The organism is Streptomyces sp. NPDC031445, from assembly GCF_055581365.1.
On the sequence record NZ_JBVIJO010000025.1, the window covers coordinates 1 to 51,009 of the forward strand.

Sequence of the window (51,009 nt, forward strand, 5' to 3'; positions counted from 1 at the left end):
CGCCTACGAGCACTTCGACGCCCGTGACGAGGGCTGGACCAAGGTCGTCCTGCACCCCGACGGACACGGCAACGGCCACAAGAAGTAGGGAGTCCCGGGCCGCCGCCCGCCTCCTCTCCCAGGACCGGGCCGGCCGGCGAACGGTGTCCGGCCCCGGCAGAGCGGACGGCGGACCCGATTGACACGCGCGTACGCGGCGGACCGGATCCGCATCCGCTTCTGAAGTCAAGCCATGGCTGCGCTGGTGATGGCACTCATCAAGCCCCTGGCGCGCGTCACGTCCCCGCTGCGAGATGGCGGCAGCCCTCACCAGCCACTCACTGAAGGGATGAGTACATGACACACGAACTCCGCGGTCGGAAGATCGCGATCCTGGCGGCCGACGGCGTCGAGCGCGTCGAGCTCGATCAGCCGCGTGGCGCTCTGCACGGCGCCGGGGCGAAGACAGAGGTCCTCTCCATCCATCCCGGCGAAATCCAGGCCCGCCAGTGGGACCTGAACTCCGCGGGGACCTTCCCCGTCGACCGGCTCGTCTCGGACGCCTCCGCCGACGACTACGACGCCCTGCTGCTGCCCGGCGGCACGATGAACCCCGACCAGCTCCGTGTCGACAAGGACGCCGTCGGCTTCGTCAAGGCCTTCGTGAACTCGGGCAAGCCCGTGGCCACGCTCTGCCACGGCCCGTGGACCCTGGTGGAGGCCGATGTCGTACGCGGACGCCGCCTCACCTCGTGGCCGAGCGTCCGCACGGATCTGCGGAACGCGGGAGCCGAGGTCGTCGACGAGGAGGTCGTCATCGACGGCCAGTTCACCTCGAGCCGGTCGCCCGCGGACCTGCCGGCCTTCTGCGCCGCCATCGTCGAGCAGTTCGCCCATGCCGGCCGCCCGGTATCCGGCGCCTAGCCGGGCAACGAGAGCCGCGCCCCTAGCGCCCGCAGGAGGTTCCGAGGACCCATGCGACCGCGGGCGGCCTGGGACATCGCCGTTCAGAAGGGAACGAAGTCGTGAAGAAGCCCACAGCAGGCGGCGCGGTCTCCAACGTGGTCAGCATGGGATCCGAGGCCCTGGGGGCCGCGGTCTCAGTGGCCCGCCGCGCCGGCGAAGCCATCCGGTCGGGAGCCTCCCACACCGGGGAGACCGAGCCGCGGTGGCACGTGATGACGGTGTGCGCGTCCGCCGAGGAGGTGGCGCCCGGCGGGAAGCTGCCGGAGCCGCTCGCCCGACTCGGCGACACCATCGACACCCAGCTGCGCCCCGCCCCCGGGGAACGCGGGACGGAACTGGCCTGCCGGCTGCACGACCAGGAGCACGCCGGGCCGCGCGACACCGCCGAGCCGGTCACCGGACACGCCACGGTCCAGGAGCTGCGGACCGCGCTGCGGCAGGCGAAGGCGCTGGTCGAGACGGGAGAGATCCTCCTCCCCGACCGGCCGTCGACCAACCGGCCCACGCTCACCGGGCGCCCGCTGGACAAGTTGATCGAAAAGGCGCAAGGGGAGGGACGGCTGTGAAGGCACTGACCTGGCAGGGCACCAACGACCTGTCCGTCGAGCAGACACCCGACCCCGCGATCCGCAACGAGCAGGACGCGATCGTCAAAGTGTCGCAGACCGTGACCTGCGGCTCAGACCTGCACCTGCTGGGCGGGTACATCCCGTTCATGCGGGCCGGCGACATCCTCGGCCACGAATTCATCGGCGAGGTCGTCGAGACCGGACCGCAGGTGAAGCGGCACAAGGCGGGCGATCGCGTGGTGGTCTGCTCCTTCATCTCCTGCGGCCGCTGCTGGTACTGCAGGCAGGGCCTCTTCTCCCTCTGCGACAACGGCAACACCAATCCCGGCATCACCGAGCACCTCTGGGGTTCCGCCCCGGGCGGCTGCTACGGCTACTCCCATGCCCTGGGCGGCTTCGCCGGCAGCCATGCCGAGTACATTCGCGTCCCGTTCGCGGACCAGGGGGCCTTCCCGGTGCCGGACGCCCTGGACGACACCACGGTGCTGTTCGCATCCGACTCGGCGCCCACCGGCTGGATGGGTGCCGACCTCGGCGGGGTGAAGCCGGGCGACGTGGTCGCCGTGTGGGGGTGCGGAGCGGTCGGCCAGATGGCTGCGCGGGCGGCGCTGCTGCTGGGCGCCGACCGGGTCATCGCCATCGACCGCTTCGAGTACCGTCTGGACATGACCCGCCGGCACGTCGGCGCGGAAACCCTGAACTACGAGCAGACCGACATCGACGCCGAGCTGCGCGAGATGAGCGGCGGCCGCGGCCCGGACGTGTGCATCGAGGCCGTCGGCATGGAAGCCCACAGCTCCGGAGCCCAGCAGCTCTACGACCAGACCAAACAGCAGCTGCGCCTGCAGACCGACCGGCCCGCCGCCGTACGCCAGGCCATCCAGGCGTGTCGCAAGGGCGGCAGCGTGTTCATCCTCGGCGTCTTCGCGGGCTTCGTCGACAAGTTCCCGCTGGGGGCGGTGATGAACAAGGGCCTGACCCTGCGCAGCGCCCAGCAGCACGGCCACCGCTACATCCCCATGCTCCTGGAGCGCATGGAAAGGGGTGAGCTGAACACGGCCCACCTGGCTACCCACATCATGTCCCTCGACGACGGGCCCAAGGGATACCACCTCTTCAAGGAGAAGCTCGACGGATGCGTACGAGCCGTTTTCCAACCCGGCCGGTGACGCGGGATCCCGGCACAGGATCGTCGCAGGGAAACGCCAGGGTGCCGCGGGTAGCAGGCCTGCGGCACCCGTGACCAGCACCCGGGCTGCGTGCGGAGGCCGAGACCGCCGTGGGGTCCTGGGTCAGGAACGTGCCGAGCATCCGCACCGCGCCCCACCGCACCGCCCACCCCAGCCTCGTGGCCCGACGGCGCCTGGCAGGGGGATACGGAGGGCCGCAGAGCCCGCTGACCAGTCAGAGCATCCAGCGGACCGGAGGCAAGATCGTCCCGCTACCGCTGATTTCTCGTCAGGTCACTCCCCGCGCCAGGCCGCCCCGGGCGGGCGGGCGGCGACGGCTCGTGGGCGTATCTCAGGGCGTCCATCCATCCCTTCCGTCACCGGTGATGTCCGGCCACACCCGGTTCCGGGCAGAGCCCGGTCGGGCGCGCTGCGGCGGTGTCACAGCATCTCCAGCGGCCGTTTGCTCCCCGGCGGCGGGAACGCCTGGTCCAGGGTCGCGAGGTCCTCGGCGGTCAGGTCCACCTCCAGAGCCGCTCTGTTCTCCTCGACGTGCGCGCGGGAGGACGCCTTCGGGATGGCGATGACGTCCTCGTGCCGCAGGACCCAGGCCAGGGCGATCTGCGCGGGCGTCGCACCGTGGGCGGCTGCCACGCCCCGCAGCGCCCTGTGGCCGAGCAGACGGCCCTGCTCGACCGGCGAGTACGCCATGAGGGGGATCGACAGCTCACGGCACCTGGGCAGCAGACTGTACTCAGGCCCTCGACGGCTGAGGTTGTACAACACCTGGTCGGTCTGCGGCCCGGCTCCGGGCGGCAGGTCCGCGAGATCATCCACGTCCAGGTTGCTCACCCCCCAGGAGCGGATGGCACCCTCCCGCACCAGGGACTCGAACGCTACGACCGTCTCCTCCAGCGGCACGGCTCCACGCCAGTGCAGCAGGTACAGATCGATCCGGTCCGTGCGCAGACGGCGCAGGCTTCCCCGGCATGCCTCGGCCACTCCACCGGCGTCCGCGTGGTAGGGGAGCACCTTGCTGACCAGGAAGACCTCGTCCCGCCGCCCGGCCACCGCCTCGGCCACCACTTCCTCCGCCGCGCCGTCCCCGTACATCTCCGCGGTGTCCACGAGGGTCATCCCCAGGTCCAGCCCGGCGCGCAGGGCCGACACCTCGGCCGCGCGGCGCCCGGGATCCTCCCCCATCCCCCAGGTGCCCTGACCGAGCGCCGGGACCGCAACCCCGCAAGGAAGGACGACTGTCCGCGGATCCGCCATGGCTTTCTCCTCGATGCAACGGTGCCGATGTAACGGTGACCAAGACTGCCCACCACCCACTGCACCACCTCGACCCGGCCCGGGCGACCGCCAGCGACCGACTGTCGGGGCGTTCAGCGGGGCCGGCCGAGTGTTGCCGCTGGACGCAGGTTCTCCTCGAGTTCTTCGGCCATGGCCGCCCCGGCCAATGCCCGTCCCAGCCGAGGTGCCTGTTTGAACAGGTTGTGCCCGGCGGCGAAGAAGATCCCGTCGGCTTCCCAGACCGCCATGCCGTCTTCGTTCCACGGCAGGCTGGTCACCCAGCAGTGCAGGTACTCGACGGGCTCGGGGTCGAGGCCGGGCAATGCGCGCGAGACGTACGCACGGGCGCGGTCGTTGAGCGCCACCAGTGCCCCGGGGTCCGCGAAGCTGCTGTCCTCCCGTACCTCGACCGTTTCGCTGAGGCCCACCGCATATCGGCTGTTGCCGGGGTAGGGGGTTGCGTACACGCCGACCTCGCCGAAGTCGCCGCTGCTGTCCTGCAGGCAGGCCACGCGTTCCGGGGGCGCTTCCCTGACCTGGAAGGTGAGGCGGACGTGGGCCGCCGGCCGGATGGGCAGCGAAAGCCCCACGGTGCGCGCCAGCCGTGCCGTGCCCAGGCCCGCGCACACCACGGCCGTCGCATACTCCTCTCGGCCGACGGCGCTGAGCACCTCCACCGTGCCGCGGCCCGTCGGATGCAGCGAGATGACCTCGTCGGTGACGACAGAGTCACCCAGCGCGTCGGCCAGCCTCTCGACCGCCCCACGGGTGCGGATCGCGCCACCGTCCTCATCGAGCATCGCGGGACCGCGGTAGTCGGCGAGCAGCGGCATGCGGGCGTGAAGCTCGGCGCTGTCCACGGTCCGGGCCGGTATGCCGCCGGCATCCTGCAGAATGCGCAGTCTCTCAGGAACGGGACCGCCCAGGGCGACCACTCCGTCACGGGAGATCATTTCGGCGCCCAACCGGTCGGCCCACTCGTTCCAGACCGCGCGGCCCTGCCGGGTGAATTCGACCAGGCGGGCGTCGTCGTGCGCGTGGCGGAAGATGCGGGACTGGCCACCGGACTGCCCGTGGCCCGGAACGCCGCTTTCGTAGACCCGCGCCGTCGTTCCGCGTTCGGCCAGTGCATAGGCGGTGCAGAGGCCGACGATGCCGGCTCCTACCACGGCCACCTCGGGAATCCGGTCCATTCGATCGCCTCACTTCGCGTCCCGAGCTCTCCCCCTGCCGAGCAGGGACTGAGTTCATCTGTCGCCGCCGCGAACTGGCGGGTGGGTGACTTGACCCGGTGGGCGGCATTGTCAGGCGCTACGTGACGCGACGGCGGAACCGGGTCTCCTTCAGACTCACACCGGTCCGAAATATGTCAACCGGCCACCCCGGGACGACGACCGTGACCGACCGGCGGAGAGCCGTCCGGTCAGGGCATGGGAGGAGGTTTCCGAGCAGTACATCGGCCGGCTGGCGATTCCGTGGCTGTCCAGACCAGCGGGCAGCAGGAGTTCCGCTCGGTGCGTACCTGCGCCGCCGGTACGGTCACCTGGTCGTGTCCACTACGGACAGCCCCAGCCGATAGAACGCCATGCAGTGCGCCGGCCACTTGCTCACCGGGCCGGGCCGCGCCAGCGCCGCCGGGACAGTCGGTTCTGCCGCGGACACGCCCCGACGAGCTGATCGGCTTCTCACCGGTCTGGCGAGGCCGAACCGGTCCTGCCGGCAGACCCGGGACTCGGCGGCTTGCCCGTCCTGATGAACGACTTCGCCCGGCCGGTGACCGGCGTGCAGGCCCCCTCGCGCACGGTAGGGGGCGTATGGCTGGCAGGTGCCGGCCCGCGCCCACCGCCGACCGGACATGGTTCTCGTCGTCCTGGACCAGGGGACACCGAAGGGGGTGCCGTCCTGCGATGGCGAACCGGAATCGGCCGGCAGGGCGATGCGGACGGTTACGTTCGCCGACCGGCTCCCGCCAGACCTCGAAGCACTGCGCGACGGCCACCATGATCTCCGACCCGTTCCGCCCCGCCCGCCCGGCATCCGCGGCCCGCCCCACCGGCAGCACCCGCTGGGAACTCCGCACCACCGCCCCGACCAGGTCGCCGACGACGCACATCCATCAGCACCGGGCCGAACGCGTGCTTGCGGGTGGTGATGACCAGCTCGCTGACCCCCAGCAGCCTCCACAACCCGGCCATGTCCGCACGGGTCCGCCTCTACGGCGCGTCCCGCGCGCGTGCCTTCGACGACGCGGCCATCAAGGCGCAGGCTCGCGAAGCGCCTCGCCGCGTAACCTCCGCCCGGACCGTGGACACCGTGTGATATCCCCGCCCGGGACGTCGCGCCGCGTCCTCGTCACCTGAGACTTGGCCGGCCTGGCATGCGGCGCGGCGGCCGTGCGGGCTGGGCCTCGCGCGCGTCCGACGACCGGGGTGACGGATTCCCCGGCGGCAGCCAGCGTGAACCGAGGGTACGGAACAACGGGGCGTGCCGAGGCGCACGCAGGCCAGGCCACCCGGACGACGCCGAGCGGCGACACCCGTACGACCTCGGGCATGTCACCCGGACAGACCACGGCAGCCGCCACGGCCGGACTTCGAGCGTGCTCCAATCCGTAGAGTTCCGGTCACGGACTTCCGCCCACCGGTACGCCCTGCCACCGAGGACCACGGTCGCGGGCGGCGGCCGTGAACGCGGCGGTGAGTACGACCGTTGACCCGGCCAGGCCGGTTCTCAGGACAGAGGTGATCCGATGAAGGTGCTGGTGACCGGCGGGACGAGCGGACTCGGACTCGCCATGGCCTCCGCCCTGGCCGCAGCGGGAGCCTCCGTCGCGCTGACCGGGCGGTCCGGCGAGCGTGCGAAGTCCGTCGCCGCGGGCCTGCCGGGGGCGACCGGCGTGGAAATGGACGTGCGCGACGAGTCGTCGGTGGCCAGGGCCGTCGACCGGGTGTGGTCGCGGCTCGGCGGCATCGACATGCTGGTGAACAACGCCGGCATCGGCATGCTCACGGTCAACCCTCGCTTCATGACACAGCCGCAGGGCTTCTGGGAGGTGCCGTCCGACGCCTTCCGCGCGGTGATCGACACCAACCTGACCGGCTACTTCCTGGTCGCCCGCGAGATCACGCCACGGATGCTGGCTTCCGGCGGTGGCCGCATCGTCAACATTTCGATCAACCACTCAACCATGCGACGCGCCGGCTTCGTTCCCTACGGGCCGTCACGTGCCGGCAGCGAGGCGCTGTCCCGCGTCATGGCGGCCGACCTGCGGGGCACGGGCGTCACCGTCAACCTGCTGCTGCCCGGAGGCGCGACGGTCACCGGGATGCTGCCCCAGGACGTCGCCCCCGAGGGCCACGGGTTCCTGAGCCCCGCGGTGATGGGCCCGCCCATCGTCTGGCTGGCCTCCGACGACGCAGCCGGCGTGCACGACGAGCGCATCGTCGCCGCCGAGTTCGGACAATGGCTGCGGGACTGGGAGAGCCGACGGTGAGGGCGTGAGCGTGTCGGGCTCTGTTGCGGTGCGGGTGGGTAGCGGACGTACGCGGTGGTGGCCGTAGGTCTCGGTATCACCGCCGGTTCATTGCGGTGATGTTGGTGCGCGAGGACAGGGCCCGGGCTGTGCTCGAAGGCCGTGACGGCAGTGTGAGCGCGGCCTGGGAGCTGGGCCCGGTTGCCAGCGGGTAATGCCCGGCCGCTCCCGGCCGGGCAGGGGTGATACGGCCGCCCGGCTGGTCTGTGAGGGTACGGTCGGTCAATGTGGTGCGAGGTTGCCGCGAGGATGCGATCCGTTCGGTCGGAGGCGCGCGAGCGGTTCGCGCATCTGCTCCTCGCCCTCACCGCCCGGGCGGGAAGGCGGAGGGTCAACCGGTGGCCTTCGGGCGCTCGGCCGAGTGGTGTACCTGACCGCCGGTCGCGCCCGGGTTCCCGTAGATTTCCTGCCGCCAGAGCGCGTCGCTCAGCCGGGCGATGCCCCCGGTCAGGTGTCTGCGGTAGGTACTGAACGGCAGCCCCAGCCGTGCGGCGACGGCCTGCTGGGTGGGCGTGCCCTTGGTGAGGTAGGTCTGGGACACCGCGCGGTAGTGCTTCTCTCCGCCCGGTTCCGTGCGCAGGCCCTCGACCGCGTCCGCGAGGATCTGCGGCAGCGTGCGATCCGACTCCGCTGTCAGCCTGCTGCGCGTGAGCGGATTGGAGGACAGTTCCCGTGGCCTGGAGAAACTGCGGAGGGCGTCGCGCAGTGCGGCGTCGAATTCGGGGCGCGACAGGACGGTGAACTCCGTGCGCGGCTGGGCCTGTTCGCTGTCCGCTTCCGTGGTGGGCGGGCCGCCCCGGGTGGGGGACAGCATCAGCCGGGTCTTCTCCTCGGCCCAGGCGCACACCGGCTGGATCCGCCAGTCGATGGCGAACAGCGTGTAGGTCAGGGTGCCCACCCCGGGGCCGCTCCGCGATGGGACGCAGGCCGAGACTGGTCATGTACGGGGTCCAGAACGTTCCCTCCCGTACGACGATGTACATCCATGCCACCCTGCCCTCGGTCTTCGCCACCTCCGCCAGCGTCCGCCACTGGTGCAGGTTCTCGACCGGGGAGATCCTCGGGTACTTCGGAGACGTCACCGAGAAGCGGGCTACCGCGATGTGTTCGCCGTCGCGGACGGGCTGGGTGGCCCGGGCGTGGTTCCATGCAGCCTCGGCCACCGGGTCGGGGAACGCGTCCGGGACCTCGGTGAGCCGCAGCCAGGCGGAGAAGCCCACCGCCTTGTTCTCCCGCGCGGTGCGGCATACCCGGAACGCATCCGGACGGCGTTCCAGCCATGCCCGCGCGAGAACCGCGGACTCGCTGCCCTCGACCTCGGTCGCCAGTGCTTCGATCCTGTGCCGGTCGTCGGCCTCATACGGTGTCAGCCGGACCTCACCCGTTCCCCGCCAGGTGTTGAAGTCCGACATGCACCGGTCGTCGCGGTGCAGGAACAGGAAGGAACGTACGGCGGACAGCGTGCCGTTCACGGGCGAGGTGCGGATCTGCTCGAAGAGATGGCGGCCGAGCAGGCCGTTCAGTTCCGCGTAGCCGTCCGGGTCGCGCCAGCGCATGTCCTCCTCGAGAGCCTGGCGGACCACGTCGTGCGGGAACAGGCCGTCCAGCGTGGTCTCGATGAAGGGCAGTTCACACAGCCAGGCGAACGACGCGGTCGCGTCATCCCCCAAGGCGGCCCGCGACAGCGTCTCAGTGGTGACATGGGCGCGGGCACACACTTCCAGCGCCCGCCGGTGCAGCGGTGAGGGCACCTCACCGACCAGCCGGGCGAACAGAGTGCCGACAACGTCCAGGCTGGGCTTCCAGCGAGTGGTGCGTTCCGTGTCCCGGACCGCCAGGGCGGCGGCCAGGGCCAGGGCCAGGGCCAGCGGATGCCCCCCGTGAACGCCAGGAGCTCCGCCTGACTGTCCCGGGGCACTCCGCAGGCGCGCAGCAGAGAGGTGGCCTCGTCGGGTAACAGATTGCGCAGTGCCATGGGGTGGAGCAGGTCCGTCCACCCCGGGTCGGAGGTCTAGTCGGCATCCGGTGCCTGCCGCCCCGCGATCACCACCACCACGCCGTCCGGCAACCGTGGCAGGAACCTCTCACGCAGCCATCCTTCCAGGCGCTGGCAGCGTTCGAAGGTGTCGATGATCAGGACCGTGTCGTCCCTCGTGAAGGCCGCCTCGGCCTCCCGTTCGAACGTCTCCGGCGTCGGCGGAGCGATGCGGCCGTCGATCTCCAGCACCGGCCGGCCGGCCGCCCGTGCCTCGGCCGCGAGGCGACGCAGCAGCATCGATTTGCCGATACCACCGGGCCCGAGCACGAAGATCACGGCGGGCGCGTTGTCGCCACCGGCCAGCGCGGCGCGAAAAACGGCGAGTTCGGCTGTGCGCCCGGTGAACACCCGGTCGCGTCCGCGCTGGAGACGGCTCGCCATGACATTGGGAGCGCCGCCGGTCACGTGGAACTCCTCCTGCGCTGAACGACCTGACGATTCCGAGTGTGTGATTAGCCAAACACTATCGCCTGATGGCGTCAACCTGCACTGCGGGGTGCTTTTCTCGTTCCTGTCGCTTGACGCTCTGGCACATGAGTGGTTGAGTACTTACATGAAGACGGAACGCCGCCAGCTGTCAACAGCGGAAGAGCGCAGAGAGACGGTGCTGCGCACGGCCATCGGAGCGTTCGCGGCCCGAGGGTATTTCGGGACCACGACCACGGACGTGGCCAAGGCTGCGGGCATCTCGCAGGCATACGTCTACCGCCTCTTCCCGAACAAGGAGGCGCTGTTCACCGCGGTCGTCGACCATTGCTTCATTCGAGTCCGTTCGGCTCTTGAGGCCGGCGCGGCGAGCGCGCGAAGTGGTGATCCCGAGACGGTTCTCGCCTCCATGGGGGACGCCTATGCCCGCTTGATCGTTGACAACGACCTGATGCTGGTCCAGTTGCACGCCCAGGCGGCCGCCGTTTCGGAGCCGGCGGTCAGGGAGGCGGTGCGGAGGGGATACGCCCGCACCGTCGAATACGTTCGGAGCGCCTCCGGGGGGAGCGATGAGCAGGTCCAGGAGTTCTTCGCCATCGGCATGCTCTGTCACCTGCTGGTTTCGATCGACGCCGAGGCGGTCTCGGCGCCCTGGACCCGTACCCTGACCGCCGGGATCACGCACTTCTGACCTCCCGTCCATGGGCGGCCCCGCACGCGAGTTCGGCAGGCCGCCTTTTTTCGGGCCTGCTAAATGAGTGGTTAATCACTCATGGTAATGGCTCTGATGCACAGCACGTCTCACACCTGACAAGGAGCATCTCCATGACCGACTTCCGCACCAGCGCCCCCGTCGGCTTGGCCACCGTCATCGAAGCGGTGCTGCCCGGCATCGTTGACCCGGACGGCATCCAGGTCCGCACCCGTCCCGCCCGCCCGGCCGGCCCCGGACAGGTCGTCCTGGCGATGGAGGCCGCCGGGATCTCGTTCGCCGAGCAGCAGATGCGCCGCGGCAAGTACTACGACCAGCCGCCGTTCCCCTTCGTCCCCGGCTACGACCTCGTCGGTCGGGCCGTCGACGTGGGCGAGGGCGTCCCCGGCGAACTGCTGGGCCGGCGCTTCGCGGTTCTGACCAAGACCGGTGCGTGGGCGAGCCATGTCACCGTCGGAGCGGGCGACCTGAGCGCGGTGCCCGAATCCGTCGAATCCGCCGAGGCGGAGACTTTCGTGGTCAACGGCATCACCGCCTGGCAGATGCTCCACCGTCTCGCGAAGGTCCGTCCCGGCGACACGGTCCTCGTGCACGGTGCGAACGGCGGCGTCGGCTCCACGCTGGTCCAACTCGCCCGCATAGCCGGAGCCCGGGTCATCGGCACCGCCTCGGCCAAGCATCACGACGCCGTCCGGGCGCTGGGTGCGGTCCCCGTCGACTACCGTGCCCCCGACTTGGAAAGCCGACTGCGCGGCCACGCTCCGCAGGGCTACGACGCGGTGTTCGACCACGTCGGCGGTGAGGGCATCCTCGTCTCCTATCGCCTGCTCGCCGCCAAGGGCACGCTCGTCTCCTACGGAACCGCCTCGACCCGCGATGTACAGGGCTCGTCCAAGGCGCCGGTTCTCAAGCTGTTCACCCGCCTGATGCTCTGGAACGCGCTGCCCAACGGCAAGGGCGCCCACTTCTACAACATCTGGGCCGGGCACCGTCGGCTCGATGCCTTCCGCGCCAGGCTGCACGCCGATCTGGCCCAGGTCTTCGCCCTCCTCGCCGACGGTCGACTGGTTCCCCAGGTCGCTGCGCGGGTCCCGCTCACGGATGTCGCAAAAGCCGTACGGCTCGCGGAATCCGGCACCGTGGTCGGCAAGGTCGTCCTGGTTCCGTAGACACACGAGCCCTGCCTGCCGCCCCCGTTCCCCGCCGTCCGCGTGGGTAACGGGGCACGGGCCGTTCAGCCGGCGACGCCGCGCGCGACCAGGGCACGCTTGAGCGCACGGATCGCGTAGTAGGCGCGCGACCTCACCGTTTTGGGTGGGATGCCCAGAAACTCCGACATGCGGTGTTCGTCGATCACCAGGTTCCGCAGGACACGGAACAACCACGGCCGGATCCCGTCCGCGCAGAGGATGAGCGAGGGGCCGGGGGTCAGGTGCGTAGGGCGGTCTCCTGTACCAGGTCCTGGGCGCGGTGCCAGTCGTCGTCCAGACGGCGGGCCGCGCAGGCGAGCAGAGTCGTCCCGTGCTCCGCTTGCAGTTCGCGGACGAATCGCTTCGTGTCCGAGTGCTCCCGGCGGTCGCCGCCGGGTGGGTCGGAAGTGGCTGCCGGATGCTGTCAGCCATGAAGCCGGCGACGTGGCGGCTTTGCTGTGATCAGCCTGAGGCATCCGTTGTCCCACGTGTGACGCTCACCGCGCACCAGGGATGGCTGGAACGCTGAAACGGAGACTCACCTGCGGAGATGCCCATGGCGTGGGACGCCGGTACAGGACGTGGAACCGCCTGCTCGGCCCCGGTCGGCCTCTTGCCCGGCAGGGACGGCGCAGGACACGACGACGGGAGCCGGAACCACCCTCACCCCCTGTCGTCCACCGGTCTGCTGCCGACGATCCACGGCTATCGAGCTGGCTGGGCAACAGTGAGCACCGTACGAACTGTTCTCTGAGCAATGCACTCCGTCAGGCTGCTCACGTCAGTAGCGCTTCGACGCTTTCCGAGTTGGCCAAGGAGCTGTAGGACCATGAGAACACTGTCTCGAGCTGGGATCGCACTCGGCGCCGCATTGCCGGCGACGACCGCGGTGCCGCGCAGGGCGACGACCGGGGCACCTGCGTGAGCCACCAGGGTTGGGGGGAGCTGTGCCCGAAGTTCAAGAACAACGGCTACAGCATCTCCTACTACAAGGCATGGAACCCGGGGAACCAGGTGGACACCCTCGATTTCAACCTGGACTGTGCCAACGGGTGCTGGTTCGGTGACGAAGGTGCCTTCACGCAGTGGTCACAGACCTGGCGGAGCTACACCTTCGCCATCGGCAACCTTTACGGACTCAACTCGGTCCTTCCGATAAAGGAATGGGCGGCCCGCCACGTGAGCAGCGGGCAGCACAAGGGCACGGCTCGGCAACCGCAGGACGGTGTGCGGCCGGAGGGAGGTGCTCTGGCCGGTGCTGCCATGCCCGTCATGGACAGGCGGCTGGCACGTTCTCCGCCGTCCAACCGATCATGCGACCGCCGTCGCGACCGGCCGGCCCGCGGTGGAGCGGGGCAGCGCGTAGCCCTGAAGCAGCTCACGTGACGAGGGCCGGGTGAGAGCGAGGCGCACGAGGAGGTAGCCGAAGAGCCCGCCCAGCGTGTTGGCGAGCAGGTCGTTGACGTCGACGGCGCGGCCGTTGTTGAAGCACACGTACGACAGCAGTTGCGCCAACTCGATGCACAGGCTCGCCAGCGCGCTCGCCCCGACGGCCCGGGCCGTGCCGTTCACCTGCGTGAGGAGGGGCAGCAGGATGCCGAGCGGCACGAACATCAGGATGTTCGGCACCGCGGTCACGTCGGCGGTGACCAGCGGCACGAAGTTGATCTGGTTCCACCACGGCATCTGATTGGCGTACTTGCCCCAGGTCACCTCCAGGGGGAAGACCGTGATCGACAGCACGGCCGCGGCGTAGAGGAACGTGACGCTCCGCAGCACCGCGTGCCGGCCCGTCCAGCCCGGCCGCGCGTGGCGGTGGCGCACGGCGGCCACAGCGAGGAAGACGGCGAGGGCGGGCCCCAGGACGTACGTCGCTTCGATGGTCAGGGTCACGTTCATGTGTCAGTTGCTCCGAATGTCGACGGGGATCGGTGACAACCCTCCTGGACGCGGCCACTGTGCGGATCCGGCGAAAGACAGGTCCCCCGGGCTGCCCCTACGACTTTCGGCAGAGGGATGGGCGGGCCGGTTGTCTTACCCTTCACCACATGTCCTACCGCCGGCCTCGGCCGCCCACCCTCGTGCGCCGTGCTCCCGTACTGCGGTGGTCCGCCCTGCTCCTTCTCGCGGCAGCCGCCGCACCGCTCGACCTGCGGTGGGGAACCTTCCGCCAGCCGGTCACGGGCCCGTTGCTGGGTGTTTCGGCGCTGACATCGGCGCTCGCCCTGCTCGCTCTGCCCTGGACCACGCGGCGCGGGGCGAGTCCCCAGGTCACGGCCTGCGCGGGCCTCGCAGCCGCCGCGGCGTCGCTGGCCTGCACCACGACGATGCATGTGCGCGCGGGCCACGGTGCGTCCACGGCGTACTGCGCCTTCGAACCGGTCGCGCTGCTGATCGTCCTGGCGCTCACGGCCCGGCGCGGTGCGGCCGCCCCCGCTGCGGTGGGGACGGTGGCGTTGATCGCCGCCGTGGTGTCGCGCCCCCTCGCGGTGGAGGTCCGGGAGGGCAGCGTCATCGTCGCCTTCGTCTCCACCTTGGTCGCCGTAGCGGTGGCGGGCGCCGCGGTAACCGCCCGGCTCGTCGTGGCCGACCGGCGGCAACGGGAGTACCGCGTCCGCCTCGAGCAACGTGTGCGGCTGGCCAGGGACCTCCATGACTACGTCGCCCATCATGTGACGGGCATCGTCGTCCAGGCCCAGGGCGCTGCCGCCGTCGCCGACAAGCGGCCCGACCTGGTGCCGGCCGCCCTGCGCCGCATCGAGGACACTGGTGCCGAGGCGCTCGTGTCCTTGCGCCGCATGGTCGGTGCGCTGAGGGCGGATGATCCCGGCGCTCCGCTCACCCCGCCGGGCGGCATGGCCGCCGTACGGGCACTGGTGGCGGACTTCGACACCGGTGGCGTGTCCGTGCGACTCGTCGAGGACGGACCCACCGAGCGGCTTCCGACGGACGCGGCCGACATCGTCCACCGCGTGGTGATGGAAGCCCTGACCAACATCCGCAAGCACGCTCCCGCCTGCCGCACGGTGACCGTGCGCATACAGGTCGAACAGCGGCACGTGGTCGTCTCGGTCCACAACGACGGAGTGCTCAGGCCCGCGGCCCTGCCCGGCTACGGCCTCACGGGTCTGCAGGAGAGGCTGACCAGCGCGGGGGGCGGCCTGCGCGCCGGCACGGCCGGCGACGGCGTCTGGCAGGTCCGGGCTCGCCTGCCGCTGCTCGCCGCGCTCTCCCGGACGGAGACCGCGTGATCCGGACCATGATCGTCGACGATCAGGCCATCGTGCGCACCGGCATGGCCATGATCCTGTCCGTCGAGGAGGACATCAGCGTCGTCGCCGAGGCGGAAGACGGCGTCCAGGCCGTCGACCTGGCCGCGCGCCACCGGCCCGACGTCATCCTCATGGACGTCCGCATGCCCCGTCTCGACGGCCTCGACGCTCTGCGCGCCCTGAACCGGCCCGGCATGCCCCATATGCCGAGAGTCGTGATGGTGACGACGTTCGACGACGACGAATACGTGACCCGGGCCTTGAGTTCCGGCGCCTGCGGTTTCATCCTCAAGGACTCCGGCCCCCGCCTCCTGGTCGAGGCGGTCCGCGCCGCGGCGGTCGGCGACTCGCTCATCAGCCCCGCCATCACCGTCCGCCTGCTGCAGCGGATGCTTCGGACGCCCCCCGCACGGGGGGCGGACACAGACCTGTCGTCGCGCGAGTTCGACGTCGTCCGCTTGGTGGCTCAGGGGCTGACCAACGCCGAGATCGCCAGCACCCTCTGCATCACCGTGGGCACCGTGAAGACGCACCTGACCAACATCCATGCCAAGTTGTCGACCCGCAACCGTGTGGAGATCGCCGTGTGGGCCTGGCGGAACGGCTACGCCCACACGAAGACGTGACGGCAGCGGTGCGGCGGCATCTCCCTTCCCGGCAGAGCCTGGCGAATCGTCCGCGGCCAGTGCGGAGCACGACGTTCGTGGGACGGTCCGAGCCGGTGGGCCGTTTCCGCGCCGGCCTGAACGCCGCCGCTGACGGCCCGGGGCCTGGGCCGGAGCGGGACCACCGTGCTTCCCTCGAACGGGATGCCGGACCGCTCACGGGCGGCCACGAAGCCGTTTGGGCCTCGTGGCAGCGCCCCGGAGTCAGCCAGTTCCGTCACCCGCACCTTCTGCTGCTGGCGGTGTTCCGGACCCTGCGGACGGAGCTTCCCCGCCTTCTCGACGAGTTGGCCGGCATGGGTTTCCAGCCGGGCAGCCTGCTGGAGGGTGCGCACCGTTCCGGGTTCTCCGGCGGGCCACGCACGGGGGACGAGCGGTTCACGATGATGGGCGTGCGCCGCCCTCCTTTCGAGGCCGCCCTCGACGCGCTCGTCCGCCGGCCGACGGCACGCGTCACCGTGCGCCGCCGTACGCGCGTCATCGCACTGCTGGCCGGGCCGGACCGGGTGCCTCGGCGACCGCACGTCGTGGGCGTGCTCATGGAGGGCGGCGAGGCCGTACTCGCGGACCTCGTCGTCGACGCCGCGGGCCGCGACTCGCCCGTGGGACGCATGCTGCGCGACCTGGGCGCACCGGGCCCCGTGGAGGAGCACGACGAGTCGGGTTTCCTGACGTGGACCCGCTATGTCCGAGCCGCGCCGGGGGCGGAGTCCGAGGTGCCGCTGTGGCCCAGTGCGTCCGGTTCGGCGAGGCCACCGAAAGCACTCCGGGTCCGATCCGTCGGCACTTCGGAGTCTGGGACCGGCACCGGCTCGCGGGGATAGACCAGCTGATGCGTCAGCCTGCCGCCTGTTACGAACCCAGCGATCCGCACTGGGAGTTCATGCGCGCACTGGGCACCGAGAAGTTGCGCGGCCCCGGCATCCTGCGCGTGGCCGCAGCCGGCGCCGCCCTGCCAACCATGCCGCAGGCGGCACTCGGCGGTCCAGCCGACGAGTCCGGCGATGATCCAGCCGGTCCAGTGGTCGGCATCGGCGGCGAGCCAGAGTCCGCCGGCCAGGGTCAGGCGTGCCCAGGTGCCGAACGCGGTCGACCGTTCGAGGGTCGTGATGCCTTCGCGGGCGGAGGTAAGCGCGCGGGCGCGGCGGAGCCGCAGGACGCCGCTCCAGTCCAGGGAGAGGCTGGCGACCATTGAGAGGGCGGCCAGGACCTGGATCGTGAGGAGCGCGTTGTCGAGCGACATGGCGGGCCTCTCCGGCGTGGGTGCCTCCGGAGCCGGTGACTGCTCCGGAGGCTGCAGGGGGTTACTTGGCGGCCTGGGCCTCGGCCTCGTGCTTGAGGTTGTTGACCCAGTTGTGGAGGGAGTTGTCGAGGGCGGCCTGCAGGGCGGCCTGGTTGGCTTCGACGGGGGCGCCGGTCCAGGACTCCTCGGTGTGGACGAGGACGCCGTGGGTGGTGGGGGTGAAGGTCCACACGTGGACGGCGGTGATGCCCTGGGCGGGGCCGCCCCAGGCCAGGCGCTTGCCGGGGTCGACCTGGCGGACGGTGGAGGTGATGTTGAGGCCCTCGGTGGTCCAGCGGAAGACGGAGCCGGGGCGGAGGCGTCCGGGGGAGTCCTTGACGACCGAGACGACGTTGGGCTGCCAGGCGGGCCAGTTCTCGACGTCGGTCTGGATCTTCCAGATGGTGTGCAGGGGGGCGTGGATGAGGATGTTCTCGCGGGTGATGACGGGGGCGTTGTGGTCGATCTCGACGTCGCCGGTGTGGGCGATCAGAGCCTGGGTGGGGGCGGCCGGCCTGTCGTCGCCGAGGGCGTAGGCGGTGCCGGTGGCGAGGAGGAGGACGCCGGTGGTGGCGGCGAGGAACTTGGTGGCGGTGAGGATGCGCATGGTCAGGTCCTTGCGTGGAGGCGGGTTGGATGGGGGCTTGCCTGCGGCGGGGCGGGTCAGCCCCGCCGCAGGGGTGGGTCAGTTGTGGGGCGCGTCGTCGGGGATCCAGGAGCCGTGGATGCCGCCGGTGACACGGCGCGGGAGGTGGACGGTGGCGATCCGGTCGAGGCCGGAGGCGTCTACGACCAGGAGCTGGGAGGCGTCCTGCTTGAGGTCGGAGACGACGGTGAGCAGGTAGCCGTCGTCCTCGCGGGTGGCGCCTGCGGCGGGGACGAAGACGGCTTCGCTGGGCAGCCGGGCGTCGCCGACCTGGTGGATGCGGCGGACGCCGGTGGTGCGGTCGTACTTGACGACGCCGTAGCCGCCGAAGCCTTCCTGGTCGGGGAAGGAGACCGCGTACTGGTAGCGGTGCTCGGCTCCGAGGAAGTCGTCGTTGAGAGTCGGGAATTCGACGGCGAGGTCGTCGATGATCTGCTCGTCGACGCTGCCTGTGTCAAGGTCGATGACCCAGCGGCGGGTGTAGGAGCGGGTGTTGGGCTCGGTGCCGCGGCCGGGTGCGCCGACCCACCAGTTCCAGGAGAGCTGGAAGCCTTCCCGGTCGACGGTGGGGCCCTCCAGGACGATCCGGCCCTGTGCGTCCTCGTAGGCGTTGGCGGCGTGGAGCATGTTGCCCGGCTCGATCGAGAACCAGCGGATCTTCCCGGCGCCCTCTTCGCCGCGGGGCATGACGCCGATCCGGGCCGGCTGGTCGTCGTTCCAGCCGTAGGGGATGCCGGAGTGCTCGTTGGGGTCGAAGGTGACGGTGCCCTCGACGAAGACCACATGGTGGCGGGTGATCGCGAAGTCGTGCTTGAGGGAGGCGGTCGCGCCGGGGATCTCTGCGCTGTGCGTGATCTGCCCCGTGGCGTCGGCCACGTAGTAGATCAGGTAGGGCGGGAACGGGGAGGAGCCGAAGAAGTGCAGTTCCCCGGTGACCGGGTCGGTCTTCGGGTGCGCGGTCATGGCGCTGCGCAGCTTGCCGTCGAAGTCGAAGGCGCCGACGGTGTCCAGTTCGGGGGTGAGTTCGAAGGGGAAGTTCGCCTCGCACAGGGCGAGCAGGCGGCCGGCGTGCTCGATGACGTGGGTGCCGGCGGTGCTGGCGGTCAGATCGGGCCCGTGGTCGGTCATGTAGGGGGCGCCGTCGAGGGCGGGGGTGCGGACCCAGCGGTTGCGGTACCACTCGGCGCGGCCTTCGCGCAGCCGGATGCCGTGGACCATGCCGCTGCCCTTGAACCAGTGGCTGGGGGTGACGCCCGGCTTGGGGTTGTGGCTGTTGCGGATCAGGCGACCGGTCAGCTCCGGCGGGAGGGAGCCCTCGACGGTCAGTTCGGTGGCGGTGATCTCGTCGACGGCGGGCGTGTAGTGGCCGGTGAGGTACGGCTTGTCGGCGGTCATGGCAGGAACCTCGCTTCGTGGATGCGGTGCGGGCAGGATCGTGAGGGGCACGTCAGTCACCCTGCTCTGCGCGGGACTTGAGGCTGGCGAGCCAGGTGGTCAGGGAATGCTGCAGGGCCTCGCCGAGCTGTTCGGAGGCGGCGTCGACGGGGGCGCCGCTCCAGGACTCCTCGGTGTGGACGGTGACCTGGCTGCCGGTCTGCTCGAACGTCCACACGTGGACGCCCTCGATGCCGTTGGCGGGGCCACCCCAGACCAGGCGCTGTCCGGGGACGATCTCGCGGACGGTGGAGGTGATGTCCAGGCCGTGGGTCTTCCAGTGGAAGGAGTTGCCGGGCAGGAGGGGGCCGTCGAGCTCGGCCTGGTCGACGTCCGCGTTCCACTCGGCCCAGGCGTCGATGTCGGTGTGCAGGGCCCAGATGCGCTCCAGGGGGGCGTCGATGACGGTGGACAGGCGGACGATCACGGGGGCGGTCTCGTCGATGGTGAACATGGCGGTGGTTCCTCTCGGGTGATGTGGTGGCAGGTGTTTGATGTGCTCAGTGGTGTGCTGCGGACTGTCGGGCGGGTCGGTCTGCCGGCGGGGCGGCGGGAGTGCGTTGGCGGGAAAGCCCGAGTGCGAGGGCGGCGGTGGCGGCCAGGACCGCGGAGCCGATGGCGAAGGCGGTGTGGTAGCCCGCGGTCAGCGCTTCCAGTCGCGGTCGGTGGGTGGCCGCGTGGGTGGTGGCGGTGCCGGCGAGGGTGGCCAGGACGGCCAGGCCGATGGCGCCGCCGACCTGGCGGGTGGTGTTGACCAGGCCGCCGGCCAGTCCTGCGTCCTGGGCGGGGACGCCCTCGACTGACAGGGCGGTCAGCTGGACGAAGGCGATGCTCAGGCCGAGGCCGATCAGGATGCTGGGGCCCAGGACGTCGACGGCGTAGCTGCCGTGGGCGCTGAGCCGGGACAGCCACAGCAGTCCGGCGGCCTCGGTCAGCAGCGCGCCGGTGATCGTGACGGCGGTGCCGATGCGGCGGGAGATCCGTGGCGCGAGGGTGGAGCCAAGCATGTTGGCGAAGGCGAGGGGGAGTTGGCCGAGCCCTGTGGTCAGCGGGCTGTCGCCGAGGACCTGCTGCTGGTAGAGCGGGAGGAAGAAGAACAGGGCGATCCACACCGATCCCAGCAGCGCCATCAGCGCGTTGCCGGTGGCGACCCGACCCGTCTGGAACAGGCGGGGCGGCAGCAGCGGGTGCGGGTGGCGGCGCTCGACCAGGACGAACGCGGTCAGCAGTGCGGCGGTGACGGCGAAGCTCCCCAGGACGGACGGATCACTCCACCCGGTCCGGCGCGCGGTCGTCAGACCCCACACCAGCGCGGTGAGGGCGAGAGTCACGGTGGCGGTGCCGAGCATGTCGAAGCGTCCGCTCACCTGGGCGGGAGCCCTTGGCACGCTGGCGATCGCGGCGGCCAGGACGAGGGTGGCGCCGATCGCGACCGTGTAGAAGATCCACGGCCAGCCCCACGCCTGGGTGAGCACGCCGCCGAGGAGGACCCCGGCCGCACCGCCTGCTCCGGACACCGCCCCCCACACGCCCAGGGCTTTCCCGCGCCCGGAGCCCGGAGGGGACACTTCCATCACCAGGGCCAGCGCCGCGGGGGCGATCGCCGCCGCCCCCAGGCCCTGCACCGCCCGCGCTGCGATCAGCGCTGCGGACGAGGAGGCGAGCCCCGCGGCCAGCGACGACGCGGCGAAGACCCCAAGGCCCACCAGCAGGATCCGCCGCCGGCCCAGCAGGTCCGCCGCCCGGCCGCCGGCCAGCAGCAGGGCCCCGAAAGCCAGGCCGTAGGCATTGACCACCCAGGTGGTGGCGCTGTCCGACAGGCCCACGCCCGACCGGATCTGCGGCAGTGCCACGTTCACGATCGAGGTGGCCAGCATGACGGTGAACTGCGCCCCGGCCAGCGCCGCGAGAGCGGCTCCGGGACTGCGGGTGGTGCCGGGGGTCTTCACGAGAACACTCCTTGTGTGGTTAATCACTCACATCAGATGGCCTGGAAAGGCGGGGCTGGGTGCCCCGCCGAGGGTCGGGCCGCGTGGTCGCGTCGGCTCAGTAGTGCCTGATGCCGGCCGACAGTGTCCGGGTCCAGGGGGCGTCCACCTCTTCGGCCCCCATGGAGACGATGAGATGGCACAGCATGCCCAGCGCGAAGAACTCCTGGATCTGCTGTTCCGTGCCGCCGGAGGCGCCGCGGACGTACTCCACCAGCCGGGCGTAACCCTGCCGCACGGCCTCGCGCACGGCCGGTTCGGATACTGCCGCCGCCTGGGCGTGGAGCTGGATCAGCATCAGGTCGTTATCGCTGATCAGGCGGGCGTACGCCTCGCCCATGGCCTTGAGGACCACCTGCGAGGAGCTGCCCGTGGCCTCGGCCGCGGCCCGCTCCAGAGCGGCCCGCACCTGCACGAAGCAGTGCTCGACCACGGCCGTGAACAGCAGTTCCTTGCTCGGGAAGAGACGGAAGACGTACGCCTGCGAGATGCCCGCCGCCTTGGCCACCTCGGTCGTGGTGGTGCCCCAGTAGCCGCGGGCGGCGAAGGCGCCGATCGCGGTGCGCAGCACCGTCTCGCGGCGTTCCTCGGCGGTGGACAACTGGCGGGGTCGTTCGCTCTCCATGTGAGTAGTCAATCACTCATCCTTGAGGGGAGTCAACCCGTGGCAACATCAATCCGAAAGCGGTGCTGCTCGCGGTCGGGCAGTGCGCGCCGTGGGCCGGCGGGGCAGGATCGTCGGGGCTTGCAGCCGGTGGGGGTTCATGACTCGCATCCTGGCCCCCATCCGCTGTCCGCTTCCCAGCCCCGGGTGGTACCCGGCGCTGTCCACTGCTGGCCACCCGTCCGGAGCCTGAGCAGGGAAGGCCCGGTGCCGTGCCGCGGCTTCCTGCGTCGGCGCGCCCGAGAAGAACGCGGTCGCCAGGGCCTCCTGGCCCCGCACGCCGCGCGGGTCACCGGCGAGCGCCTCAACTGCCTCGCACAGCAGGTCCTTCAGACGCTGCACGGGATCGGCGCGGTCGGCCACCAGGCGGGTACGCAGCACGGCGCAGGCGGCGAACCCGCCGGGGTCGCGCCACAGGTGCAGGGCCTCGCGGACGGCTTGGTCGAACGCCGGGCGTGGCGTTCCCGACGGCCCGGACAGGGCTGGCATCTCGGTGGCGTCGATGAGGCGTCGGATCCCCTGTTCCACCGGGATCTTGCGTCAGTCGATGGTGAACAGCCCGTACTCGCGGCCGCCGACCTCGCAGCGGGGCCCCGGAGTCGGCCAGGACTCCCTGCAGCCGACAGGCGCCGGCAGGCGACGGCTGTGCGGGTCTGCCCGACGGGGCCGTGACGACCGGGCACCCGAGCGTGTAGACCACAGGACTCGCCGCTCCCTCCGCCGGGGCTGCCCGCGACGGACAACTTCCAGCACTGGCGGGGCCACCGCGCCACTGCACCCACTGCGGGTCGTCCAGGAGCGCATCGGGGTCCGCGACGCCGGCGCTTTCCAGGAACATCACCAGGTCATGGTCGCTGTAGGCGGTGCCGAGGAACTCGTCGTGGCCGTGGCGGTGCACGGTGGCTCTCCGGCCGCCCGAGGAGGAAGGCCGGTGCACGACGATCGGCGCCCGCATCACGCCTCCCAGGCTGCGCCGAGCCGGACGTGTGGGCGAGTCGGCCCGGGAACGGTCAGGGGCGCCGCCAGCGGTCAGAGGGCCTCGGTGCGTGAGTCGTACACGGCCCCGGGGCCGGCGGTGCTGAACTGCCCCAGCTCGGTGGCCGACGCAACGCCGGCCTCGTCACGCGTGAAGCCGACGAGGGCGAGAACCAGGCCCTCCAGCGGACCGCCGGCCGATTCGGCGTAGCACTGGTCGGGCCGCGGGCCCGGCCGGCCGTTGCCACTCCCCGCCGAACCGGTACTCGGGGCCGGACGGGCGCGGGGCGGCGGCGAGCGGAGAACGGGAGGAGACCGTCGCGATGGCCTGATGCTTCTCGAAGCTGCGCACGGCAAGCGGCCGTTCACGCGGCTTCCGCTGCCCCCTCGGGCCCGTGTTCCGTGGATCACCGGGGATTGTCAGTGCCTGCCGTTAGAGTCCTGGCAGGGGTTGGACGCGCACGCCCCGAGGCCGTCACCGGGGCGCCCACGCCGCCGGGTGGTCAAGGCCGAAGGCTCGCCGGGATAGCCCGGCACCCTGATTACGGTCCGGGCGGGGGCCCGCGACGCTGCGGCATGCCTGAAGACGGTCGTGAGCCTGGTGGCGGGAGGCGTGGGGACCCGTCCGGAGGACTCGTCATGGCCAAGCACGGAAGCAACGATCTCAAGGCGCGCGCCCGGCGTCCGGCCGAGAAGGAAGGCATCTCCTGCACGGCCGCTCTGCAACGGCTGCGGGACGGCCACGGAAGAGCGGACCGCCGAGCCGGCCCGCCCCGTTGATCCGGGCCGGTGGCGCGCGCACGGGCCGCTTCGTGACGGGCGGAGCTGGCTGCCGGCCCTGGCCGCGGGCCAGAGGGGCGTATGGGTGTCGGTGCCGCGTTCGGTGCGCGCTCACCCGCTGTGGGGCGAGCGGATCGAGCCGCTGCTGATCGACCGCTGGGACGGCGCGACACCCCATGTGGCGTGCGAGCACCGTGACCTGCTGCTTCAGGTGCTGCGTGCGGTGTGCGGCCGCACCGGATGCGAGCGGGAGCCGGTCGAGTACGTCGACGTCGAGGTGCGCCTGGACGCTGTCCGCGCCGAGGGGCGGCTGCTGCTGCAGTGGGCGGGTGTGGAGCTGGCTCATGCGGGCGATCACCAGTCCTGGACGAGCCCGCGCCTGACGCACTGCGAGGTTGTTGCCGGCGCGCTGCGCCTGGACATCGAGGGGCGGGGGAGACCGCCCGGCGGCGCATCACCTGGGAGCCCGGGACGGTGCTGCGGGCGGAAGGCGTTCCCCGCGCCGCCCTCGCGGGCGAACCCGCCGACGGTTACGACGTGGTGGCCGTCAGCACGGACGATCCCACCGGTGCGGTGCGCCGTCAGGGCTGGCGGCTGCTCGGACTGAGGTACGGCGACGACATCCCGCCGCCCCCGGCCGACGCAGCCGAAGGACGTCTGGGCCCCATCCCCGGCAACCGGCCGCAGGGCCTGTACGAGGTGCCCACGGACTACCCCGGCGAGCACCTCGCCGACTTTGTGCACGTGGACGAGGAGGCCGGCAGGATCTACGTCGCCAGCCGGGAACCGGCCCGCATCACCGAGTACGTCCTGCCGCTGACCCGGGAACGGCGGGCGGCCTTCAGGCGTACGCGCAGGCTTACGGCCGGGCGGCGGCCGCCTACGCGGTCGTCGGCGCGAACGAGGGGGCGGCTGCCGCGCTCGCCGGCACCGTCTTCTCCCCGCACCGCCTGTACCAGCTGCTGCGCATCCTCGCAGTCCGCGACGCTGCCGACGCCGCCGCCCTGACCGGCCGCTCACCCGCCCAGTGGGCCGATGCCGGATGGAACCTCGACCCGCTGGGGTCCAACCTGGCCGGGCAGCCCCTGCGGTCGGCAGCCCGCGCTACGGCGCGACCCTCACCAGCTTGCGGTTGAGGAATTCGCCGATGCCCAGTTCTGACAGTTCACGTCCGAATCCTGAAGCCTTCACGCCTCCGAAGGGCAGGCTCGGCGAGTCGGCGAAGCAGGAGTTGATGTACACCATGCCGCACTCGAGGCGAGTCGCCACCTGCTGGGCGTGCTCGACGTCGGCGTCGAAGACGTAGCCGCCGAGGCCGAACCGGGTGGCGTTGGCCAGCTGGATCGCCTCTTCCTCGCTGTCCACGACGTAGAAGGACAGCACGGGTCCGAACGCCTCCTCCTGGAAGAGCGGATTGTCCTCGTCGATGTCCGTGATGATCGTCGGTTCGAGGTAGAACCCGGGCCGGTCGACGCGGTGACCGCCGTGCACGATCCGTGCTCCGGCGGCCTTTGCGTCCTGAATCTGCCGGAGCAGCCCTTCCAGGGCGCGCTCGCTGGACAGAGGGCCGACCAGGGTGGCCTCGTCCTTCGGATCACCCACCTTGATCGCGGCGAAGCGCTCTGTCAGGGCGGCCAGCATCTCTGCGCCCCGTTCCCTGCCGACCACGATCACCCGCTTGATGTTGACGCAGCCCTGACCCGAGTTGTAGGTGCGTCCCATCACGACCTGCTCGACCGCGTGTTCCAAGGGTGCGCCTTCCAGGATCAGCGCAGGGTCGCTGCCGCCCAGTTCCAGGACCGCCTTCTTCAGGTTGCGGCCGGCGCGTTCACCGACCGCGGCGCCCGCGCGCTCGCTGCCGGTCAGGGTGACGCCTCGCACACGGAAGTCGTCGATGAGCTTGGCGGTCTGCTCGATGCTGCAGAAGAGGTTCGTGTACGCCCCTTCGGGGGCTCCCGCCTCCTCGAAAAGCCGCGCGAAAGCCAGGGCGCACTGCGGCACGCTCTCGGCGTGCTTCATCATGACCACATTGCCCGCGACGAGCTGGGACGCGGCGACGCGGGCCAGCTGATAGTAGGGGAAGTTCCACGGCTCGATCGCCAGAATGACGCCGATGGGTTCGGCGATCAGCTTCGCGTCGCGCTCACCCGGAAGTGACTGCTCCGCGAGGAACTCCTCCCCGTGTTCCGCGTAGTAGTCCAGGATGTCGGCCACGAGATCGACCTCGAAGTAGCCGAAGCGGGTGACCTTTCCCATTTCCAAGGTCAGGTATTCCACATACTCATCCCGCTTCTCACGCAGGATCTGGGCGGCACGACCGACGATCCGCGCCCGCTCCGCGACCGACCTGGACCTCCAGTCCTCGCGGCAGAGCTTGTCTGCGGTTTCCAGCGCCGCGAAGACTTCTTCATCCGACTGCAGCGGGAACTCCTTCACGAGTTCACCGGTGGCCGGGTTGACCGTACGAAAGCTCACTGTCCACTTCATTTCTGGTAATTGAATAAAATCTTGATCGAGGTCAGTCGCCGAACACCGGACGATCTTCCTGACGTGCGCGTTGCTCCACGTCGCCGTCGAACCTCGGGCGGTCGGGGTCCGGTGCGATCCAGTCCTGGGCCCGCCGCCACCACGCCTCTGCGGACGGCCTGAGCCCAGAAGGGTCGTCGAGGGTTCCGGCCTTGACGATCACGAGGCCGGGCCGTTCGTGGAGGATCGTGAAGATCGGCGTACCGCACTCGCCGCAGAAAAGCCTGTCGCGCACGTTTCCATTCTCGACTCCGACGGTTTGATAGGACCTGGGCGTTCCCTTGACCTCCAGTGCGTCGCGCGCCACCAGAACGTTCACCGAGAACGCCGCACCGCTGTGCCGCTGACAGTGACCGCAGTGGCAGAGGACGACGGCATCGGGCTCGGCGTCGAAGCGATAGCTGACCGAGCCGCACAGGCAGTGTCCGGTTCGCACCCGGGAGCCGAATACTGAATCGACGTTGCTCATTCGAGAATCTTCCTCGTTCGGGTCTCTGGGCTTTTCCCGAGCGGCAGGCCTTTTGTGCGGAGCGCTTTCAGGGAGCGCTTGTGGCCTGTGGCTCAGGGACACGTCGAGCGTGCTTCGGGCGCGCGGCGCCAGCCAGACACCCGCTCCTTCTACGTCCCGGAGGGCTAGCACTGGCAGGGACAGGCTCGGCTGCGGGCATCGAGTGATACTCGGAGCATGGCAACGCATCACGCCGCCTCCACCGGATCGTCACCCGCCGCGGCATCGGCTCCGGCGCCCGACCTGGAGCAGGCACTCGACCCGCGCACGGAACTGAGTGAGTTCCTGCGCACCCGCAGGGCCCGCCTGAAGCCGGCCGACGTAGGGCTCGCCGACTACAGCCGGCGGCGCCGCGTGCCGGGCCTGCGGCGTGAGGAACTGGCGCAGCTCGCCGGAGTCTCCGCGGCGTACTACACCCGCTTCGAGCAGGGCAACGCCCGCAACGTCTCACGCGAACTGCTGGAGGCGATCTCCCGTGCGCTCCGGCTCTCCGACACCGAACACGCCCACCTGCTGCGCCTGGCCCAGTCCCGCCGGCCTCGGCGGCGGCAGCCCGCACCGCCGCGCCAGCAGGTCAGGCCCGCGGTACGAGAGCTGCTGACGGCGATGGAAGGCGTGCCGGCCTACGTGTGGGGCCGCCGCTCCGACGTCCTGGCGTGGAACCAGACCGCCTCCGCCCTCTTCGGCGACTGGGCGGCCCGTGCCCCGCACGAGCGGAACTGGGCCAGGATCACCTTCCTCGACCCCGCATCCCGGGAACTCTTCACGGACTGGGAGTCCAAGGCGTACGACGTGGTGGGACAGCTGCGGCTGGGCGCCAGCCTGCACGCGGAGGATCCCCTGCTGGCGTCACTGATCGGCGAACTCTCCGTGAAGAGCGAGGACTTCCGCAGGCTCTGGGCCGCCCACGACGTCCGCAGGAAGACGCACGGCACCATGCGCCTGTCTCATCCGCTCGTGGGAGAACTCACGCTGCGCTACGAGACCCTCGCACTCCCCGGCGACCAGAAACAGTCGCTGACGACCTACCACGCCGCGCCCGGTTCCCCGTCCGAGGAGGCGCTGCGCGTGCTGGCCAGCTGGGGAGCGGACGCCTCGCAGGAACGCCCCGCCCGCACACCGGGTGCGTGAGGCCCCTTCCCAGGGACCTCCAGCTCGTCCGCCCCGTTCAGACCCGCTGACGCTTCTCGACGATCCGCGGTGCGCAGCGGCGTCACGCTCGAATGAAGGTCACGCCACCGTGAAGGAGACGGCATATGGCGCACGTGCGTCCGTTTCGTAGCGAAACCAGTGAAGAACAACTCAACGATCTACGGGAGCGGTTGGCCAGAACCCGGTTCGCGTCGGCCTTTTCGGGACAGGAGTGGACACACGGCACTCCCCCCGACTACCTAGCCGAGCTGCTGGAGTACTGGCGGACCGAGTTCGACTGGGGTGCGGCCCAGGCGCGGCTCAACGAGCTTCCCCAGTTTCTCGCCGAGGTCGGCGGCCACACTGTGCACTTCGTGCACGCCAAGGGCGTGGGGCCGCGTCCGTTCCCGCTGCTGTTCTCGCACGGCTGGCCGGGTTCGTTCTGGGAGGTGCACAAGATCATCGGGCCGCTGACCGATCCGGCGGCCCACGGCGGGGACCCGGCCGACGCGTTCGACGTGGTTGCGCCGAGTCTGCCCGGCTTCGGTTTCTCCCCGCATCCCGGCACGCCCGGGATCACCCCGACGGCCATCGCGCACCTGTTCAACCAGCTCATGACCGAGGTACTCGGCTATGCGCGCTACGGCGCGCAGGGCGGCGATTTCGGCGCGCAGATCACCAGCCGCCTCGGCCGCGACCACGGCGGTACCGTGGCCGGCATCCACCTGAACCTGATCGGGGCCACGCCGGTGCTGGACGAGCATGCGGCCCCACTCACGCCCGAGGAAGAGGCGTTCGTGGCCCAGGCCGAGCACTTCTTCTCCGCGGAGGGCGCCTACGCCCAGATCCAGGGCACCCGGCCGTCCACGCTCGCTGCGGGACTGTCCGACTCCCCCGCCGGGCTTGCCGCGTGGATCGTGGAGAAGTTCCGGGCGTGGAGCGACTGCGGCGGTGACGTCGAGTCGGTGTTCAGTAAAAACGAGCTGCTCACCGACATCACCCTGTACTGGCTGACCAACTCCATCGCCACCTCCGCCCGCCTGTACTACGAGACCATGCACACCGAAGGCATGGTCGGCAGGCTCGTGCCCGGTTATGTCGACACGCCGACCGGGTTCGCGTCCTTCGCCCAGGACAATTTCACGCCGCCCGAGTCGTGGGTGCGCCGGTGCTACCGTCTGACACGGTTCACCGAGTTCGACCGGGGCGGCCATTTCGCGGCGTTGGAGAGGCCGCAGGAGCTGGTCACCGAGATCCGCGAGTTCTTCCGCCCGCTCCGCGCCTGACCACACCGCGAGCCGGGCATTGCCACGGCCACTCGCGGGAGGGGACGGCGAGGAATAATTCCGCTTCCAGCACGACGCCGGACCGCGCCTCACCTAGAACCGCTGTTCGGAGAGGCCGGTGACGCGGCCGGCTGCCGCTCGGCGTCTGAGGCGTAGGGCAACTCGCGCCCCGGCACGTGCCGCGTAGGCCCGGTCAGTGACGCGCCGGCAAGGCTGACGCTTCCGGCGTCTGCCGGCACACACCACCGCAGCGTGTGCTGCCCACCGGTTCCACCGCGAAGCGGGTCCGCCGCCGAACGCTCACTCGCTGCAGACGAGGGTGGCGCCTGGTCGGCGCCCGGTCCCGGTTCAGGCGCCGCCCAGGGCCCAGCCTCCGTCCTGCGGCACCGCGAAAGCGAGCGTTAAGGGCTCGTGACCCGAGACGGTACAGATCGCCCACAGGCGGATGGGAAAGGTGCGGTAGCGGTCGCGCCACCTCTGCTCCCCGTCGGCGCCTTCGTACCAGGAGGGCCGCGGGGAGGGGTCTACGGCAAGCCGAGTACGGCACCATCATCGAAACCGGCACCGACTCCTACCGTCTCGCCACCACCCGCGCCCGAACCGAGAAGCTGGAAGCCAGCTAAGGATTCGCAGGCGACCGGCGGGTCGCCTGCAACTCGCTGAGTTTTGCCATGACCCGATCGCGGAGAAGCTCGTACTCCTGACGATGCCTGCGCCACTTGGTGATGGGCGGGCGCGGGACAACGACACCATCGGTGACAACCTCCTCCGGCCGGAACTGCTCGCGGGTGAGGTCGACCTCGATGCCCATACCCAGACGGTTCCACCAGTGGTAGTCCGCGTGCTGCCCGTCGACCAGGACTTCTCCGCGGATCAGTTCCCCGCCCAGCAAGTCGTTCAGCACCATGGCCGTGACGACACACTGCTCCCGGGCCGGATTGTCCTGGCTCCAGCGCGGGCGGAACTCAGGCGGGCACGTGTCGGCACCCCAACTGCTGCGAATGGCACGTTCGATGTAGGTGAGAAGCAGCGGCGTCATGCCGGGGATCCTCTCAGCCAGCACTGACAACGTCCCGACACGGACCATCACGCACCGACGCCGGTGCTTCATAACTGCATAACTGCTGAACACGTCGCGGACCCCCTGCCCGCCCCTGCCGAGGCCGTACCCGAGCCTGCCGCCAAGCCCCACATGCCAACGGCCGAGTACACCGAACTCAGCCGCCGCATCGACGACCTCGCGGCCGCCCAAACCGCCCTGCTGCGCCTTCTCGCGCAGGCCGGACGTCTCGACCGCCACACCGCCGGCCACAGCACGTGACAGACACCGGACCGGTGTGTCTGAGGGAGCACCGCCGCGTTCTCGGAGCCCGACGGCGACGCCTGAACGCAGGCCCACAGGCCCTGCTCAACTTCGCTCACCTGCGCAATGACCAGCCCTGCGCCCGGCTCGCGGCCGGATTCGGGATCAGCACCACCACCGCCTTGCAAAAATCTGCCCGCTGGTCGAGCAGGCCATCGCCACGCTCAAGTCCTGGCGCCTCCTCCGCAAACTCCGCTGCTCGACCACCCGGACCACGAACGTTGTCCAAGCAGTCCTGGTCCTTCACCTCGCTGCCACGGGCTGAGATCACCCCGCAGGCCCGCGCTCGATCCGCATCCGCTGACGTCTCGAAATTTCGGATGCTCTTCGTAAATCCAGGGGAGGGCGCGGGTGCCGGAGGGGCGACCGGCTGTCGCCGCGCCGTCCGGGAGTGGCGCCGCTCCGCTGCCGAGGGGTGCCCATGTGCACAGCCCTGCCAGGTGGTTTAGTCGGGTGTGTCTACGGCGTTGTGCCTTCACGGGTGCTGCGAACGTTTCGCCGTGATTGCCGATTCATGTTGCAGGTATTGACGCCGTTCACCGGTTCCCTATTATCCACGGTGCCCGATACTCCGACAGTAGTTCGAAGTATCGAACGAAGATCAGGATTGCTCCGCTTGTCAGTGCATCTCCGTCGCCACCGCGGTGGCCGAGCCGTAAGGGGCATGTCGCACCATGTATATGTCATGGCCTCGTCAGGTTCTTCGGGAGTTCCTGCCCGTCAGAACCAGGCACCGTTCCGCGCCCGCACCAGGCCCTTCTGGTGCGGGGTGCCGCCGGGGAGCGGGGCGGCGACCGGTTGACCGGGTACGGAAGCAACGGCCTGGACGTCCCGGATCGCGCCACCACCAGACCACACCGGGGACGAAGGTGGAGATCTGGACCTGCAACGGCCAGACCAATCAGCAGTGGACGCTGAACGCGGACGGCACGATCACCGGCGTCGAGTCCGGCCTGTGCCTGGACGTCACCGGAGGGGTCGGCTCCGGCGGAAGCCTCGTCCAACTGTCGACCTGCAACGGCGGCAGCAGCCAGCGGTGGACGCCGGCATGAGTCCCCCCCTCACGCCGCGGCCGAGCCCCGACCGGTCAGCCTGCCGCGTGTCTGCCGGCCGCGGACAACCGGGCGCCTCCGCACCGACCACAGACAGCTACGGCGCCGCCGTGGGGCGGCACCCTCACATAGGAGGTCTCATGACCGGATCAGCCGTCGACCGCCGGCGGAGGCGAGGGAAAGCCGCGCTCCTCGTCGTCCTGGCGATGCTCGTGGCCGCGTTCGGCACAACGGCGTTCGCCGCGTCCTTACCGACCGGCACGGCCACCACCGCCCGCCCGGCCGCCCACTCGGCGAAAGCCATCGCGGCCGACGGGTCGCTGCCGTGTGACATCTACGCCGCGGGCGGTACGCCGTGCGTGACGGCGCACTCCACCACCAGGGCGCTCCTCGCGTCGTACAACGGGCCGCTGTACCAGATCCAGAGATTTTCCGATCACAGCTACCGCGACATCGGAGTGCTGGGCGCGGGTGGCTACGCCGACGGGGCGTCCCAGGTCTCCTTCTGCTCGGGCACGTCGTGCACGATCACGAAGATCTACGACCAGACCTCCAAGCACAACGACCTGCCGATCTCCTGGGGCGGCTACTGGAAGGGGCCCGGTCCCAACGGAGCCGACGTCGGGGCCGACGCCATGGCCCTGCCGGTGACCGCGGGCGGTCACCAGGTCTTCGGTGTCAAGGTCAAGCCCGGTGTCGGCTACCGGATCGACCACGCGAACGGCGTGGCCACCGGTTCCCAGCCCGAGGGCATCTACATGGTGACGTCGTCGGACTACACCAACCAGTGGTGCTGCTTCGACTACGGCAGCGGCGAGAACTCCCACACCGACACGGGCGACGCCACCATGAACGCCATCTACTGGGGCAACGCCTGCTGGTTCGGCGGGTGCACCGGCAGCGGTCCGTGGGTCGAGGCCGACCTGGAGAACGGGATGTACCACACCAACACCGGCTCCAACAAGGATCCCAACAACGCCGGTGTGCACTACCCGTTCGTCAGCGCGTGGCTGAAGAACAACGGCACGAGCAATTTCACCCTCAAATACGGCAACGGCGCCGGCGGCGGCCTGACCACCACGTTCTCCGGCCCGCTGCCGAACGGCTACTCGCCGATGAAGCTCGACAGTTCGGTGCTGCTCGGCACCGGCGGCGACAACAGTGTCTCGGGCTCGGGCGAGTTCTTCGAGGGCGCGATGACGGCGGGCTACCCCTCCGACGCCACCGAGAACGCCGTGCAGGCCGCCATCACCGCGGCCGGCTACGGGACGGGCGGCGGCACCAAGACGGGCGCGCTGCGCGCCGTGGGTGCGGGCAGGTGCCTGGAGGTGCCGGGTTCGTCGACGACGGCGGGGACGCAGACCCAGATCCGGGACTGCACCGGCGCGGCGAACCAGACCTGGTCCCAGACCAGCGCTCGGGAGCTCACCGTCTACTCCGGCAGCAGCCGCCTGTGCCTGGACGCCTCCGGTCAGGGCACCAGTCCCGGTACCAAGGTCATCACCTGGTCCTGCAACGGCCAGTCCAACCAGCAGTGGAACGTCAACGCGGACGGCACCGTCACCAGTGCCCAGTCGGGCCTGTGCCTGGACGTGACCGGCGCCGCCACCGCCAACGGCACCGCCGTCCAGCTGTGGACCTGCAACGGCCAGTCCAACCAGAAGTGGTCGCTGAACTGACCCCTTGAAGGATCCGCGGCAGCCGGCCGGGGCGGCACGCGACCACCGCCCCGGCGCGTCACCGCACCGCCCACGCGCGGGACCGTCCCGCCCCTCACACAAGCCGCAGCGACGGACCGCACAGGAGGACCGGATGAGGACGAGAAGGCGTCGGCACGCAGACCGTCGGCCGGCGTGGGCGAAGGGACACGCCTACGCGACGCACGGCGGCCGGTGCGGGCGAGGGCACACACCCACGCGATGCACGGCGACCGGGCGTGCTGCGTCACCCCGGACCCGGCCCGGAGTGCCGATCCGGAGCAGTGGCGGCCCGCAGCCGGCCGGTGACGGGCGACCGCACAGTCATCGGGCCCCGTGACCGGGCTCCCCTCCCGCACGGGGACACCTCCCACCTGTGAAAGGAATCCACGTGTCAGCCTTCAGCCGGTTGTTCCGGCGCCTGCGCGTCCTGACCGCAGTGCTCGCGGGCCTGCTCCTGACCGCCGGCGGCATCGTCGCCACGACCGCCGCCCCGGCCCAGGCCGCCACCTCCATCACGATCAACGGCGCGTCCGGCGGCCGTACCTTCGACGGCGTCGGCGCCATCAGCGGCGGGGGCGGCAACAGCAGACTCCTGACCGACTATCCCGAGCCCCAGCGCGGCCAGATCCTGGACTACCTGTTCAAGCCCGGCTACGGCGCCTCCCTGCAGATCCTCAAGGCGGAGATCGGCGGAGACACCAACTCCACCTCAGGGGCCGAACCGAGTCACCAGCACACCCGCTCCGACCTCAACTGCGACCGGGGCTACGAGTGGTGGCTGATGGAGCAGGCCAAGGCCCGCAACCCGGGCATCAAGCTGTACGGGCTCGCCTGGGGCGCGCCCGGCTGGATCGGCGGCGGGAACTTCTGGTCGACCGACATGGCCGACTACCTGCTCTCGTGGCTGGGCTGCGCCAAGCAGCACGGGCTGACCATCGACTACCTCGGCGGGTGGAACGAGCGGGGCTACAACATCTCCTGGTACGAACAACTGCGCAGCGCGCTCGACAGCCACGGCTACGGCAACGTCAAGATCGTCGCGGCCGACTCCGACTGGTCCGTGGCGAACGACATCGACTCCGACCCGGCGTTCGCCTCCGCGGTGAGCGCCATCGGCACGCACTACCCCTGCGGCTACCGGTCGTCCCAGTCCACCTGCTCGGTGCCGTCGGCCGCCACGTCGTCCGGCAAGACGCGGACCTGCAACGGCAACAGGAACCAGCAGTAGACGCGCGACTGATCCGGTGACCGGCCGACGACCACCGGCTCCCGCACCACCCCAGTCGACCACCCCCCGAGAGGCCTCCACATGTCTTCCTCCTCCCTGCCGGTCAGCCGCCGTCGACTGCTGGCGGCGGCCGGCGCGGCCACGGCCTTCGGCCTGCTGCGCTTCGCTCCCGAGGCCGCCGCGACCGACGGTCCCGGCAACTACACCGCGAGCTGGCCGTCCGTGGACCAGCACCCCCCGGCCCCGGCCTGGTTCCAGGACGCCAAGTTCGGCATCTACTACCACTGGGGAGCCTTCAGCGTTCCCGCGTTCGGAAACGAGTGGTACCCGCGCAACATGTACATCGGGGGCTCGAACGAGAACAGGCACCACATCGCCACCTACGGCGACCCCTCGGTATGGCCGTACCACAACTTCATCGACGGTGCCCGCGACAAGTCCGGCAACTACGTGCAGTTCGCGCCCGAACTGGCCTCCAAGGGAGGGGAATTCGATCCGGACGCCTGGGCCCGGCTGTTCAGGTCCGCGGGCGCCAGGTTCGCCGGCCCGGTCGCCGAACACCACGACGGCTTCTCCATGTGGAACAGCCGCGCCAACCCGTGGAACTCGGTCCAGCACGGCCCCCGACTCGACCTCGTGGGACTGCACGCGCAATCCATCCGCGGGCAGGGGCTGAAATTCATGGCCTCGCTGCACCACGCGTACCACTTCAACGGCTACTACGACCACGTGCCGTCCCAGTCGGACGCGTCGCTGCGCGTGCTCTACGGCCAGCAGGGCTCGGCAGCGGAGAACAAACTCTGGTTCGACAAGCTGGTCGAGGTCATCGACGGCTACCAGCCCGACCTGATCTGGCAGGACTTCGACCTGGGCCTGGTGCAGGAGTCCTACCGCCTCCAGTTCCTCGCGCACTACTACAACCAGGCCGTCTCCTGGAACAAGGACGTGGTCGCGACCTACAAGGACGGCCTCGACGCCAAGGGCGAGGTCTACGACTTCGAACGCGGCGGCCCGGCCGGGCTGCTCACCCCCTACTGGCTGACCGACGACAGCATCTCCTCCACCAGCTGGTGCTACACGACGGGCATCGGCTACTACTCGACGCAGGCACTGCTCCACTCGCTGATCGACCGGGTCAGCAAGGGCGGCACCATGCTGCTGAACATCGCACCGACGGCCGCCGGCGCCATCCCCTCCGGACAGCAGTCCATCCTGCTCGGCATGGGCGACTGGCTCGGCCGCTTCGGGGAGGCGGTCTACTCCACCCGCTCCTGGACCAGCTACGGCGAGGGCCCCACCAAGATGGGCGGGGGCTCGTTCAGCGGACCGGTGGCCGGCACCGCCAAGGACATCCGGTTCACCCGCAGCCAGGACGACAAGATCCTCTACGCCACCGCGCTGGGCTGGCAGGGCGGCACCATGACCATCACGACCCTGAACTCCAACCAGTTCAACCTCAGCACCCTGACGAGCGCCCGACTGCTGAACAACGCCGCCGGCAGCTACACCGACCTGCCCGCACCGGTCCAGGACGCCTCCGGCCTGCACCTCACCATGCCCTCGGCCAACCCGCCGTTCAGCGCCCTGGCCTACACGGTCAAGCTCACCTTCTCCGGCCGGATCCCCCCACTGAGCGGGCCGGGCGGCTCGACCACCTGGGTGCGGATCGCCAACGTGACCAGCGGGCTGGTACTCGACAGCGGGGGCGATGTGGCCTCCGGCTCCAACCTCAAGCAGTGGAACTACGACGGAAGCGTCAACCTGCAGTGGCAGCTGATCGACCTCGGCAACGGCTACCACCGCATCATGAACCGCGCCAACGGCATGGCCGCCGACAGCTGGGGCGACTCCGCCAACGGCGCCCCCGCCCGCCAGGCGGCATGGAACGGCGGCGACAACCAGCAGTGGTCGCTCAACAGCCTCGGCGGCAACCGCTACCAGATCATCAACCGCGGAACCGGCACCGCACTCGACGGCAGTGGCAGCACCACGGTCGGCTCCACCACGGTGATGTGGACGCCGAACTCCAGCACCAACAACGAATGGACCATCACCGGCACCTGAAACGCCGGCCACCGCGTCCCCTGCACCTCCTCACCCACGGAAGAAGGAGTGTATGAAACGCACACCACTCTTGATGTCGATCGCGGCTGCGATACTCCTCGTCCTGTCGGCCGCGGGTACCTCGTCCGGCAGCGCCCGCGCAGCGACCGCGCCGGCCACCACCGGCAGCGTCAGGGCGACCACCGGCTGCGGCAAGGCTCCGGCGCTGACGAGCGGCACCCACACGATCCAGAGCGGCGGCCAGACCCGCAGTTACCTCCTGCGGGTCCCCGCCGGCTACGACAACAACCACCCCTACCGGCTGATCTTCGGTTTCCACTGGCGGGGCGGCACGGCCAACGACGTCGACTCAGGTGGAACGGACGGGTACAACTGGTCCTACTACGGCCTGCGGCGCCTGGCCGACGCGAACAACAGCACCATCTTCGTCGCCCCCCAGGGCAACGGCAACGGCTGGGCCAACCCAGGCGGCCAGGACGTGGCCTTCGTCGACGCCACGGTCAGCCAGCTCGAAGCAGGCCTGTGCGTGGACACCACGCAGTTATTCTCCGCCGGCTTCAGCTACGGCGGTGCGATGTCGTACGCCCTCGCCTGCTCCCGGCCCACGGTCTTCCGCGCGGTCGCGGTCTACTCCGGCGCGAACCTCAGCGGATGCGACGGCGGCACTCAGCCCATCGCCTACATGGGCCTGCACGGCATCAGGGACAACGTGCTGCCCATCGCGTCGGGACGGGGACTGCGCGACACCTTCGTCCGGAACAACGGCTGCACCCCGCAGAACCCGCCCGAGCCCGCCTACGGCAGCCTGACGCACATCGTCACCGCCTACTCCGGCTGCCGGTCGGGATACCCCGTCGTCTGGGCCGCGTTCGACGGAGCGGGCCACGACCCCGGCCCCATAGACGGTTCCACCGGCGACGGCTGGCGCACCTGGACATCGGCAGCGGTGTGGCAGTTCTTCACACAGTTCGACTCGAATCCGCCGCCGTCCACCGGCAACCATGAGATCGTCGGCGAGCAGTCAGGGCGCTGCCTCGACATCAACAACTCCACCACGGCCAACGGCACACAGGCACAACTGTGGGACTGCAACGGTGGCGCCAACCAAAGGTGGACCTCCACCTCCGGAAAGCAACTGGTCGTCTACGGCAACAAATGCCTGGGCGCCGGCCAGACAGCGGCCAACGGCACCCCGGCGGCGATCTGGGACTGCAACGGACAGACAGACCAGCAATGGAACATCAATCCCGACGGCACGATCACAGCGCTGCGCTCGGGGCTCTGCCTGGATGCCAACGGCCAGGGCACCGCCAACGCGACGAAGATCCAGCTGTGGACCTGCACGGGCGGCACGAACCAGCGCTGGCACTCGCAGAACTGACACACGGGGCACATACGACACCGCTCCGACCTGGCCCCGGACCAAGCTTCGCGAGGTTGCATCGTCTGGAGCGAGTCGCCGGGGTTGATGCTGGGTGCTTGAACAGGTGAGGGCCTTCATGCGGCTGCTCAACAGGCATACCGGCCCGGGCGTCCCGGCAGAGGCGTTGTGACCGGACTCGGGGACCGGCCGCGACGCCCCTGCAACGCACACAGCGGCGGAGTACCCCTCGCCTGCACACGCACACTGAACCGAATCGGTGGCCTGATCATGTGCGGCTGTTTCGTCAGCCGACTACGCCCGGACCATAGGGCCGGTCCCGGTTGCGCGGGATGCGGGGTGCGCCGCCGTCCCGCACGCCGCCCGGCCCGCTACCCCCGGCCCCGGGCCGTCCGGGTGCGCGCCACCGGCCCGTCCGCCCCGGCCTCGCCGCCGGATCCGGAGTGCCGATTCGGCGGCAGCCGCATCGGCACAGGGGCGGCCGCGTCGTCGGAGAACGCGTCTGAGAACCCAGTGACGCACGGCCGCCTCCCCCGCGTGCCGCACTCGCAGCGGACCTGCTCAGCAGCTGCCACGCCGCCCGAAGCATGGCACGCGCAGGGCGCCTTTCAGCTCGACCAGGGCAGTACGGTCACGCCCGCGGCTTCGCCGAGCAGATCCCCGATCCCGAGGGCCGGAGCGTGACCACCGAGGAGGGCGGCATCTACCACTTCGGTCTGATCCGGATCGGTGACGACGGTGACCTTCAGTACACCGTGGAGCCCGCGCTCGCGTCGATTGGCTCTGTCGACGTCTCGTGGTTCTGGTGACTGTTGGCCCTGCTCGTAGGTCTCGAGAGATCGTCCGGAAACTGACGGTGTCGACCGCCTTGGGGATGATGGTTCCGATCTGTGCGCGAGGTACTGCTCCGATTGGAAGAGCTGCTCTTCGCGTCGCCGCCCCGTGCAGGTCCACCTTCAGCACCAGCAACGCTCCATCGGTGTTGGGCTGCTCGAAGCCGTAGGCCGTGCGGCACAGGAATCGGCTCCCGCGGCGGAGCTCGGTGACGCGTTGGGCCTCGTCCCGGCCGAGCGCCGGAGCGAGACCCTCCAGCACGGCCTGGCGAGGAACGGGCGCAAAGCCCTCGGCCACGCAGGTGTTGAAGATGGCCTCGTAAAGCTTCTCCGACCAGGTCGAGTTGGTCGGAGAGGAGAAGGACCCCGCAGGGCTCTTTTGGGCAGACGTAAGGAATAGACGGTCCATAACTCCGGGAGACCTCGTGGCACCAGGTGCGACATAGTACTGCAATCACAGTTACGGGGTTTGGTGTGATTGAGTGTCCCGGTGTTGGTGGGTCTTGGTGTGCGTGAAGTCGAGTCCCGGTGTGGGGTGTTGGCCGGGTTGCACGCGCGGTTCGCGTCGCGGTTTGCGCGCTCGGAGCCGCGGGGCCGGGCGTTGGAGTACATGGCCGGGCTGGTGGCACCGCTGGAGCGTAAGAACGGCTGGTCGCTGGCGGAACGCGCTGGTGAGGCGCATCCGATCGGGATGCAGCGGCTGCTGGGCGAGGCGGACTGGGACGCCGACTCGGTCCGCGACGACGTCCGTGACTTCGTCATCGAGAGCATCGGCGACAAGGACGCGGTGCTGATCGGTGACGACACCGGATTCCTGAAGAAGGGAGTGCGCTCGGCCGGGGTGCAGCGGCAGTACTCCGGAACGGCCGGCCGCACCGAGAACTGCCAGGTCGGCACCTTCCTCGCCTACGCCTCGCGGCGGGGGCGGGCGTTGATCGGCCGGGAGTTGTATCTGCCGAAGTCCTGGACGGACGACCGGGAGCGGTGCCGGGCGGCCGGCATCGGGGACGAGGTGTCGTTCGCCACGAAGATCGAGCACTTCCAGGCCATGCTCCAGCGGGCTCTGGATGCGAAGGTGCCGTTCGCGTGGGTGACCGCGGACGAGGCATACGGGCAGGTCAAGCGAGTGCGGTACTGGCTGGAGCAGCGCGCGGTCGCGCATGTGCTGGCGACCGAGGTCAACGACACCGTCATCACCACCCGGGGCGCCGGGGCCCGGGTCGACGCCCTGGTGGCCGGCCTGGCGCGGCAGGCATGGAAGCGCGTGTCCGCAGGAGCCGGCGCCCACGGGCACAGGTTCTACGACTGGGCCCGGATGCCGATCCGGATCCGGTGGGAGAACGGCTTCGGCCACTGGGTACTGGCCCGCCGCAGCGTCAGTGACCCGACCGAGATCGCCTACTACGTGGCCGGGGTCCGGTGGCAGGTCGAGGAATGCTTCCAGGCCGCGAAGAACGAGTGCGGCCTGGACCACTACCAGGTCCGCCGCTACGACGCCTGGTACCGGCACATCACCCTGTCCATGGCCGCACTCGCCGCACTGACCGCCATCCGCGCCCAGGAACTGTCAAAGGGGGGGCAGCGATCTTGGACAAACCCGCCTGATACCCCTGTCCGTCGCCGAGATCCGCCGCCTGACCGGACTGCTCCTCCGCCCACCACACCTCACCCCGACACACCATCTGCACTGGTCATGGTGGAGACGGCTCAGCCAGACCCGCGCTCGCCTCAGCCACTACAAACGGCGAGGCCAAACCCCATAACTGTGATTGCAGTACTAGGGTCTGTTGTGAAAGTGCTGGTCACAGCACTCGTTGATGGCTGCGACCAGCACGGTCGCTTCGTAGCGGACGGCGAGTTTGTCGTATCGGGTGGCGACGGCCCGGTGGCGCTTGAGCCGGTTGATCCCGCACTCGACCGCGTGCCGCTGCTTGTAGTCGTCCTTGTCGAACGCCGGTGGACGCCCGCCGCTCGAGCCGCGTTTGAGGCGGTTGCGGACCCGGTCCGCCGGAACCGGGATGGTGGCCTTGATCCCTCGTCTGCGCGGGTAGGAGCGATTGCCGCGGGAGTCGTACGCCTTGTCGGCCCGGACCCGGTCCGGGCGCTTGCGCGGCCTGCCGAGCCCCAGCCTCGGAACCCGGATGGCTTCCAGGACCGCCTCGAACTGCGGGGAGTCGCCCCGCTGCCCGGCCGTGATCACGACGGACAAGGGCTTCTGCCCCTGCTCGACGGCGAGGTGGATCTTGCTGGTCAGTCCGCCGCGGGAGCGTCCGAGGCCGTGGTCGGCCGGCTCGACGAAGATCCCGCCGGGTGGCTCCTTCTGCAGGTCCCCCTTTTCACCGCTCCGGCGGCGTGCTGGTGGGCCCGGCAGACGGTGGAGTCGACGTTGACGTCCCAGGTGATCAGACCCTCCGCGTCCGCCTCGGCCTGGAACTGGGTGAGGATCCTCGCCCAGGTGCCGTCCCGCTGCCGGCGCCGGAACAGGTCATAGACCCGGTCCCACGGACCGTAACGTTCGGGCACGTCACGCCACGGAGCACCGGTCCGGGTCCGCCACCGTATGCCGTCTGTCAACTGCCGCCGCGTCCACACCTGCGGCCGACCCGGCTTGATGCCCGTCGGCAGCAGGGGCTCAAGCCGGGCCCACTGGCCGTTCGTCAGATCCCCACGTCCCACGACAGGTGATCATCAACGAACAAGATCCACTTTCGCAACAGACCCTAGGGCGAGCCCCACGCGTTCCAGGGCGCGGTTGAGCCGCGTGGTGAACCGCGCATGCGGGACAGCCAGCTGGGAGAACGGCTCGGCGAACGTCCGGCGTGGGCAGTCCGCCGCCCCGCAGATGAAACGCCTGACCGTCAGCCGGATCACAAAACCCTGATCAGCCAGTGGAAGGTCCTTCAGCCTGCGCTGGTATCGATCGTGGACCCGGCCCGAGAAGCGGCCGCAGTCTGGACACGCCGCCGCGGCCGCGCGGCCTTTCGTCATCACCTCGACTGTGCCGAACGCGGCCGTGACCGCCTCGACGTCCACATCATTGATCCCGTCGAAAGTCCCAGAACGGTGTGTCGGTCTGCATGACCAGCACCATCACGGTCAACAACCGAGCAGAGCAGCGCACGGGCTGTACCTGAGGGAGCGTCACTTCCAACTGTCAGTCGACAAGGTGCACGCCGTCTCGCACGAACCAGCCACTCGCAATCTTCGCGGCCCTGCCGTGGGACAAGTTCCGGTTCACCGGGGGTACGGCCACGGGCAGGCGCATCCTGGAGGCGGCCGCGCCCAACCTCACCCCGGACATCCTCGAACTCGGCGGGAAATGCCTCGCGATCGTCCTTCCCGGCGCCGACATCCGCGCCCCGGCCGGTCAGATCGTCCAGGGCCGGCTCGGCAACTCCGGGCAGATCTGCCTGTCGGTGGACTACGCGCTCGTGCCCGACGACCGCCTGGAGGACTTCCTCGACGCGGCGCTCGACGCCGCCGTCCGCGTGTTCCCCACGGTTCAGGGCAACCGCGACTACTCAGCCATGATCAACGTGCCGGCGTACGACCGGATCCTCGCCCTCGTCGACGACGCCCGCGCCTCGGCGGCCCGCGTCATGCAGCCGGCCGCCCACGCCGCCGAGGAGCCCAGCCCCGAACGCCGCCAGCTCCCCCTGACCATCGTCGCGAACCCCAGGCCCGGCTCCCGGGTCGACCAGGAGGAGATCTTCGGCCCGATCCTGTCCGTCTACACGTACCGCTGCGTCGACCAGGCCATCGCGCTCGTCAACTCCAAACCGAAGGCGCTCGCCCTCTATGTCCTGGGCTGGAACCGGCGGTCCATCGAGCACATCGTCACCTCCACCGGCGGCGTCACCGTCAACGCCGCTGCGCTGCATGCCATGTCGGGCAGCATCGGGTCCGGGGGAGTCGGCCCGAGCGGGATGGGCCGCTACAAGGGTGGCCGCGTCGGCTTCGACGCCTTCTCCAACACCAAGGCCGTCGTCCGTGCCAGCCGGCTCCTGCTGCGCGTGGCGGGCGACAACGCCGCCCCGCCGTTCCGCTCGGACCGCGCGCGACAACCTCCTGCGCATGGCCCGCCTGCCTCGTCCTCCCGAAGGGGCGTGAGCGGCGGGAGGTCTAGGCTTCCCTCCATGAGCAGTACCGCCGGTTTCCAGCGGGCGCGCCGGCCCGAGCAGGTCGCGGCGCGGCGGGAAGCCATCCTCGACGCCGCTCGCGACCTGCTCGCGGACGGCCGATCGGCAGACGTCAGCCTCGGCGACATCGGCTCACGCACCGGCCTGGCCAAGTCCGCGCTTCTGCGGTACTTCGGGACCAGGGAAGCGATCTTCCTGGAGATCCTCGACCGTGAGTGGAGGCAGTGGCTCGACACCCTCGACGCGTCCACCCTGCCCCCGTGCAGCGGACCGTGGGCCACCGAGCGCGCCTTCGCGGCCTCCGTCGCCGACACCTTGGCGCGGCGCCCGGTCCTGTGCGACCTGATCAGCGTTATGGCCGGCGTCCTCGAGCGCAACATCGACATGGCCTTCGCCCGCGACTTTAAACAGCGCGCCGCCGCCAACACCGACCGGCTCGCGTATCTCACCGTTGCGACGCTTCCGGCACTGTCAACCGCCGCAGCGCAGCAGTTCGCGGGGGCCGCCTTCATCATCACCGCCGGCCTGTGGCCCTACGCCCGGCCCACCGACGTCGTCGCGGCGGTGAGCGCGCAGATGGGCCTCCCCGACCCCGAGGAGGCGTTCCTCGCCAACCTCCGCGCCGGCCTGGTGGCCCAGCTCATCGGCCTGTCCGCACAGGCCGGCGCCTGACGCGGCGCGGTTCAGGCGCCCAGGCGGTCGATGCCCGGGCCGAACAGGACGCGGTCAGAGACGGATTGGCGCGTGACGCCGAGCATGGCGCGGCCACGTGACCCCGCCCTGCCGTCCGCCGAGACGGAGACGACGTCCACGGTCGCCTGACGGCCGGCCCCCGCGTCGGCGGTCACCACGTCGGGCCGAGAGCCGGCTGGGGCAACGGCCGTATGCGGCAGGAGCCTTGCCTGCACCGCCCGGGGTGGGTGGAGCGACCGTGCGGGGCGGGACAGGGAACCCCTGCCGCGGCACCCGCGGCCCTTCGCCGGTTCGAGCCGCCCACCCTCACCGGTCCACGCCCGGCCGCGCGCCGGGTGGGGTGCTGCGGGTGTGCTGCGCTCCCGACACGACGGTCTCGAGTATCCGGGCGAGCTGCTCACGGAAGCGCAGCGCGTCGTGGGCCCATCGCGGCTCCTGCTCGTAGAGCTGCCGCAGGGTGGGGCTGGGGCGGCTGAGCTGGTAGAGGTAGGCGGCGGCGCTCATGGCGACCGTGAGCACGGTGCGTGCTCCGTCGGGATCGAGCCCCGCTTCGGTCGCCACCAGCGCGTCGGTCATCTCGTCGTACGCCTTGGTGGCCGCCGTCTTGTAGTTGCGTGCCCGGTCGAGGCGTACCGCGCCTTCGAGGCTGAGCACGACGTGGGTGAGCAGATCGCAGAACAGCGGCAGCCGCTCCAGCGACGCCGTGACCGCCTGGGCGACCTCGTGGGCGGTCCGCGGCGAGGCCTCGGCCAGGGCGTCGAGGAGACCGGCGCACCACTGGCTCCAGCCGTGCTCGGCGAGTTCGAGGAGCAGTTCCTCGCGCGACTCGAAGTAGCGGCGTAGCGCGGAGGGGTGCAGCCCGATGTGGGTGGTGACCGCGGTGAGCGTCACCTCTCGCACGCCGTGCGCCAGGCCGAGTTCGGTGGCGGCGGTGAGGAGCGCGTGCCGTCGTTCCTGCTTCGCTTCGGCGGACCGTGCTCGGCGTCGGATCTCTTCCACGGGACCAGGCTAACGCAAGCCCTTTGACATATCTCCGTTCCCCTGTTGAACTAATAACGCATGCCCATTGCGTTAAAGGAGAACATCATGAGCTCGGTCTTCTTCGTCACCGGGGCCTCACGCGGTCTGGGACGAGCGATCGTCGAGGAGGCCTTGGGTGCCGGGCACCGCGTCGTCGCGACCGCCCGCCGCCTCGGCGCGCTCGACGACCTGGTCGCCAGGTACGGCGAGAGCGTCCACGTCGAGCCTCTCGACGTCACCGACGCCGCCGCGGCACAGGCCGCCGTGGAGAATGGACACGCCGCCTTCGGCCGCCTCGACGTCGTCGTCAACAACGCCGGCCAAGGCGACCGGGTCGCGCTGGAGGACACCACCTTGGAGGTGTTCCGGCGGCAGGTGGAGACCAACTTCCTCGGCACGGTCCACGTGACCAAGGCCGCCGTGCCGCTGCTGCGCCGGCAGGGCGGCGGACGGATCATCCAGATCTCCTCCCTGGGCGGCCGGATCGGCAGCCCGGGGATGACGGCGTACCAGTCTGCGAAGTGGGCCGTCGGCGGCTTCAGCGAGGCCCTGGCCGCCGAGGTCGCACCGCTGGGCATCAAGGTCACCGTTCTGGAGCCCGGAGGAATGCGGACGGACTGGGCCGGCGCCTCCATGCAGACCCCGCAGATCAGCGAGCCCTACGCACAGTCGGTCGGAGCTTCGGCCCGCGCGATGGAGGGCTTCGAGAAGGTCGCCAACGGCGACCCGGTCAAGGTGGCGCGCCTCGTCCTGGAGGTCGCCGAACTGGAGGAGCCGCCGCTGCGGCTGCTCGCCGGCAGCGACGCCTTCGAGTTCGGGCGCGCGGCGTGGCGCCAGCGCCTGGAAATCGACGAGCAGTGGGAGGCGCTCAGCCGCAGCACCGACGTCGACCGGTCGGACACCACGTGGCGCGACCAGCGGGGCACGAGCGTGCCCGACCTGAACGCCTGACCGCAGAGGCCGGGGCCGCTGCCGCCCGGGGGCCGACCCGGGACTCACCGCGCCTGATGTAGCCGCTCACGGCCGTGCACGCCACGCTTCTCGACTCCACGGGCCACGACCCGCTCTCCGTTTGACCACCGCGGTCGCCGTCGGCGGCTGCCACGACGCCCGCCACAACGAAGGCGGCCTTCGGTAACTGCCCGACCGCTCCCGCCACGGCATCCGCGCCAGCCAGGTTCCCGACCCGTGCCCCGCCCCGGTGGTTCGCGCACCGTCCGGGCGGCCGGGGATGCTCAGCGGGTGGGTGTAGTTGCACACGCCGTGGTGGTGAAGGGACTGTGTCCCCGGGCCTCACCTATTGCCTGCGGGGACGATCATCCGGCTGACGCCCCGCAGAGCCCTTCGCCGCGTAGGCGACCACCCTTTCACGACCACCCGCATCACGGGCTCAGCCCCGGCCGGCGGCCACGCCGGCCGGGGCTGAGCCCTGTCCGGGGGAGGGCGTGACCGGGGTGGGGTGCGCAGTTGCCACGGTCGTGGACTGGACACCACCCCCACACCCGGTCCTTCGGCGGAGGTGGCGGCCACGGATCGGCCGGCCCGGTGGAGTCAGAGTCGTCGGGGCTCCGTGGAGCACCGATCGAACCGGGTCTTGTCATGACAACGTGGTGGCCGTGTGCCCGCCCCGTCCGCAGGGTCTGGGTCAGCGGCGGTTGCTCCGGCGCGTGCCGCGGATGAGCCGCTGTGCCACCAGGTGTCCCGAGCCACCGCCGAGCCCGGGGCCGGGGTGGGTGGAGGCACCGATGTGCCACAGGCCGCGCACGGGCGTGGTGTGCCGGGAGGCGCCGGGCACCGGGCGCCACAGCAGGTTCTGGTCGAGTTCGGCCGAGCCGCCGTAGGGTTCGCCGGCCACCGCGTTCGGGTTGTACGCGGCCAGGGTCCGGCGGTGTGACGGCGTCCCACGCCAGCACCTTGTCCGGCAGATCGGGCGCATGGCGGGCGATTCGTCCGAGAACCCGGCGGACGTACCCCTCGGTCAGCTCCTCGGTCCAGCGGCCTGCCGCGTCCAGCTCGCCCGCCGCGTCGCCGATCGGCTCGTACGGCAGTTCCTGGAGCTGGATCCACAGGGCGGCCGCGCCCTCCGGCACGCGCAGCGGGTCGAGGACGTACTGCTGACCGACGACCACCGTGGGCCTGCGCGGCAGCAGACCCGCCTCGGCCTCCGCGCACGCGATCGCGGTGCTCGCCGACCCGTCGCTGAGGTGGAGCAGGGGCACGCCGGCCAGGCGCTCGTCGTGCCAGCGCAGCGGGGCGGAGAGGGCGACGTGGAGCTGCATCGCGGAGCGTCCGTAGCGGTAGTACCGGGCCCGGTCGCGGACAGCGGGCGGGACCGGGGCGTCCGGCGGCAGCAGCCGGCCGTACAGCGCGGTCGGGGTCACGGAGGCCAGGACGGCGTGGCGGCCCCGGATGGTCCCGCCGTCGGCGACCACGCCCGTGACCCTGCCGTCCGTGAGGATCAGTCGCTCCACCGGCTGCCCGGTGCGGATGTCCACCCCGAGTTCGCCGAGCAGCCTCTCGTAGGCGCGGACGAAAAGGTGGGCGCCGCCCGCTACGACAGGGACGCCGAAACCGTGCAGCGCGGCGGCGATGGCGGGCAGCATCAGGCCGCCCGAGGCGTGGTCCGGGGACAGTCCGGGGACAGTCCGGCGCAGCAGCCACGGCGCCCACAGCGCGTCCGGCTCGTCGCCGCGGAACGGGCTGCGGCAATACGAGCGGCCGCTGGTGACGGTGGCCACAGCCATGCCTCGGTACCGTCGAAACGCTCGCGGCGCAGCAGTCTCACGACGTGGCGGAGGACGCGCGGCGAGCGCAGTTCGTCGCCCAGGATGCCGCCCACGGCGTCGATGTTGTCGAGGAACCGCTGCAGCATGGCGAGGTAGGCAGCCCGGTCCTCCGCGTGGCCGAACGTCTCCGCCGTGGCCGCGGGGTCGCGGTGGGCGAGGACCACGCGGCCGCCGTCGGTGACGGTGCCCGTCACCAGGCCGTCTGTGTTGCGGTGCGATGCAGGTCCTCGCCGAGCGCGGCATAGGCCCGGCCGGACACGAACAGCGGGTGCCACGAGGAGTAGGTGTCGTGCAGGTAGCCGGGCAGGGTCCGCTCCTCGGTGGCGATGAAGCCGCCCAGCCGACGGCTCCCTTCGACAAGCGCCACCGACCAGCCGCCCTTGGCCAGCTCGGCGGCGGCGACCAGGCCGTTCACACCGGAACCGACGACGATAGCGTCGACCGTACCTGTCATCTCATCAGCCTCCTCGATCCCTGGACCGGCTCCCGCGGGAGGTCCCGCGGGAGCCGGTCACTCGGCCGACGGGTGGGGCGGGGCCCTGCCTCCCACCCACCTTCCTCCCGGGAACCGGGCACTTCCAAAGGGAGCAGCCCACCCGTAGGCGCGTGTCGGGTCCCGGGTACGGCGTCGCCGGGCCGACGTCGCCCGGTCGACGGCCCCGGCCCGCGAGGTGCCGAAGCGGAACCGAACCGGCACGCCGCAAGGAGGTTCTGCGGGCTGTGTCCCCCGGCCGGTACCCGTGCGCTGCTGGAGTGGTCGGCACCGGCACCGGCACCCTGGTGGGGACGGGACCTGATGCCGGTGCTTCGGTCAAAGCCCGCGGACACCGTGGGTCCACGGGGCATCACTCGTGGGCCTGGGCGTGTGTAGCGGGGAAGATCGCCGCGACGGTGCGGGGGACACCGTGAGCCGGCGCCAAGCTGCTCAGCGTCTCTTCTCATACCTGGTCAGGACCACGCCGCCGGGAAACGTCCGCGTCTCCACCAGGTGCAGGTTCGCCCAGCTGTCCAGAGCGGTGAAGAACGGCGTGCCGCCGCCCACCAGGACCGGATGTGCGACGATCACATACTCGTCGATCAGCTCGGCGCGCATGGCCGCACCGGCGAGCGTTGGGCCGCCGATGTTCATCGGGCCGCCGTCCTCGGCCTTGAGCCGACTGATCTCGGCGATCGCGTCATCCGTGACCAGCCGAGTGTTCCAGTCGACCTTGTCGATCGTCGAGGAGAACACCACCTTCGGCGTGTCCCGCCAGTTTCGCGCGAACTCGATCTGCGCCGGGGTGGCGTCGGGCTGCTGGTCGCCGGTCGGCCAGTAGGAACTCATCGTCTCCCACAGCTTGCGCCCGTACAGCGACAGGCCGCTCCTCTGCTCGTGGTCGAGCCACCACTGGAACAACTCGTCGCTCGGTGGTCCGCCCCAGCTGATGTCATCGCCGGCCGCGGCGATGTAGCCATCCAGGGTCAGGTTCATGCCGTAGATCAGTTTCCGCACGGCCCAGCCTTTCCGTCCATGGGTGTCCGGCGTGTGGACCAACGCGGCGCACAAAACTCATCGGTGCGCGATCTGGCTGCCGGACCTGGCCAGCGCGCTGGTCGCCCGGCTACGTGCCGCGCGCCGCAAGGCCGTAACCACAGCTGCTGGCCGAGTTCACCGGTGGCCCGCCTCGCCCGCCCGCCCGTTGCATCAGCCGACGTGCATGCCGGGATGCCCTGGTGACACCGCCTGCTGCGCCTGGCGCTGCCTGAAGCCGCTGGGGTGGCCTCTACTGGTGCAGCCCCAGAAAGTCCGTGAAGGCTTGTCGGCTGTGCACGAGCAGTTCGCGTACCGAGGGGTTGTGTGCGCTCTTCCAGATCAGAGCGAGCAACGCTGGTGTTTCGACATCATCGATGGTGCGGGCGGTGAGCCGGTCGCGGTAGCTCGCGGCCATCGAGTTGCTGAGGATGGCGACGCCGAGCCCGCGGGCGGCGAGGTCCGCAAGGGAATCCGCGGCGCTGGCTTGCAGCGCGATCGAGGGTCGGAGGTTCTGTGCGGCGCAAGCCTGGTCAAATACGGCGCGCAGGCCGGTGCCGGGGGGCATGCACACGATCGGGTAGGCGATCAGGTCGTGTAGGGTGACCCGTCGCTGTTTCGCCAAGGGGTGCCCGCCCGGGACTGCCGCGATGAGCCGTTCGCTGACGATTGTCAGCACGTCCAGCCCGTCGGGGGCGGCCGTTGCGGTCCCGATGAGTGCCAAGTCGATGGCGCCGGTACGCACCCCTTCGACAAGCCGGTCGGAACTGTCCTCCAGCAGCGAGATCTCCACACCGGGATGCGCCTCGTGAAATACGGCGAGGGCTTCGAAGAGCGGGGTGAGGGTGCAGCCGATGACCATCCCAACGGTGAGCCGGCCCCGGATCAGGCCGGTCACCTCGCCCACTGCCTGGCCGACTGCCCCGGCTGCGGCGAGTGCGGCGCGGGCGTGTCTAAGTGAGGCCTTCCCCGCGACGGTGAGGGTGACAGTTCGGGCCGACCGGTCGAACAGTTCGGCACCGAGTTCCCGTTCGAGCTGGCGGATCTGGGCGCTGACGCCGGACTGACTGATGTGCACCCGCTCGGCCGCACGGGTGAAGTTCTGCTCTTCGGCGACTGCGACGAAGTATTCCAGCTGCCTTAGTTCCATGCCTGCGAATTCTAGTTTACAGAAGATCCATCTATTGGACTTCTGGCTGACGGGCGATCACGCTGAGAAGTGCCAGAGCCCGACATCAGGAGGAACCCATGCCGGAGTACGAGAAAGCGATGCGGCCCGAGGACATCACCCGCTTGTTCGTCGAGCGATCCAATGCCGGTGACGCAGCCGGGGTCGCCGCGCTGTACGAAGAGGACGCAGTGATGGCCTACCCGCCCGGCGAGCTGACGGTGGGGCGGGACGCGATCCGTGCGCTATGGGAGAAGGTGCTGGCCAACGGCCCCCGCTTCGAGACGGAACAGCCGCTGCCGACATTGATCAGCGGCGACATCGCCCTCACCTCGACCCCGCCCAAGGACGGAGCCGGCGCGCGGGCACAGGTCGTCAGGCGTCAGCCCGACGGAAGCTGGCTGCGCCTGCTCGACCAGCCTGAGTTCGTCCCGCCCACCCCCTGATCCCGTCACCTCCGAAAGTTCGCAAGGACGGGCGCTGTTACATGGGATCTTGATGAACGGTCCCAGACCCACGAGGAAGAACCGAGGCGGTAGCACCACTTACTGAACCCTGGCCCGCCTGCTGCCGGTCGGGGTTACCAGCGCATGCCGAGTTGGTCGAGTTCGGCGCGTCGTTCGGGGGTGAGTTTGCCGGCGCGGCGGCGGGTGTTGTCCAGGAACGTGCCGAGCTTAATATCGACCGCTTCCCCATCGACGTCCACGCGCTCGACGTGCTTCCGCGCGGGGCGTAGGTGTCCCTCGCGGGCGTGGTACTGCCGGGCGGCGCGCAGGTTGAGTGCCCACTTGTCGCCTGCGGTGAGTTTCCCGGGCCGGGTCTCGGGGCCGGCGGGTTCCAGGGCGAGCGTGCTCCTGAGGAGCCACTGCTGGGCGGGGGTCAGCTTGTCCCACCCCTGCCGCTGCGCGACGGCCCATGCCCCGAGATCCTCACCCTGCACGATGAGTCCATCGGCCGTCTCGGGGAGCGCGCCCCCGGCCTGTACGTGGGCGCGCGCGAGGGTGAAGCAGCGCTGCCATGCCACGCTCCACCCCAGCG

Annotated in this window: 43 protein-coding genes and 5 pseudogenes; 24 read left to right on the plus strand and 24 right to left on the minus strand. The window is 70.2% G+C overall.

The features are described from left to right. Positions 1–336 precede the first annotated feature (336 nt). The 3 genes from ACZ5DC_RS38525 to ACZ5DC_RS38535 all read left to right on the plus strand — a co-directional run bounded on the left by ACZ5DC_RS38525 (position 337) and on the right by ACZ5DC_RS38535 (position 2,683). Positions 337–903 (plus strand): type 1 glutamine amidotransferase domain-containing protein, encoded by a 567-nt coding sequence (locus ACZ5DC_RS38525; RefSeq protein WP_468660805.1) that lies wholly within the window; start codon positions 337–339, stop codon positions 901–903. 101 nt (positions 904–1,004) lie between these two features. Next, entirely contained in the window at positions 1,005–1,511 is a 507-nt protein-coding gene (locus tag ACZ5DC_RS38530) for a hypothetical protein (RefSeq protein WP_468660807.1), read from the plus strand. After that, entirely contained in the window at positions 1,508–2,683 is a 1,176-nt protein-coding gene (locus ACZ5DC_RS38535) for a zinc-dependent alcohol dehydrogenase (RefSeq protein ID WP_468660809.1), read from the plus strand. Before ACZ5DC_RS38530 ends, ACZ5DC_RS38535 begins: the two co-directional genes overlap by 4 nt. Before the next feature lie 441 nt (positions 2,684–3,124). On the opposite strand, the gene ACZ5DC_RS38540 is transcribed toward ACZ5DC_RS38535, so the two are convergent. Beyond that, positions 3,125–3,958, minus strand: a complete 834-nt coding sequence (locus ACZ5DC_RS38540) for an aldo/keto reductase (protein ID WP_468660811.1) — start codon at positions 3,956–3,958, stop codon at positions 3,125–3,127. A gap of 113 nt (positions 3,959–4,071) precedes the next feature. Further along, positions 4,072–5,172, minus strand: a complete 1,101-nt coding sequence (locus tag ACZ5DC_RS38545) for an NAD(P)/FAD-dependent oxidoreductase (RefSeq protein WP_468660813.1) — start codon at positions 5,170–5,172, stop codon at positions 4,072–4,074. Between the two features lie 958 nt (positions 5,173–6,130). Between ACZ5DC_RS38545 and ACZ5DC_RS38550 the strand changes: the two genes are divergently transcribed. Further along, entirely contained in the window at positions 6,131–6,298 is a 168-nt protein-coding gene (locus ACZ5DC_RS38550; RefSeq protein WP_468660815.1) for a hypothetical protein, read from the plus strand. 430 nt (positions 6,299–6,728) lie between these two features. Beyond that, positions 6,729–7,472 (plus strand): SDR family NAD(P)-dependent oxidoreductase, encoded by a 744-nt coding sequence (locus tag ACZ5DC_RS38555; RefSeq protein ID WP_468660817.1) that lies wholly within the window; start codon positions 6,729–6,731, stop codon positions 7,470–7,472. 370 nt (positions 7,473–7,842) lie between these two features. Here ACZ5DC_RS38555 and ACZ5DC_RS38560 read toward each other — a convergent pair whose 3' ends face one another. Both ACZ5DC_RS38560 and ACZ5DC_RS38565 read right to left on the minus strand, forming a co-directional pair. Beyond that, on the minus strand, positions 7,843–8,409 hold the full coding sequence (locus tag ACZ5DC_RS38560; RefSeq protein WP_468660819.1) for a hypothetical protein: 567 nt from the start codon (positions 8,407–8,409) through the stop codon (positions 7,843–7,845). Between the two features lie 1,113 nt (positions 8,410–9,522). Beyond that, the gene (locus ACZ5DC_RS38565; protein WP_468660821.1) at positions 9,523–9,954 is read right to left on the minus strand and encodes a P-loop NTPase; all 432 of its coding nucleotides are present in this window, start codon (positions 9,952–9,954) and stop codon (positions 9,523–9,525) included. Positions 9,955–10,102: 148 nt separating this feature from the next. Here ACZ5DC_RS38565 and ACZ5DC_RS38570 point away from each other — a divergent pair, with 148 nt between their 5' ends. Both ACZ5DC_RS38570 and ACZ5DC_RS38575 read left to right on the plus strand, forming a co-directional pair. After that, the gene (locus tag ACZ5DC_RS38570) at positions 10,103–10,666 is read left to right on the plus strand and encodes a TetR/AcrR family transcriptional regulator (protein WP_468660822.1); all 564 of its coding nucleotides are present in this window, start codon (positions 10,103–10,105) and stop codon (positions 10,664–10,666) included. 134 nt (positions 10,667–10,800) lie between these two features. Then, entirely contained in the window at positions 10,801–11,856 is a 1,056-nt protein-coding gene (locus tag ACZ5DC_RS38575; protein ID WP_468660824.1) for a medium chain dehydrogenase/reductase family protein, read from the plus strand. A 65-nt stretch (positions 11,857–11,921) separates the two neighbouring features. On the opposite strand, the gene ACZ5DC_RS38580 is transcribed toward ACZ5DC_RS38575, so the two are convergent. Next, complete coding sequence (locus tag ACZ5DC_RS38580) at positions 11,922–12,044, minus strand: hypothetical protein (protein WP_468660826.1); 123 nt, start codon at positions 12,042–12,044, stop codon at positions 11,922–11,924. A gap of 1,144 nt (positions 12,045–13,188) precedes the next feature. Next, entirely contained in the window at positions 13,189–13,776 is a 588-nt protein-coding gene (locus ACZ5DC_RS38585) for a VanZ family protein (RefSeq protein ID WP_468660828.1), read from the minus strand. Between the two features lie 149 nt (positions 13,777–13,925). On the opposite strand from ACZ5DC_RS38585, the gene ACZ5DC_RS38590 reads away from it, so the two are divergent. Together ACZ5DC_RS38590 and ACZ5DC_RS38595 are read left to right on the plus strand one after the other, a co-directional pair. Further along, positions 13,926–15,128 carry a sensor histidine kinase gene (locus ACZ5DC_RS38590; RefSeq protein ID WP_468660830.1) on the plus strand — a complete coding sequence of 401 codons (1,203 nt, stop codon included), beginning with the start codon at positions 13,926–13,928 and terminating at the stop codon, positions 15,126–15,128. A gap of 8 nt (positions 15,129–15,136) precedes the next feature. Continuing rightward, entirely contained in the window at positions 15,137–15,775 is a 639-nt protein-coding gene (locus ACZ5DC_RS38595) for a response regulator (RefSeq protein ID WP_468660879.1), read from the plus strand. A gap of 721 nt (positions 15,776–16,496) precedes the next feature. Here the strand turns inward: ACZ5DC_RS38595 and ACZ5DC_RS38600 are convergent. From ACZ5DC_RS38600 to ACZ5DC_RS38630, 7 genes are all read right to left on the minus strand, one after another. Further along, positions 16,497–17,057, minus strand: coding sequence for a hypothetical protein (locus tag ACZ5DC_RS38600; RefSeq protein ID WP_468660832.1), 561 nt, complete (start codon positions 17,055–17,057; stop codon positions 16,497–16,499). 61 nt (positions 17,058–17,118) lie between these two features. Further along, positions 17,119–17,703, minus strand: coding sequence for an SRPBCC family protein (locus ACZ5DC_RS38605; RefSeq protein ID WP_468660834.1), 585 nt, complete (start codon positions 17,701–17,703; stop codon positions 17,119–17,121). 78 nt (positions 17,704–17,781) lie between these two features. Further along, positions 17,782–19,137 carry a carotenoid oxygenase family protein gene (locus tag ACZ5DC_RS38610; RefSeq protein WP_468660836.1) on the minus strand — a complete coding sequence of 452 codons (1,356 nt, stop codon included), beginning with the start codon at positions 19,135–19,137 and terminating at the stop codon, positions 17,782–17,784. Between the two features lie 52 nt (positions 19,138–19,189). Next, positions 19,190–19,630 (minus strand): SRPBCC family protein, encoded by a 441-nt coding sequence (locus ACZ5DC_RS38615; RefSeq protein WP_468660838.1) that lies wholly within the window; start codon positions 19,628–19,630, stop codon positions 19,190–19,192. 46 nt (positions 19,631–19,676) lie between these two features. After that, positions 19,677–21,125: a DHA2 family efflux MFS transporter permease subunit gene (locus tag ACZ5DC_RS38620; protein WP_468660840.1), complete on the minus strand. Its 1,449-nt coding sequence runs from the start codon at positions 21,123–21,125 to the stop codon at positions 19,677–19,679. Between the two features lie 97 nt (positions 21,126–21,222). Beyond that, entirely contained in the window at positions 21,223–21,789 is a 567-nt protein-coding gene (locus ACZ5DC_RS38625) for a TetR/AcrR family transcriptional regulator (RefSeq protein ID WP_468660842.1), read from the minus strand. 48 nt (positions 21,790–21,837) lie between these two features. Next, positions 21,838–22,356, minus strand: coding sequence for a hypothetical protein (locus tag ACZ5DC_RS38630; protein ID WP_468660844.1), 519 nt, complete (start codon positions 22,354–22,356; stop codon positions 21,838–21,840). Between the two features lie 1,701 nt (positions 22,357–24,057). Between ACZ5DC_RS38630 and ACZ5DC_RS38635 the strand changes: the two genes are divergently transcribed. Continuing rightward, complete coding sequence (locus tag ACZ5DC_RS38635; protein WP_468660846.1) at positions 24,058–24,591, plus strand: hypothetical protein; 534 nt, start codon at positions 24,058–24,060, stop codon at positions 24,589–24,591. 96 nt (positions 24,592–24,687) lie between these two features. On the opposite strand, the gene ACZ5DC_RS38640 is transcribed toward ACZ5DC_RS38635, so the two are convergent. Continuing rightward, a complete protein-coding gene (locus ACZ5DC_RS38640; protein ID WP_468660848.1) occupies positions 24,688–26,058 on the minus strand; it encodes an NAD-dependent succinate-semialdehyde dehydrogenase in 1,371 nt (456 codons plus the stop codon). Positions 26,059–26,101: 43 nt separating this feature from the next. Next, a complete protein-coding gene (locus ACZ5DC_RS38645; protein WP_196942324.1) occupies positions 26,102–26,578 on the minus strand; it encodes a GFA family protein in 477 nt (158 codons plus the stop codon). 216 nt (positions 26,579–26,794) lie between these two features. Here ACZ5DC_RS38645 and ACZ5DC_RS38650 point away from each other — a divergent pair, with 216 nt between their 5' ends. Together ACZ5DC_RS38650 and ACZ5DC_RS38655 are read left to right on the plus strand one after the other, a co-directional pair. Next, on the plus strand, positions 26,795–27,748 hold the full coding sequence (locus tag ACZ5DC_RS38650) for an MmyB family transcriptional regulator (protein WP_468660851.1): 954 nt from the start codon (positions 26,795–26,797) through the stop codon (positions 27,746–27,748). A 125-nt stretch (positions 27,749–27,873) separates the two neighbouring features. Then, the gene (locus ACZ5DC_RS38655) at positions 27,874–29,034 is read left to right on the plus strand and encodes an epoxide hydrolase family protein (protein ID WP_468660853.1); all 1,161 of its coding nucleotides are present in this window, start codon (positions 27,874–27,876) and stop codon (positions 29,032–29,034) included. A 619-nt stretch (positions 29,035–29,653) separates the two neighbouring features. On the opposite strand, the gene ACZ5DC_RS38660 is transcribed toward ACZ5DC_RS38655, so the two are convergent. After that, positions 29,654–30,073: a YunG family protein gene (locus ACZ5DC_RS38660; protein ID WP_468660881.1), complete on the minus strand. Its 420-nt coding sequence runs from the start codon at positions 30,071–30,073 to the stop codon at positions 29,654–29,656. Positions 30,074–30,375: 302 nt separating this feature from the next. Between ACZ5DC_RS38660 and ACZ5DC_RS38665 the strand changes: the two are divergent. The 9 genes and pseudogenes from ACZ5DC_RS38665 to ACZ5DC_RS38705 all read left to right on the plus strand — a co-directional run. Then, positions 30,376–30,519: pseudogene (locus ACZ5DC_RS38665) on the plus strand (IS5/IS1182 family transposase); the annotation flags it as partial. 2 nt (positions 30,520–30,521) lie between these two features. Next, positions 30,522–30,662 (plus strand): annotated as a pseudogene (locus tag ACZ5DC_RS38670) (IS5/IS1182 family transposase); the annotation flags it as partial. A gap of 580 nt (positions 30,663–31,242) precedes the next feature. Continuing rightward, positions 31,243–31,449: pseudogene (locus ACZ5DC_RS38675) on the plus strand (ricin-type beta-trefoil lectin domain protein); the annotation flags it as partial. A 140-nt stretch (positions 31,450–31,589) separates the two neighbouring features. Beyond that, positions 31,590–33,128 carry an arabinofuranosidase catalytic domain-containing protein gene (locus ACZ5DC_RS38680; protein ID WP_468660855.1) on the plus strand — a complete coding sequence of 513 codons (1,539 nt, stop codon included), beginning with the start codon at positions 31,590–31,592 and terminating at the stop codon, positions 33,126–33,128. 409 nt (positions 33,129–33,537) lie between these two features. Then, positions 33,538–34,341: pseudogene (locus tag ACZ5DC_RS38685) on the plus strand (glycoside hydrolase family 30 protein); the annotation flags it as partial. Positions 34,342–34,458: 117 nt separating this feature from the next. Next, entirely contained in the window at positions 34,459–36,441 is a 1,983-nt protein-coding gene (locus tag ACZ5DC_RS38690) for an alpha-L-fucosidase (RefSeq protein WP_468660857.1), read from the plus strand. A gap of 73 nt (positions 36,442–36,514) precedes the next feature. After that, a complete protein-coding gene (locus ACZ5DC_RS38695; RefSeq protein WP_468660883.1) occupies positions 36,515–37,822 on the plus strand; it encodes a ricin-type beta-trefoil lectin domain protein in 1,308 nt (435 codons plus the stop codon). 680 nt (positions 37,823–38,502) lie between these two features. Continuing rightward, positions 38,503–38,631: a hypothetical protein gene (locus ACZ5DC_RS38700; RefSeq protein WP_468660859.1), complete on the plus strand. Its 129-nt coding sequence runs from the start codon at positions 38,503–38,505 to the stop codon at positions 38,629–38,631. Between the two features lie 520 nt (positions 38,632–39,151). Further along, positions 39,152–40,216: pseudogene (locus ACZ5DC_RS38705) on the plus strand (IS701 family transposase); the annotation flags it as partial. Between the two features lie 216 nt (positions 40,217–40,432). On the opposite strand, the gene ACZ5DC_RS38710 reads toward ACZ5DC_RS38705, so the two are convergent. After that, positions 40,433–41,331, minus strand: a protein-coding gene (locus tag ACZ5DC_RS38710; protein ID WP_468660885.1) for an IS5 family transposase whose coding sequence is annotated in 2 segments (ribosomal slippage) — positions 40,433–40,938 and positions 40,938–41,331 — 900 coding nt in all. Because the reading frame shifts where the segments join, the coding sequence is not laid out codon by codon here. 12 nt (positions 41,332–41,343) lie between these two features. Then, on the minus strand, positions 41,344–41,688 hold the full coding sequence (locus ACZ5DC_RS38715) for a transposase family protein (protein ID WP_468660861.1): 345 nt from the start codon (positions 41,686–41,688) through the stop codon (positions 41,344–41,346). 179 nt (positions 41,689–41,867) lie between these two features. On the opposite strand from ACZ5DC_RS38715, the gene ACZ5DC_RS38720 reads away from it, so the two are divergent. Next, positions 41,868–43,466, plus strand: a complete 1,599-nt coding sequence (locus ACZ5DC_RS38720) for an aldehyde dehydrogenase family protein (protein ID WP_468660887.1) — start codon at positions 41,868–41,870, stop codon at positions 43,464–43,466. 327 nt (positions 43,467–43,793) lie between these two features. On the opposite strand, the gene ACZ5DC_RS38725 is transcribed toward ACZ5DC_RS38720, so the two are convergent. Next, a complete protein-coding gene (locus ACZ5DC_RS38725) occupies positions 43,794–44,486 on the minus strand; it encodes a TetR/AcrR family transcriptional regulator (protein WP_468660863.1) in 693 nt (230 codons plus the stop codon). An 87-nt stretch (positions 44,487–44,573) separates the two neighbouring features. On the opposite strand from ACZ5DC_RS38725, the gene ACZ5DC_RS38730 reads away from it, so the two are divergent. Next, positions 44,574–45,458, plus strand: a complete 885-nt coding sequence (locus tag ACZ5DC_RS38730) for an SDR family NAD(P)-dependent oxidoreductase (protein ID WP_468660865.1) — start codon at positions 44,574–44,576, stop codon at positions 45,456–45,458. Positions 45,459–45,889: 431 nt separating this feature from the next. On the opposite strand, the gene ACZ5DC_RS38735 is transcribed toward ACZ5DC_RS38730, so the two are convergent. The 4 genes from ACZ5DC_RS38735 to ACZ5DC_RS38750 all read right to left on the minus strand — a co-directional run bounded on the left by ACZ5DC_RS38735 (position 45,890) and on the right by ACZ5DC_RS38750 (position 49,953). Next, positions 45,890–47,251, minus strand: coding sequence for a phytoene desaturase family protein (locus tag ACZ5DC_RS38735; RefSeq protein ID WP_468660867.1), 1,362 nt, complete (start codon positions 47,249–47,251; stop codon positions 45,890–45,892). 232 nt (positions 47,252–47,483) lie between these two features. Further along, positions 47,484–47,747: an FAD-dependent oxidoreductase gene (locus ACZ5DC_RS38740; RefSeq protein ID WP_468660869.1), complete on the minus strand. Its 264-nt coding sequence runs from the start codon at positions 47,745–47,747 to the stop codon at positions 47,484–47,486. A 471-nt stretch (positions 47,748–48,218) separates the two neighbouring features. Further along, the gene (locus tag ACZ5DC_RS38745; protein ID WP_468660871.1) at positions 48,219–48,785 is read right to left on the minus strand and encodes a dihydrofolate reductase family protein; all 567 of its coding nucleotides are present in this window, start codon (positions 48,783–48,785) and stop codon (positions 48,219–48,221) included. 271 nt (positions 48,786–49,056) lie between these two features. After that, a complete protein-coding gene (locus tag ACZ5DC_RS38750; RefSeq protein ID WP_468660873.1) occupies positions 49,057–49,953 on the minus strand; it encodes a LysR family transcriptional regulator in 897 nt (298 codons plus the stop codon). A gap of 98 nt (positions 49,954–50,051) precedes the next feature. Here ACZ5DC_RS38750 and ACZ5DC_RS38755 point away from each other — a divergent pair, with 98 nt between their 5' ends. After that, positions 50,052–50,417: a YybH family protein gene (locus ACZ5DC_RS38755; protein ID WP_468660875.1), complete on the plus strand. Its 366-nt coding sequence runs from the start codon at positions 50,052–50,054 to the stop codon at positions 50,415–50,417. 134 nt (positions 50,418–50,551) lie between these two features. On the opposite strand, the gene ACZ5DC_RS38760 is transcribed toward ACZ5DC_RS38755, so the two are convergent. Further along, the coding region (locus ACZ5DC_RS38760) for a helicase associated domain-containing protein (protein WP_468660877.1) at positions 50,552–51,009 on the minus strand (458 nt) is incomplete at its 5' end.

What these genes read in the sequence shown, in the direction of transcription:
- ACZ5DC_RS38525 (WP_468660805.1), top strand. Translation starts at nt 337, where the DNA reads ATGACACACGAACTCCGCGGTCGGAAGATCGCGATCCTGGCGGCCGAC.
- ACZ5DC_RS38540 (WP_468660811.1), bottom strand. Translation starts at nt 3,958, where the DNA reads ATGGCGGATCCGCGGACAGTCGTCCTTCCTTGCGGGGTTGCGGTCCCG.
- ACZ5DC_RS38545 (WP_468660813.1), bottom strand. Translation starts at nt 5,172, where the DNA reads ATGGACCGGATTCCCGAGGTGGCCGTGGTAGGAGCCGGCATCGTCGGC.
- ACZ5DC_RS38550 (WP_468660815.1), top strand. Translation starts at nt 6,131, where the DNA reads ATGACCAGCTCGCTGACCCCCAGCAGCCTCCACAACCCGGCCATGTCC.
- ACZ5DC_RS38555 (WP_468660817.1), top strand. Translation starts at nt 6,729, where the DNA reads ATGAAGGTGCTGGTGACCGGCGGGACGAGCGGACTCGGACTCGCCATG.
- ACZ5DC_RS38570 (WP_468660822.1), top strand. Translation starts at nt 10,103, where the DNA reads ATGAAGACGGAACGCCGCCAGCTGTCAACAGCGGAAGAGCGCAGAGAG.
- ACZ5DC_RS38575 (WP_468660824.1), top strand. Translation starts at nt 10,801, where the DNA reads ATGACCGACTTCCGCACCAGCGCCCCCGTCGGCTTGGCCACCGTCATC.
- ACZ5DC_RS38585 (WP_468660828.1), bottom strand. Translation starts at nt 13,776, where the DNA reads ATGAACGTGACCCTGACCATCGAAGCGACGTACGTCCTGGGGCCCGCC.
- ACZ5DC_RS38590 (WP_468660830.1), top strand. Translation starts at nt 13,926, where the DNA reads ATGTCCTACCGCCGGCCTCGGCCGCCCACCCTCGTGCGCCGTGCTCCC.
- ACZ5DC_RS38595 (WP_468660879.1), top strand. Translation starts at nt 15,137, where the DNA reads ATGATCGTCGACGATCAGGCCATCGTGCGCACCGGCATGGCCATGATC.
- ACZ5DC_RS38600 (WP_468660832.1), bottom strand. Translation starts at nt 17,057, where the DNA reads ATGTCGCTCGACAACGCGCTCCTCACGATCCAGGTCCTGGCCGCCCTC.
- ACZ5DC_RS38605 (WP_468660834.1), bottom strand. Translation starts at nt 17,703, where the DNA reads ATGCGCATCCTCACCGCCACCAAGTTCCTCGCCGCCACCACCGGCGTC.
- ACZ5DC_RS38610 (WP_468660836.1), bottom strand. Translation starts at nt 19,137, where the DNA reads ATGACCGCCGACAAGCCGTACCTCACCGGCCACTACACGCCCGCCGTC.
- ACZ5DC_RS38615 (WP_468660838.1), bottom strand. Translation starts at nt 19,630, where the DNA reads ATGTTCACCATCGACGAGACCGCCCCCGTGATCGTCCGCCTGTCCACC.
- ACZ5DC_RS38625 (WP_468660842.1), bottom strand. Translation starts at nt 21,789, where the DNA reads ATGGAGAGCGAACGACCCCGCCAGTTGTCCACCGCCGAGGAACGCCGC.
- ACZ5DC_RS38645 (WP_196942324.1), bottom strand. Translation starts at nt 26,578, where the DNA reads ATGAGCAACGTCGATTCAGTATTCGGCTCCCGGGTGCGAACCGGACAC.
- ACZ5DC_RS38650 (WP_468660851.1), top strand. Translation starts at nt 26,795, where the DNA reads ATGGCAACGCATCACGCCGCCTCCACCGGATCGTCACCCGCCGCGGCA.
- ACZ5DC_RS38655 (WP_468660853.1), top strand. Translation starts at nt 27,874, where the DNA reads ATGGCGCACGTGCGTCCGTTTCGTAGCGAAACCAGTGAAGAACAACTC.
- ACZ5DC_RS38660 (WP_468660881.1), bottom strand. Translation starts at nt 30,073, where the DNA reads ATGACGCCGCTGCTTCTCACCTACATCGAACGTGCCATTCGCAGCAGT.
- ACZ5DC_RS38680 (WP_468660855.1), top strand. Translation starts at nt 31,590, where the DNA reads ATGACCGGATCAGCCGTCGACCGCCGGCGGAGGCGAGGGAAAGCCGCG.
- ACZ5DC_RS38690 (WP_468660857.1), top strand. Translation starts at nt 34,459, where the DNA reads ATGTCTTCCTCCTCCCTGCCGGTCAGCCGCCGTCGACTGCTGGCGGCG.
- ACZ5DC_RS38695 (WP_468660883.1), top strand. Translation starts at nt 36,515, where the DNA reads ATGTCGATCGCGGCTGCGATACTCCTCGTCCTGTCGGCCGCGGGTACC.
- ACZ5DC_RS38730 (WP_468660865.1), top strand. Translation starts at nt 44,574, where the DNA reads ATGAGCTCGGTCTTCTTCGTCACCGGGGCCTCACGCGGTCTGGGACGA.
- ACZ5DC_RS38735 (WP_468660867.1), bottom strand. Translation starts at nt 47,251, where the DNA reads ATGGCTGTGGCCACCGTCACCAGCGGCCGCTCGTATTGCCGCAGCCCG.
- ACZ5DC_RS38740 (WP_468660869.1), bottom strand. Translation starts at nt 47,747, where the DNA reads ATGACAGGTACGGTCGACGCTATCGTCGTCGGTTCCGGTGTGAACGGC.
- ACZ5DC_RS38750 (WP_468660873.1), bottom strand. Translation starts at nt 49,953, where the DNA reads ATGGAACTAAGGCAGCTGGAATACTTCGTCGCAGTCGCCGAAGAGCAG.
- ACZ5DC_RS38755 (WP_468660875.1), top strand. Translation starts at nt 50,052, where the DNA reads ATGCCGGAGTACGAGAAAGCGATGCGGCCCGAGGACATCACCCGCTTG.